The organism is Epilithonimonas hungarica, assembly GCF_900102265.1.
GTDB lineage: Bacteria > Bacteroidota > Bacteroidia > Flavobacteriales > Weeksellaceae > Epilithonimonas > Epilithonimonas hungarica.
This window is the reverse complement of sequence record NZ_FNBH01000001.1, coordinates 979955-1037625: the sequence shown is the minus strand read 5'-3', so window position 1 is coordinate 1037625 and position 57671 is coordinate 979955. Positions and strand designations below refer to the sequence as shown.

Genomic DNA, 57671 nt, shown 5'->3' with positions numbered 1-57671 from the left:
ACAGTTGAACATGACCGGGAAGTTTTGATTTTATTTTGGAAGCCATATCGTAAAGCATATTTTCACAGGTCGGCTGATAATCGCAGAAAATAACCTTGTGTCCTTGATTTTGAAGACTCTCCCCAAGCAACCTGTGAGGAGAAGCACCGTTGACCAAAACCGCGTGATCCCAGACATCCACTATTTCTTCTTTCACGATTTTTTTGATATCTCCAAAGTCTACAACCATACCATTTTTATGGTCGTCCAGATCATTGATAGGAATACCTTTTACAGTTACGAATAGTTTATATGAATGACCGTGCATATTTTTGCATTTGCCATCATAATTATAAAGCACGTGCGCAGTTTCAAAAGTGAAGATCTTGGTAATTCTTATCATAATGCAAAGATAATTAAAAATCTGTTTTTATAATTTTAGTTAAAGATTTGCTCACTAGTTCTACAAAAGCTTATTTTTGCACCAAACACACTATAAAATGAAAAAAACAATTCTTGTATTCAGTCTGATATCTTCAGTTTTCTTCTATTCTCAAAATTATTCTTCGCTGGATAAGATCTTGGAAAAATTGGAAACACGAAGCAAAAAGATGAAAGATGCTTCTGGTTTTGACATCAAGGACAAAAAATTTGTATTGATAGAAGATTTCGAGGATCATGCCGAGCGTCACATTTTAGAATTCAGGAATGATAACAGCCTCACTTTGATTGAGGTCATCGATGATAAATCTACCGATAAAACCTATTCCAATATTTTCACCGGCGATTATATCCGTAAGAAAAATGCGATCTCTGTAAGAGCTGACCATCTGGAAGGTAAAAAGATATCGATACCGATCACTCATAATCTGTATCTGATGAATGCCAATAATATCTGGTATCTAAAAGACATCAATACCAATAAAAGATGGATAGAGAATTCTAATCTTCTGAAAAAGAAAAATTAGATATATCGATCATATTTTAAGAAATCGATAGAAGCTTCAACCGCTTTGCTTAATTCTTTTGGCAAAATATCATTACCCCAAGGCTCTTTTGCTCCAAACGTATGGTCAGCATTTTCTATGATCTCTAATTTTGAATCTTTTATCCAGCTGCGAAGGTTTCCAGAATGGTCAATCGTTACAGATTCGTCATTTGTTCCGTGGATCAATAATGTTGGAATTGTCAGCTTTTTACAAGCTTTCTCTATATCATATCTTTCCTTATCAATTTCAAAATCTTTATAAAACTGAAAATAATGAGGCATTTTTTGTTTCGTTCTCGCATTTTCCACAAAATAGACGCCTTCTTTTCTCCAATTCTCAAAAGCTTCATTCTTTGGAAATCTGTCAAGCGTGGAAACACTTGCTAATGTGATCAATTTAGAAATCGATCTATTTTCAGAAGCCTTGATAATAGAAATTCCACCACCTCTGCTGTGTCCTAATAAAATGATATTTTGAGAATCAACTTCGTTTTGACTTTTGAAATGATTAATAACTATTTCCAGATCATCTAATTCTTTAGAATAATTATTTTGTCCGAATGCTTCTAGATCTGCAAAATTATTGGGATCTTCAATTGTAGTTCCGTTATGTGAAAAATTAAACTTAACAAAATAAAATCCTGCTTCTGCAACTTTCTCTCCCATAAGCTCCCAAGCACCCCAATCTTTGTAACCTTTGTAACCGTGAACAAAAATGATCAAAGGAAACTTCTTATCTGAAGCTGGAAAAATTGCATCAGCTAAAAATTCTCCTGAGCTTTTCAGAATGATATTTTTTTGTTTAATCAATTTCATAATTGAAGAATTGCTAAAACTTAAAGGTGTCATTCCGAAGGAATCCAAATGTTGAGATTCTTTCAGAATGACAAATATTCGATATTAAAATACAAGTTAAGCAAAGAATCATCTTTTCTCTATTAAAGGTCTAAAAAACTATATCGTCATCGAGAAAATGCGGGTTTCCGGTTTGTTCCTCATCATTCTGAGGTCGAAAACCATCGCAACATTTCGTGTAAAAGCTCTTCCTTTTTCAGTAATTTTAATTTGTTTGTCAGAAATTTCTACCAAACCGTCGGATTCCATTTCTTTTAATTTTTCTAAAGCATTTTCGATTTCAGGGAAAGACGTTTGCAAGTCCCAGCTCGTTTCCAATTGGCACATCAGATTCAGAATATGTTTTCTGATGATCAAGTCTTCTTCATCTAAAATATGCCCTCGGAAAACAGGAATTTCTCCTTCTTCCACAATCTTCTGATATTCTTCCACAGTTTTCACATTCTGGGCAAAAGCATACCAGGAATCTGAGATTGCAGACATTCCCAAACCTACCATCAACTGGGTTTTGCTGGATGTGTAACCCATAAAATTACGGTGTAATCTTTTTTGAGTCAACGATTGATAAAGATCATCGTGCTCCAAAGAAAAATGGTCCATTCCAATCTCTATGTAGCCAAGTTCTTCCAACAGTTTTTTACCATCTTCATAAAGCCTTCTTTTCTCATCGCCGCTTGGCAGATCATTTTCATCAAAACCTCTTTGTCCAACGCCTTTCACCCAAGGAACGTGCGCATAAGAATAGAAAGCCAATCGGTCTGGTTTCAGTTCCAAAGTCTTTCTGATGGTATATTCGGTTGCTTCCCAAGTTTGGTGAGGTAATCCGAAAACCAGATCGTGGCTGATTCCTTTGTAACCAATCTCCCTAGCCCATTCTGTCACGTTTTTCACATTCTCAAATGGCTGTATCCTGTTGATTGCTTTCTGAACTTTCGGGTCATAATCCTGAACGCCAAAACTCACTCTGTTAAAGCCTAGATCAAACAAAGTCTGAAGATGTTCTTTTGTCGTATTATTTGGATGGCCTTCGAAACTGAATTCTTGATTTTCGGCAATTTCAACCGTATCAAAAATCCCAGTCAACATTGTTTTCAAATTTTCAGGAGAAAAAAATGTTGGCGTTCCGCCACCTAAATGAAGTTCCTTTAATTTTGGTTTTTCATTGAACAATTCCAAATACAATTTCCATTCTTTCAATACGCTTTCCAGATAGGGAACTTCTACAGAATGTTGCTTCGTAATCCTTTTGTGACAGGCACAAAAAGTACAAAGTGCCTCACAAAAAGGCAAATGAATATATATGGAAATCCCTTCTTCGGCATTGCTTTCTGAAAAAGATCTTATAACGGATGTTTTCCAAAGGTCTGCGGTAAAATCAGCTTCGTTCCAATAAGGAACAGTTGGGTAAGACGTGTAACGCGGACCTGGAATATTGTATTTATCAACTAACGAGTTCATCGGTGCAAAGTTACAAAAATTGAGTTTGGAATGATTTTGAATTAGGATGACTTTTGATTGGTGGTTTCTATAATTAATATCAAAATCTCTGAAAAGGACAAACTCCATAGCCCCGATAGCAGCGACATCCTTTTCCTTTTTCTTAAAAAGAAAAAAATATAATCCTTTGACAAGCTCAGGATAAACTACTAGCGGGATAAGCTCCTATAAAAATTATTTCTTGATGATCTTTATAGATTGTCGTCCTAGATTGGAATGAACTCCCAAAAGATATTCTCCAGCAGGATATTTGAAATCCAACGAATATTTTTTTAATCCTTTTTGATTGATATCATCTTTTAAAACATTTCCTAAAAACTTCCCTGTCAAATCATACAATCCAATAATGATATGGTCGGAATGGATGTAATGAATATTCAAATTCAGTTGGTCTTTTATTGGATTTGGAGCAACCTCAATTTTGAGATTTTGAACTTTTCCATTTTCTGCTTCATTGCTTGCCAATCCTGTTGTCGTCATCTTATAAATCTGATTTCCCGAAGCAAATGTTGTAGTCCCATTAACGAAAAAAATACGGTTAAGCGAACCTCCAAGATTATTATTGACCCAAGTATTTCCACCATCAAAAGTTTCCATAAAGCCTGAATTATGACCGCCCATCCAACCGTGCGTCTCGGAAACAAAACCAACGGCCTGCACATAAGGATCAGGAAAATCCTTGGTCTGCCAAGTTGATCCGCCATCAAAAGTTTTCAGCAATTTTCCTTGAGTTTCAGATTCGATTGAGCCGAAAATTGTTTTATTATCCGGAAAAATCTGCATTTTCCATACATAGTCACCATAATCTCCCGCACTATATATTTTGGTCCAGGAATCGCCCCCATTTGTCGTTTTTAAAATCACTGCGCCTTGTTCGTCACTTCCTGAAACAAAACCGACATTTTCATCAATGAACAAAATCTCGACAAGTGCCGTAGCATAAGCTGACATATTGATATACTTCCAAGTGTTTCCAGAATCGGTTGATTTGATAACATAAGCTGGTGAAAACCAAGCGCCACAGCCATAAACAGTGGAGGTTCCGACAGTATCTAATCCACAAATAGCCAAGGGATAAGGTGATATATTATTGACTCTGGTCCAAGTTGTTCCGCTATTTGTGGTTTTATAAAAATTATTATTGAGTGTTCCCAAGAAACCGATATTCTCATTCAGAAATTCTATATTTCTAAAGTATTGCCCAGCCTGTGAACTTACAATCTGCTCTGTCCAATTAGCACCGCCATCGGTTGTTTTGAACACTGTCCCGTTTCCTCCCCTTGCAGCCCAGCCAAGATTTTCGTTAAGGAAAAAAACATCATCGTATCGTCCTGTCGTAGATGGCGGAGAGCTTAAAGCTTCCCAATTATACGTTTGCGCAGAAGTTAAATTCGCTATTAGCAAAAAAGAGGTCAATAGTTTTTTCATGGTTTTAATTTTCCATAAAAATAAAAAAATCGGGAGAAATTTCCCGATTTTGATTTATATAATTTCAAATTAATTATCTTAACTCAGCTTTGAATTCTTTTTCAAAAGATCTGATAAGAGAATTCATTACTTCAGTAATATCTTTGTCCTCAAGAGTTTTTTCTTCGTTCAGAAGTTCAAAACTTAATGCATAAGATTTTTTGCCTTCCGGAAGGTTTTTACCTTCATAAACATCGAACAAATTAATATTCTTCAAGAAAGGTGATTTGTTGGATTTTGCCAACTCGTACAATTCTGCATAAGTAATCGTCTTGTCAACCAACAACGCCAAATCTCTTCTGATTTTGTTGAACTTAGGAATATCTATGAATTTCAAATTTTCTTTTGTCCTTAAAGCCTGACAAGTTTCCAATTCGATTTCTGCATAGAAAACTTCTTGACTGATATCGAAATCTTTCAACATTTGAGGACTAACCTTTCCTATTCTTGCTATAGTTTTTCCGTCAGATTTGATTTCCAAAGCATCTGAAAAACGTTCGTCAGTCAATGCAGACTCTTGTAAATCTAGATTCAGTTTTTCTAGAAGAACTTTGATATAAGCTTTCAGATAATAGAAATCCGTTGCGCTTTTTGGCTGAAGCCAGTTTTCTGCAACTTCTCTTCCCGAAGTCAAAATCGCTAGCTGCTTCCTTTCTTCGTATTTCTCTTTCTTATGATAAATTTTCCCTAATTCAAAAAACTTGATATCGGAAGATTTTCTGTTGATATTATAAATTGCATTTTCCAAAAGTCCTTCTAACAGAGATTTTCTCATGAATGCCAAATCATTACTTAAAGGATTAAGCAATTTCACAGCATTGGTTTCATCTTTTACAGAAGTCAGTGAGTTGTTCATCACTTCGTGAAAACCGTTGGATTGCAATGTTCTTGCCCAAGAATTTTCCAGAGCATCCTGATCATCAAAACTCAGTTTAACAGGCGTGAAAGAGATTTTCTTAGGTGCATCGATCTTGTTGTAACCGTAGATTCTCAAAACTTCTTCGATGACATCAATTTCCCTGGTCACATCTGCTCTGTAAACAGGAACAGATAGTTCAAGACCGTTTTGAATTTCATTAAGGATCTGAATATCAAGAGATTTTAAAATTTCTTTGATTTTTTCTCTATGGATTTTAGTCCCCAAGATCTGGTCTAATTTCGAGTATCTGAAAACCACATAATGGTCTTTGATTTTCTCCGGATAATACTCCAAAATCTCTCCAACTAACTTTCCGCCAGCCAGTTCCTGAATCAGATTGATAGCGTGAGTCAAAGCTGTTCTTGCATTATTTGGATCTACGCCTCTTTCGAAACGGAAAGATGCATCCGTATTTAATCCATGAGATTTGGAAGCTTTTCTAATCGCAACCGGATTGAAATAAGCACTTTCCAGGAAAATAGTTTTCGTCTCAGAAGAAACACCACTTTCGCTGCCACCGAAAACGCCAGCAATACACATTGGCTTGTCCTTTCCGTCTTTGATAATGATTTCTGAACCGTTCAAAGTTCTTTCAACCCCATCAAGTGTTTTGAATTTCGTCCCTGCTTTTACAGTTCCAACTTTCACAGTTTTTCCTGTGATCTTATCAGCATCAAAAGCGTGAAGCGGCTGTCCAAGTCCGTGGAGAATATAATTGGTAATATCTACAACATTATTAATTGGTGTAAGTCCGATGGCTTTCAGCCTATCTTTCAACCAATCCGGAGAAGTTTTGATTTCTACATTTTCAATGACAGCGCCCAAATATCTTGGCGTGAGTTCAGAATCTTCAACTTCTAATTTGAAATCGTGAGCGCCTTCGATGTTTAGAGCTTGGGATTCTAGTTTCGTGAATTCTGACTTCAAATTATTAGAAGACACAAAAGCCTGTAAATCTCTTGCAACACCATAATGTGACATGGCGTCGGTCCTGTTTGGCGTCAATCCAATCTCATAAACCTCATCGTTTGTCAATTCAAAATAACCGGCGAATGGTGTTCCAACTTCATATTTTGTTTCGTCCAAAACCATAATTCCGGCGTGGTCATCGCTCAAACTCAATTCATCTTCGGCACAGATCATCCCTTCAGAGACTTCGCCACGGATTTTAGCCTTTTTGATTTCGAAATAACTTCCGTCTTTTGCATAGATCTTTGTTCCAACCACAGCAACCGGAACTGTCTGTCCAGCGGCAACATTAGGCGCACCACAAACGATTTCCAGAACTTTTCCGTTTCCAACATCAACAGTTGTTTTGCTCAATTTATCGGCATTCGGATGTTTTTCGCAAGTTAAAACTTTACCTACAACAATTCCTTCCAGACTCCCTTTTACGCTTTCGAATTTATCAACACCTTCCACTTCCAGACCGATATCGGTAAGATATGCACTGATTTTTTCTGAGTTAAGGTCTGTTTTGATATAATCTTTAAGCCAATTATTAGAAATTTTCATTCTTTTTTATATTTGAATTTTTTGGACACAAAGTGCACAAAGATTTTTTTTATTTTAAAAACTTATTAAGTTCACAAAGGCGTAAAACTTGACAAAGTTTAAGTTAGCAAATATCGTGATTTTTTGAGAGACTGGAAAGTGATAGTCCGGAGAATTAATTTAAAAAAAAATTAAAAACCATTAAATATTACGGTTTTGCATAAAAAACTTTAAAAACATAATTATAATTTTGACATTAGCAAAACTATAATCTAATGAAATATTTCAAACAACACGAAACAGCAATTGTTATCATTATTGCGAGTCTAGTTATATTTTTGAGCATCTTTTGGCTATCAATCAAACAAAATAATGATTTAGAAAACAATAAAAATTTATACGGCAAAAACATTTCGAACGATTCTAATATAGATTTGACAAATAAGGTCTTTTCTTATATTAGTTTTGAAAATGATAAAGAAGTTGATGGAGTTATTATTCAAACAAATAAAGAAGTGACACGTCATATCTTTGATTTCAAAAATAAAATCGTCACTTTTAAAACAAAATTAAATGGGAAAACAATAAAAATTAATTATCCAATTAATGGATTTTATAAACAAGAAGGATTAGTTGCGACTACTTATGTGATTGAAGTTAATACATTAGGTGTTAAGGAAATTTGGTTTAGTCCAGGTGTTCCTAATCTTGGATATGATTATGATGACGGAAGCAGAATTGCTTGCTATAATCTTGAATTACTGAATGAAGAATAACTTTATTTATCATCATAATGTCCCCAAGCTGAAAGCATAAGAACATTATCAGATTCTATTTCGTAAACCAAACGGTGTTGTTTGTTGATTTCTCTAGACCAAGTTTCAATTTTTCGATGTTTGAGCTGTTCTGGTTTTCCAATTCCAATTCTCGGATTTTCTAAGCATTCCGTAATGAAACGTTCTACTTTTGACAGCAATTGTTTTTGTCCGGATTTTTTATGTTTTCTCAAATCATCCAGAAATTTATCCGTATAACTTACAGAAAAATTCATAAAGAATCAAAAAGATTTTTGACATCATCTTTTGAATTCAGCAATTTATCACTTTTGCTTTTCTTTGATTCATCAAGCATCTCGCCAAATTCTTTGCGAGAATATTTTATTTTTTCAGCTGATTCAGAAACATCTTCTTTTACCTTGAGCTTTTTGACACCAAGTGCTTTTAAAATTGTGCGGATTTTCTCAACTTCGGATTTATCCGCTTCAAATGTGAACGTTGTCATATTCCGTTGTTTTTATGTTAAAAAATAGTTATTAATTTAAACTAAAATTTGAGACCTGAATTTCAAATCTCAAATTTTAAATATGATCAATTTTAAAATTATAAACCTATCACAGGCATTGACAGCATCAGGATACTTTCATTCTCCTCCAGCCCATCAACTGGCTCTACAATTCCCGGTCTGTTTGGCTGAGACATTTTCATCGTGATATCATCAGAACCTAAAACTGATAACATCTCTGTCAGGAATTTTGAACTGAAACCGATGTTGATATCATCACCGTTATAGTCGCAAGGAATCTGCATATCCGCTTTGTTTGCGTATTCTGTATCTTCTGCGTGAAGGTGAAGAACGTTGCCGGACAATTTGAATCTTACCTGATTGGTCGATTTGTTTGACATAATAGATGCTCTTCTGATAGAACCTAAAAGCAAGCTTCTGTTGATCGTCAAAACGTTTGGATTTTCTTTTGGAATTACCGCATTGTAGTTTGGATATTTTCCGTCAATCAAACGACAGATCCAAATATTATTTCCGAATGTGAATTTCGCCATATTATCACTGAATTCAATCACAACATCTTCGTTGGAATTGTTCAGGATATTTTTGAAAATTGACAAAGGTTTCTTTGGCATAATGAACTCCAAAGTCTCCGGATGCACAATATCTGTTCTCTTGTAAACCACCAATCTGTGAGAATCTGTGGAAACAAAATTGGTCTCATCTTCTTTGAACTGAAACAAAACACCAGTCATCACAGGACGAAGAGAATCATTACTTGTAGCAAACAAAGTGTTAGCCAAAGCTTCTGCTAAAATTCCTCCTCCAATTGTTACTTTCTGAGATGCATCAAATTCCGGCAATTCAGGATAATCGTCCGCATTATCCAAAGCCACTGCGAAATTGTCTTTTTCATCCAAAATTTCCAAAACGCTTCCGTTTCCGTCTTCAGAATCTTTAACCGCCAAAGTCAAAGGCTGTTCACCGTAAGTTTTCAGGAAATCCTGAAAAATCTTCCCTGGAACTGCTAATTTTCCTTTATCATCCGACTTCACTTCAAGAGAAGTGATCAACGTCGTTTCACCATCAGAAGCCGTAACTGTCAACAAGTTCTGGTCTAACTCGAAAAGAAAATTCTCCAAAATTGGTCTGGATTGTGAACCGGAAATCACGCCACTCACCGTCTGTAAAGCTTTTTGCAAATCGCCACTGGCAACAATAAATCTCATAAACTGTATTTATTTCAATTCCACAAATATAATGATTTCGGTTCGATTTTAAAACTTGATTTTATTTAGTTATTAACAATTTTTGAATTGGAGTAAAATAAGTTTGGATAACTTTGTGAAAATTTGATTATTGCTGAATTTTTAAACGCAAAGTCCGCAAAGATTTTTTTTAAAATTATTGAAAATATTTTAAGGCTCGCAAAGATGTAAAATTCAGCAAAGATTTTAAAAAAAAGAATCAGAAATTTAATTTTAGTAAATCAAGAATGAAAAAACCTCCATTTTATAAAAGTGTTCAATTTACAATCAAAGGATTACTGTGGATTTTGCGAAATGAACGCAATTTTCAGATTGAAATTTTCGGGTTGATCATTAATCTTTTTCTGATTGTTTTTTTTGGACTTGACCCTTTTGAGACTTGCCTGATCCTTATCACAAGCTTCATCGTTTTAATTACAGAAACCGTCAATACTTGCATCGAAAAAATCTGTGATTACATCCAACCGGAATTTGACCAAAGAATCGGAATCATCAAGGATTTGGCTGGTGGCGCAGTTCTACTTTCTGTTATTGTTTCCATTTGTGTTGGCACTTTGGTTTACTGGCCTTATTTGAAATTATTTCTTTATTAAAATAATTGAAAGATTTAATCTGTATTTTTTCATAAAATCTCTACATTTGTTTTCAAGAAAATTTTAGAATGAGTAAAAAAAACGTGGCCGTTGTAATGGGCGGTTATTCTGATGAATACAAAGTTTCCCTTAAAAGCGGACAACTGATTTTCGATTCGCTTGACCGTGAACTTTATGATGTTTATAAAGTAGTAATTCTAAAAGATGAATGGTATTTTCTAGATGAAAACAACAAGAAAAGATTCATCAACAAGGCAGATTTCTCTGTCAACATCGGTGATGGAGACATCCTCAACTTTGATGTTTGTTTCAATATCATCCACGGAACACCAGGCGAAAACGGGATCTTACAAGCTTACTGGGATGCCATCGGACAAAAATATACAGGATGCGATTTCTATCAAAGTGCATTGACATTCAACAAAAAAGATACTTTAGCTGTTTTATCAAAATACGGAATTCCTTCTGCAAAAAGTATTTATCTGAGAAATGGTGAGGAAGTTTCTGACGACGAGATTGTAGAAAAACTTGGGCTTCCGCTTTTCGTAAAGCCCAATCAAAGCGGTTCTTCTCTTGGAATTTCTAAAGTGAAAGAAAAAAGCGAGCTTAAAAGCGCGCTTGAAATAGCATATAAAGAAGATGACGAAATCCTTATTGAAAGTGCTCTTAATGGAATGGAGGTTTCCGTTGGTGTTCTGGATTACAAAGGCGAAGTAATTGTTTTAGGAATTACGGAAATTGTTCCGGATAAAGAATTCTTCGATTACGAAGCCAAGTATGAAGGTGCTTCTCAAGAGATTACTCCTGCAAGAATTGATGAAGAAACCAGAAAAAAGGTTGAAGAAATTTCCATAAAAGCTTACAAATCGCTTGGAATGAGTGGATTTTCCCGTTCAGAATTCATCATCGTTGACGGAATCCCACATCTTTTGGAAATGAATACAAATCCCGGGTTTTCCCCGGCAAGCATCCTTCCGCAACAGGCAAAAATCTATGGAATCTCCATCAAAGACCTTTGTGGAAACGAAGTAGAAAAAGCACTTAACAAATAATTATAAATGATAAATTTTAGATTTTAAATTATTTGAGAAATCTAAAATTCATAATCTAAAATTTAAAATTTCTATGAAAATTGCTGTTTTTCCAGGGTCGTTTGACCCAATCACTCTGGGTCATTATGATATTGTGGAGCGCGCTGTCCCGTTGTTCGACAAAATCATTATTGCCATCGGAAAGAATTCTCAGAAAAAATATATGTTCTCGCTTGAACAACGTAAAGAGTTCATCAGAAAAACATTCGAAAAATTTCCAAATGTGGAAGTTGATGATTTTGAAGGCTTGACAATCGATTATTGTAAAAGTAAAAACGTGAATTTCATTTTGAGAGGACTCAGAAATCCTGCAGATTTTGAATTTGAAAAGTCAATTGCGCAAACCAACAGAGCTTTGACCCGAGAAAACACGGTTGAAACTATCTTCCTTCTGACATCATCCGGAAAATCCTATATCAGCAGTAGCATTGTGAGAGAAATCATTTCTTATGGCGGTAACTACGAGATCATGGTTCCGGATGCAGTGAGAGTTGAAAATTTGAATAAATAAAACAAAAAACTATCGTATTAATTACGATAGTTTTTTTAGAAGATTTTAACTTAATTCAAAAACTGTAATCTCCGGCAGCACTCCTACTCTACCAGGATAACCGATGACACCAAATCCACGATTGACATAAAGATATTTATCTCCACTTTGATATAAGTCTGCCCATTTGGGATATTTGTATTTTACCGGCGACCATTTGAAGTTTTTCAGGTCGATCCCGAATTGCATCCCGTGCGTGTGTCCAGAAAGTGTTAATTGGATGTTTTTCGGATGATTTTTCACCACAGCATCAAAATGCGACGGGTCGTGCGACATTAGAATTTTACAAGCTTCTACAGGTACATTTTCGGAAGCTTTATCCAAATCTCCAAATTGCGGAAACGGTGGGATCCCCCAGTTTTCTACACCAAGAATGTATAATTTTTCGCCATCTCTTTCAATGATCCTATGTTCATTTCTCAACATTTCAAAACCAGCTCTTCGCTCGTTTTCTATCAGCTTCGGAATATTATTTTTTTGTTCATCAATGTTTTTCCACACTCCATATTCACCATAATCATGATTTCCTAAAACTGCAAATTTCCCATCCTTCCCTTTGATTTGAGAAAACAAATCGATGAATGGGATAAACTCATCCGCATAATTGTTCACCATATCTCCAGTAAACAAAATAAGATCTGCATTTTGCTCATTGATCAAATCAATAGCATGTTGCAAATGTTTAGGATTTTGGAAGCTCCCGCTATGAACATCAGAGATCTGAACGATCTTATAACCTTTGAAACTCTCTGGCAGGTTTTTCAGTTTTAGCCTTACAACCCTAGCTCTATGACGGTATTTCCCGAAGATAATTCCATCCAAAACAATTCCAGCTAAAATAGCTCCTGAACCAAGTCCAACCAAGCTTATAAACTTCCTTCTCGAAGGATAGTTATGATTTTCTGTCGCTATATAATTGTAACCGAAATTCAAAAGTCTGACAATATCTTCAATCAAAAGGAAGATAGCGACTAGAATCTTCGGCAAAACAAAAATTAGAATTACAGAAAAAACAATCTGGAAATTCAAGTATTTATGAGAAGCTCTGTTAAAGGTAACCACTGAATAAATCAGAAAAGTATAAATCAGAATCGTTGGAATCCAATAGACAAATCTAGCATTTTGATTGGTATAAACCGTTTTAAAAGCTTGGTAAACATAGGTCTCCAGAACTAAAAAGATCCCAAGGAGAAATAAAATATTCTTTTGCATACAATGATATAAAAAAACAAAAGGAATAAAAAACTCATTCCTTTTGTATTATAAACGTTTAAAATCGAATTTTACTTTAATTCAATTTGATCTATTTTAAATTTTCCCTTCCGGAAACCTGTAAACTACACAATTGATGTTCATCCCTGCTCCCACAGACGTAAATATGATATGAGAACCAGCAATAAATTCCTGACCTTCCATTTTACCTTTTCTAATCAAATCGAATAAAGTCGGAACCGTTGCCACAGAAGAATTACCCAATTCCTGAATCGTCATCGGGGAGATGGCATGGTCATAATCTTTTTGCCCGTATAATTTGAAAAGTCTGCCGATCATCGCATAATCCATCTTTGCATTAGCCTGATGAATCAATATTTTTTTGATATCAGAAATATCAAGACCCGCTTTATCAATTGTTGATTTTATTGCATCAGGGACATTTTTCAGAGCATATTCGTAGATTTTACGACCTCTCATTCTGATGTAAAGTTTGCTTTGGTCATGGTCCAAATTCAATGATGGTGCGTTTTCCAGATAACAAAGTTCTTCGCCGTTATCACAAAGTGTGTTGTCTGCAATTATTCCAACCGTAGTATCATCGGTTGCAGTTACCACAACCGCTCCCGCTCCATCTGCAAAAATCATTTTATTTCGGTCATAAGGGTCGGTCACTCTACTCAAAGTCTCCCCACCAACAACCAAAACAGTTTTAGCTTTTCCGGCTTTTATCATCGTATCGGCAAGAATCAAAGACTCTACCCAGCCCGGACATCCGAAAATCATATCATAATTGACACAATCTCTTCTTTTGATTCCCAATTTTCCTTTCAATCTTGCAGAAAGAGACGGCATAAAATTAGGGACACCTTCCGCATCTACTTCTCCAAAATTGGTTGCGTAGATGATGTAATCAATCTCTTCTTTATCAATTCCTGCATCTTCAATAGCCTCGACAGAAGCTCTGTAACCCAAATCCGAGTTGAAATCTTCCAGATCGATATATCTCCTTCTTTCGATTTCTGTAATATCTACAAACTTCTCGATGATCTCCCCTGTAGGTTTCTCAATCAATTGATTATTATCATCATAGAAAACCGAGTCCTTGAAATGAGAACCTTCTATTACGTTATCCGGGATATAACTTCCGGAGCCAATGATTATTATATTAGGCATTGATTTAAAAAAAATTTGAATGCAAAATTACGCAAAAATTAATTCACTGAATTTTATTTCCTTAAGATTTCTTTAAGAATTTTCTATTCAACGTTTGATAATTCCAATACTATACCAATAAACACCAATACATTCTTACATTTTGAGATAATAATTGAATTCAAATAAATTTAAATTCTCTCAGGAATTTATATTTTTGATGAATGTTTGAATTCCAAACCATAGAAAAACCGATTGAAGATATCCTGCTCAAAGAGAAAGGAAGCAAATTCATTGGTTTTGCATATCCAGTCAATTCTGAATCTGATATTAAGGAATCATTAAATCAATTAAAATCAATTCATCCAAAAGCTACACACCACTGCTATGCCTTCAGACTTGGGATCAATGGAGAAAATTATCGGGCGAATGACGACGGAGAACCATCTGGAAGTGCGGGTTTACCAATTTACAATCAGCTTCTTGCTCATCAGATCACGAATATTTTAGTTGTCGTGATAAGATATTACGGCGGGACCAAATTAGGCGTCGGCGGATTGGTAAAAGCTTACAAAGAATCTGCAAAATATACCTTGGAGCAGGCCAACATCGTCACGAAAGAATTAGAATCGAAAATCGAACTAAAGTTCAAATTCTCCCAGCAGAATCTCATTTTCACTTTATTGAATAAATATGATGCAAAAATTATTTCCTTCGAAGCTGAGGACATCTGCACCATCAAAGCCAGCTTCAAAACCTCTAAAAAAGAAAACATCTCAGACGAGTTGTCCGAGATGCTGCTGGAATTTAATTTTTCATAACTTTTAATTCCTTCTATTTCCTAATAACATAGATGCAAAATAAAGTAGCTGCGCCAATGAACCCAATGCTGCAACAACGTAAGTTCTGGCCGCCCATTTTAAAGAATCTTCCGCACCTGCATATTCTTCTCTTGAAACTGTTCCGCTAGATTCCAGCCACTTCAAAGCACGGTTGCTGGCATCATATTCCACAGGTAAAGTGATAAATGCAAATAAAGTTGTCACTGCAAAAAGAACGACCCCAATCGCTAAAACAGTGGTGTTTCCATTGGGATTATCGATACTTCTTGTCGCGGCCATAATTGCAATGCCTGCAAACAAAACAAATTGTAATAAGTTTGAACTGATATTGACAATGGGAACCATTTTCGACCTCAATTGCAACATAGAATAACCGACAGCATGTTGAACAGCGTGCCCGCATTCGTGCGCAGCAACTGCAGCTGCAGCCGCATTTCTCTGCATATAAACAGCTTCTGAGAGGTTTACAGTTTTAGTTTCTGGGTTATAATGGTCTGTCAGCTGTCCCGGAACTGAAACGACCTGAACATCATTGATCCCATTATCTCTCAACATTTTTTCAGCAACTTCTTTTCCGGAAAGTCCATTTCTGAGGTGGACCTTGGAGTAGTATTCGAATTTCGATTTCAGCCTAGAGGAAACAATCCAGCTAAACAACATAGAAATCCCAATAATTAAATAATAACCAGTCATTTTTAATAAAATTTACATTAAAATAAATCTATGATTTTTGAGTAAAAATTATGCCAAAGCATTGCACATTTTACCTTAAAAACTATCTTTGTCTTATTGATAAGCAAGAATATGGAAAACATCATTATAAAGCAAGTGGTTACGGAAAGTGATTTGATAAAATTCATAAAATTCCCGATGGAATTGTACAAGAACAACCCGAATTTTGTTCCACCTTTAATCAACGATGAAAAAGACATTTGGAATAAGGATGAAAATCCTGCGTTGCAATATTCCCAGGCGAAACAATTTTTAGCTTATAAAAATGATAAAATCGTTGGTAGAATTGCGGTGATGATTAATAATAAGGAAGCTCAGGAATTAGGAATCAAAAAAGTGAGATTCGGGTGGATTGACTTTATTGATGACGAGGAAGTTTCCAAAGCTTTGATTGACGAAGCTATCAAATTCGCCAAAGAAAATCAAATCGATAAAATCGAAGGTCCAATGGGATTTACGAATCTTGACAAAGCCGGAATGTTGATTTTCGGGTTTGATAAATTGGCAACAATGATTGGAATCTACAACTTCGAATATTATCCGAAACATCTGGAGAAATTAGGCTTGGTTAAGGAAAAAGAGTGGGTAGAATTTGAATTGCAATTCCCTGACGTTTTACCAGAAAAAATAGAGAAATTCAGTGCTTTGATTGCTCAGAAATACAAATTGAGAACTTTAAAGTTTAATAACAAAAAAGAGATTCTTCCTTATGTAGAACCGATGTTTAAGCTTTTGGATGAAACTTACAAATCGCTTTCAACTTACACACCAATTTCGGACGAGCAAATCAAATCTTACAAAGAGAAATACTTCAGTTTTATTGATAAAGATTATATCACTTGTGTTGCGGACGAGAATGATAATTTGGTGGCTTTTGCGATTACAATGCCTTCTTATTCCAAAGCTTTGCAGAAAGCCAACGGAAAGCTTTTCCCTTTTGCTTGGTGGCATTTTTTACAAGCCGGAAAGAAAAATGACAGAGCTAATTTCTATCTGATAGGAATCCATCCGGAATACCAAAGACGTGGTGTTACTTCTATGATTTTCAAATCTATACAAATGAATCTAAAAAGCAAAGGAATCAAATTCTTGGAAACCAATCCCGAATTAGAAGAAAACAAGAATGTACAAGTTCTTTGGCAGGATTATCATCCGGTTCATCATAAAAGCAGAAGAACTTACTCGCTGAACATTGCAGATTGATTTGGTTAAACAGTTGTTTAACTAAATCATAATTCAACCCAAAATCTTGACCTCTAAAAATCTATCCAATTGAAAAAGCAACTCTACATCTACGCTGGTCTGATTATTCTGTTCGTAGCTTATAATTTTTACAAACCCGTAAAAGATGAAAGGTCAGATACTGTCATCAACATCTTGTTTGCCAGCGTATTATTTCTATACATCGCATACATTGCTTATCTTGTTCTTAAGAAGATAGGCAAGAAAGACCAATAAATCCTTATTTATAACAATTCTAAATTTTCAAAAAGAGACTTTTGTCTGCTCTACATAAGGCCGATAATTTAATATATTAAATCTTTATTTAGTATTTTTGCATAGTTAAATTTAGACTTTATGAATTTACCCGAAAATTATATTCCTATACTGATTCAAGCAGGGGTTGGTCTTGGTTTCGTCATCATTTCTTTGCTGGGCGCTCATTTCTTGGGACCGCAACAGAAGAAAGGAAATTCTGTAAAAAATCAGAGCTGGGAATGTGGAGTTGCTGTAGAAGGTAATGCCAGAACACCTTTTTCTATCAAGTATTTCCTAACTGCCGTATTGTTTGTACTCTTCGATATAGAAATCGTATTTTTTTATCCTTACGCTGTCAACTTCAGAGAATTTGGAATGGAGGGCTTTTTAGCGGTTCTTACATTCGTAGCCATTTTCTTTGTGGCGTTTTTCTATGTATGGAAACGAGGCGCATTGGATTGGGATAAATAATTAAAATAATTAGAAATTTTAAATGTCAAAATTCTAAATTAAAGTTAACATTAACAATAATTTACAATCTAACATTTATAATCTAAAATCACTAAAAATGTCAGATAAAAAACCAGTAATAAGAACAGATGCGCCAGCTCCGGAAGGATATGAAGGAGAAGGATTTTTCGCAACGAAACTAAGCAGTGTGATCGGGATGGCAAGAAAGTTCTCACTTTGGCCTTTGCCGTTTGCAACTTCTTGTTGTGGAATCGAATTTATGGCGACATTGAATCCAACATACGATGCATCAAGATTTGGGATGGAAAGAAACTCTTTCTCTCCAAGACAGGCAGATATGTTGATGGTTTGCGGAACTATTTCTAAGAAATTAGGACCAGTTCTGAAAGAAGTTTACACCCAGATGGCTGAGCCAAAATGGGTTGTTGCTGTTGGGGCTTGCGCTTCCAGTGGTGGTATTTTTGATACTTACTCAGTTCTTCAGGGAATTGATAAAATCATCCCTGTTGACGTTTATGTTCCAGGATGTCCGCCAAGACCGGAGCAGATTATCGAAGGTGTAATGCAGGTTCAGGCTTTGGCAGAAAGCGAAAGCATAAGAAGAAGAGATACACCTGAATATCAGCATTTATTGGATTCTTATAACATAAGTAACTAAGGGAAGAATGACGAACGAATTTGTATTAGAAGCTATCACAAGAGAATTTCCTGAATCTGTAATTTCAAGTTCAGAACCTTATGGAATGCTGACAATTGAAATCAAAAAAGATGATATCAAGAAGGTGATTCACTATCTTAAAGATTCAACTTTGGAATTTAATTTCCTAACTGATATCTGTGGCATTCATTACCCTGAAACTCCTGAGAAAGAAATAGGCGTTGTTTATCATTTGCATAATTTGATGGCGAATTTCAGATTGCGTCTGAAAATCTTTATGTCCAGAGAAAACATCGAGGTTGATTCTCTTGTAGAGTTATACGCCGGAGCGAACTGGATGGAAAGAGAAACTTATGATTTCTACGGAATAAAATTCAAAGGACATCCGGATCTGAGACCTATCCTTAATATGGAAGACCTAGGATATCATCCAATGCTGAAGGAATATCGTTTGGAAGACGGAACAAGAACTGACAAGAACGATGCAATGTTTGGAAGATAAGATAAATATAAATGATAAATGATGAGAGATAAATGATTATCGATTATCAAATATCAATTATCAATTATAATGAATATGAAAGACAACTCATTATCTAATATACTTAACCAATACGACAGCAAGGAACAGATCGACGGACAGTTGTACACGCTGAACCTTGGACCTACTCACCCTGCGACTCACGGGATTTTTCAGAACGTTCTTACAATGGATGGGGAAAGAATCCTTCACGCAGAGCAGACTGTTGGTTATATCCATAGAGCATTTGAAAAAATTTCTGAAAGAAGAAACTTTGCTCAAATCACTACACTTACAGACCGTATGAACTATTGTTCTGCTCCGATCAATAACCTTGGTTGGCATATGACAATAGAAAAACTGATCGGTGTCAAAGTTCCAAAACGTGTAGATTATATGCGTGTTATCTTAATGGAATTGGCAAGAATCGGTGACCATTTGATTTGTAATGGCGTAACAGGCATGGACTCTGGAGCAATTACTGGTCTTACCTATATGTTCATCGAAAGAGAACGTATCTACGATATGTATGAGCAGATCTGTGGGGCGAGAATGACAACCAATATGGGAAGAATCGGGGGATTCGAAAGAGATTTCACACCCAAGTTCCACGAGTTATTAAAAGATTTCTTAAAAACTTTCCCACCTAGATTTCAAGAATTTTGTAATCTTTTGGAAAGAAACAGGATCTTTATGGACAGAACGATTGGTGCAGGAGCGATCTCTGCAGAAAGAGCTTTGAGCTATGGTTTTACTGGTCCAAATCTACGTGCTGCAGGTGTTGATTATGATGTAAGAGTAGCACAGCCTTATTCTTCCTATGAAGATTTCGATTTCATCATTCCAGTTGGAACTGCGGGAGATACTTACGACCGTTTTATGGTTCGTCAGCAGGAGATTTGGGAATCATTGAAAATCATCAATCAAGCTTACGACAATTTGCCGGAAGGACCATTCCATGCGGATGTTCCGGAATTTTATCTTCCTGAGAAAGCAGATGTATATCAGAAAATGGAAGCGTTGATTTACCATTTCAAAATCGTAATGGGAGAAACCGATGTTCCTAAAGGCGAAGTTTACCACGCTGTAGAAGGTGGAAATGGAGAATTAGGATTTTATCTTGTGAGCGATGGCGGAAGAACGCCTTACAGACTACACTTCAGAAGACCTTGTTTTATCTATTATCAAGCGTATCCGGAAATGATTCAGGGTTCTGTAATCTCTGATGCGATTGTAACGATGTGTAGTATGAATATTATTGCGGGGGAATTAGACGCATAATTGAAATTATAAATTTTAGATTATGAATTATAAATTAATCTGAAATTGTTAATAATAAAAAATTATAAAATTGATAAGATTTTTAGACATTGATTTTCATCTAAAATCTAAGATCTAAAATCTAAAATCTTTAAATATGAGCGAAACAATTGCTTTTAAACCTGAAAGCTTAGCACAGGTTCATAAAATTATCGCAAGATATCCGGAAGGAAGACAAAAGTCTGCCCTTATTCCTGTTTTGCATTTGGCACAAAAAGAATTTGATGGTTGGCTGGCTGTTCCAGTAATGGATTATGTTGCAGAATTATTGAGTATCACTCCTATTGAGGTGTATGAAGTTGCAACCTTCTATACGATGTTCAATATGAAGCCGGTCGGGAAATATGTTCTGGAAGTTTGTAGAACCGGTCCTTGTATGTTGAACGGAAGTGATAATATCCTAGACCATATTCGTAAAAAACTGAATATCAAAGATGGAGAAACTTCTGAAGATGGGTTATTCACTTTGAAACCAGCTGAATGCCTTGGAGCTTGTGGATATGCACCAATGATGCAATTGGGAAAATTCTTTCATGAAAATTTAACAATAGAAAAAGTTGACGAGATTCTTGACCTTTGCAGACAAGGAGCCATCGCTTTAGATTAATAGTAAAGAAATGGGTAAAAAACTTTTACTTAAAAATGCACATATAGAGGGAATCCGTTACTTTGAAACGTATCGTAAACACGGTGGTTACGAAGCTGCGGAAAAAGCTCTTAAAATGAAGCCTGAAGAAATCCTGGAAGAAGTTAAAACTTCAGGACTTCGTGGTCGTGGTGGCGCAGGTTTCCCAACGGGAATGAAGTGGAGTTTCCTTGCAAAGCCGGAAGGTGTTCCAAGACATTTGGTCGTGAATGCTGATGAATCCGAACCGGGAACTTTCAAGGACAGATATCTGATGGAGTTTCTTCCTCATCTTTTGATTGAAGGAATGTTGATTTCGTCCTACACTTTAGGTTCCAATACGTCCTATATATATATCAGAGGAGAATATTCCTGGATCCCGGATATTTTGGAAGAAGCAATCGATGAAGCAAAAGCGGCGGGTTTTCTTGGAAAAAACATCTTAGGAACTGGTTTCGATCTGGAAATCTATGTTCAAAGAGGTGGCGGAGCTTACATTTGTGGTGAAGAAACTGCACTTCTTGAATCTCTTGAAGGAAGAAGAGGAAATCCAAGACTTAAACCACCTTTCCCTGCTGTAAAAGGTCTTTGGGAAAGACCAACAGTTGTGAACAATGTTGAATCTATTGCAGCAGTTGTACCAATCATCGAAATTGGTGGCGCTGAGTATGCTAAAATAGGCGTTGGAAGGTCAACAGGAACTAAATTGATTTCTGCCTGCGGTAACATCAACAAACCAGGCGTTTATGAAATCGATATGACCATTACGGTTGAAGAATTCATTTATTCCGATGAATATTGTGGTGGAATCCCGAATGGTAAAAAGCTGAAAGCCTGTATTCCTGGAGGAAGTTCTGTTCCAATCGTTCCTGCAAACTTATTACTGAAAACCATCAACGGAGAACCAAGATATATGAATTATGAATCCCTTGCTGACGGTGGTTTCGCTACTGGAACAATGATGGGTTCAGGTGGATTTATTGTTTTGGATGAAGACCAGTGTGTAGTCAATCATACAATGACTTTAGCAAGATTCTACAATCACGAGAGCTGTGGGCAGTGTACACCTTGCCGTGAAGGAACGGGATGGATGTACAAGATCTTGAAAAAAATAGAAAAAGGAGAAGGTAAAATGGAAGACATCGATCTGCTTTGGGACATCCAGAGAAAAATCGAAGGGAACACCATTTGTCCTTTGGGAGATGCTGCTGCATGGCCAGTTGCTGCTGCTATCAGACACTTCAGAGATGAGTTTGAATGGCACGTTAACAATCCTGAGTTGAGCCAAACTCAAAATTACGGAATAGCAAACTATGCAGACCCTATTCCAGCTGTGAGTAACAGTTAAATAAAGATTTAATAGAATTTGTATTTTCAAATTCACTAGAAATAATGAAGAAGTTCTTTGAATTAGTTTTTGTATTTTTTGTAGGAACAACAATGTTGTTTGGACAAAATCAAGACACAGTTGATAATTCCGGATATACCCAATCTAAGTTTTCCAAGGGAACAATGTTCGTTTTTTGGGGTTGGAATAGAGCAGGATTTAGTAAATCTGACATCAGATTTAAAGGAAATGGTTACGACTTTACCTTGCAGAATGTAACAGCAAAAGACAGACCTTCTGAATTAAGTATGGCTTACATCGATCCGACCAGGCTTTCGATTCCGCAATTTAATTTTAGACTGGCTTATTTTATTAAGGATAATCTAGCTGTTGTAATTGCTCAGGATCATATGAAATATGTGATGGATCAGAACCAGACTGTAGATATTAACGGACACTTTTCGGATCCAACTTATGCCAATATGGTTCAGAATGGTCAAATCAATTTATTAGATGAGCAATTTTTGACATTTGAACATACCGATGGACTTAATTATATCAATCTGGGTCTGGAAAAATACAAGAACATTTTATCCAAAAAAGATTTTAACATCTTTTGGGCTTATGGAGGCGGTATTGGTGCACTGATGCCGAAAAGTAATGTTAAGCTTTTTGGAAATGAGAGAAGTGATAGATATCATTTAGCAGGATTCGGGTTGGATGCGAGAACGAACATCGACCTGGTATTTTGGAATCATTGGATGGCAAGAGTAGAAGGAAAATTCGGTTATATCAATATGCCGGATATCAAAACTACTCTTAATAATAAGCCGGATAAAGCGAGTCAGGACTTCGTATTCTACCAGATCAATTTTGGGATCGGATACGTATTTAATAGAAAAATAAAGAATTAAAAATAGACTATTGCTGCACGCATATAGCCAAAAGCATAAGATATGAGCGAAGAAGTCAAAAAATTTAAAGTGACCATAGACGGACAAACTACCGAAGTTTTGCCTGGTACTTCTATCCTAGAAGCTGCAAGACAAATTGGTGGGAAATCTGTTCCGCCAGCAATGTGCTATTACAGCAAATTGGAGACCAGCGGTGGTAGATGTAGAACTTGTCTGGTAGAGGTTTCTAAAGGTTCTGAAGCAGACCCTAGACCAATGCCTAAATTGGTTGCCAGCTGTAGAACAGGTGTTATGGACGGAATGGAAGTAAAAAATCTGACTTCTGAAAAAGCACAGGAAGGTAGAAAAGCGGTTACCGAATTTCTTTTGGTAAATCACCCTTTGGATTGCCCAATTTGTGATCAGGCTGGAGAATGTCACCTTCAGGATCTGGGTTACGAACACGGTGTTGCCAATACCAGAACAGAATTTGAGAGAAATACTTATGATGCAGACGACATCGGTCCAAACATCAAACTGAATATGAACCGTTGTATCCTTTGCGCAAGATGTGTATTGGCTGCGAATCAGTTAACTGAAAAAAGAGAGCATGGAATCCTTTACAGAGGTGACCACGCAGAGATTTCAACAATGTTGAATAAAGCGTTGGACAATGATTTCATCGGAAATGTGATCGACGTTTGTCCAGTCGGGGCCTTAACAGATAGAACGGCAAGATTCGAAAGCAGAGTTTGGTTCACAAAACCTTACAACGCAACTTGTTCTTGTACAAAATGCAGCGGAAAAGCTGTACTTTGGATGAAGGGTGATACAGTTGTAAGAGTAACTGCAAGAAAAGACCAATACGGTGAAGTTGAGGATTGGATCTGTGATGAGTGTCGTTTCCATAAAAAAGACACAGCACTTTGGAATATCGAAGGTCCAAGACATATCGATAGACATTCTGTGATCTCTCTTAATCATTATGAGAAAAAAACAGACAGCTACAATATTTTGGATAATCCGGAAGCCAAGGAGATCGGTGTAGCAGACGAAAAAGAAATTGAAAAATTAGATAGTTAATTAAAAATTTAAATTCAACTTTTTTAAACTTTGAACTTTAAATTTTGAACTTTTAAAATATGGAATTACTGACTTTTAAAATCATATTAGTATTGGCGCTGTTCCTTTTGGCACTTACTATTGCCGCCTACTCTACTTGGGCAGAAAGAAAAGTGGCGTCTATTATGCAGGACAGAATCGGACCAAACAGGGCCGGACCGTTTGGACTATTACAGCCTTTGGCAGACGGTGGAAAATTTTTCTTTAAGGAGGATTTCACACCCGCTAACGCTGAAAAATTCCTTTTCATTCTGGGACCATCATTGGTGATGTTTATTTCATTGATCACGGGAGCTGTAATTCCTTGGGGTAAAACATTGAATTTCGGAGGAATTTCTTACGACCTTCAGGTTGCCAATATCGATGTTGGGGTTCTTTTCATCATCGGGATGGCCTCTATTGGAGTTTACGGAATCATGATCGGAGGCTGGGCCTCTAACAACAAATATTCATTATTAGGTGCGATCAGAGCTTCCTCTCAAATGATTTCTTATGAGTTGGCAATGGGATTAGCATTACTTTCTATCATTATGATGACAGGAAGTCTTGATCTAAAAGCAATTTCTGAAGCTCAATCTGCTGGAAAAATTTGGGGATTCATTCCTGCGATTTCTGGGATAAACTGGAATATTCTTTATCAACCACTAGCTTTCTTAATATTTTTTGTTGCTGCTTTGGCAGAGACCAACCGTCACCCTTTCGATCTGCCTGAATGTGAATCTGAATTGGTAACTGGTTATTCTACCGAATATTCATCAATGAAATTAGGATTATATATGTTCGGGGAATACGTGAATATGTTTATTTCTAATGCATTTATGGTTGTTCTATTCTTCGGAGGTTATAATTATCCTGGAATCGATTGGGTAACCCATAACTGGGGAGAAAATGTTGCGGGAGTATTAAGTATTGTTGCATTTTTAACAAAAACGATCATCGGGATTTTGATCTTCATGTGGATCAGATGGACACTTCCGAGATTCAGATATGATCAATTAATGCACCTTGGATGGAAAACTTTGATTCCATTGGCATTGGTAAATCTAATTGCAACAGGTGCTGTGATTTTAGCATTTGGAAATTAATTGAAATTGAAAATTTGATAATGAGGTGATGTGATTATTTGATTGAAAATCTAGTATCTAACATCTGGCTTCTAACATCTAACTTATATTAAATGAAACTTACTAACAGATCAAAAGTTGTTTCGAATAAAGAAATGACCATTGCGGAAAAGATCTACCTGCCGGCGATCTTCAAAGGAATGGGAATCACTTTTAAGCACGCCGTAAGAACCGTGATGAAAGGAGCACCTGCAGTTTATTCTTATCCGGAGGTTCAGAAACCAAGAGCCGAAATCTGGAGAGGCCAGCACGTTTTGAAAAGAGACGAGGAAGGTAGAGAAAGATGTACGGCTTGTGGACTTTGTGCCGTAGCTTGTCCTGCAGAGGCAATAACAATGACGGCTGCTGAAAGAACCAAAGACGAGAAGCATCTTTACAGAGAAGAGAAATATGCTGAGATCTATGAGATCAATATGCTAAGATGTATCTTCTGCGGAATGTGTGAGGAAGCTTGCCCTAAATCCGCTATCTATCTCACAGACAGATTGGTAGATGTAGAACAAAATAGAAATTCTTTTATCTATGGTAAAGAAAAGCTGGTTGAAAAAATCAATGCAAGGATTGACATCACAGAAAGACAATCTGAGAAACAAAAAAAGGCAGTAAAATAATGGATCAAGTTTTATTTTTCTTAGTCGCATTTTTAGCAATTTCAAGTGCTGTTTACTTTGTATTTGCAAGGAATCCTTTATATGCCATCCTTTCACTTATTGTGACGATGTTCTCTATCGCAGGAATGTATATTCTTCTCAATGCCCAATTTTTAGGAATCGTTCAGATCATTGTCTATACAGGTGCCATTATGGTATTGTTCCTTTATATTCTGATGATGCTGAACCTTAATAAAGAAGATGAAAGTAAGAAGGCGAACCTTCCGAAATTCATTGGTATTATTTCGGTTTGCATCTTGTTCGTAGGAATGTTAGGAGCTTATAGGGGTCTTTCCGGAAAAACAACTGTGGTGGATAATATCGACCATTCGGTTGGTTTGACCAAAAATCTGGGAAGGTTATTGTTTAACGAATATGTATTGCCATTTGAATTGGCCTCTATCCTGATTTTAGCAGGAATTGTAGGTGCTGTTCTTATCGGTAAAAAAGATTTATAAGATTATGGGAGGAGATGTAAATACATTTATACAGCAGATACCTTTGGAATATTTTATTATTCTGAGTACAGTTTTGTTCTGCCTTGGTGTTTTAGGCGTTTTGATCCGCAAAAATGCCATCGTAATATTAGGATGTGTAGAATTGATGCTTAATTCTGTGAATCTTTTATTGGCAGCTTTTTCTGCATACAAAGGAGATGGCAACGGTCAGCTTTTGGTTTTCTTCATAATGGTGGTTGCGGCGGCAGAAGTAGCTGTAGGATTGGCAATCATCGCAATGATGTACAGAAATACCAGATCTGTGGACGTAAGTATTTTTAATAAATTAAGAGGATAATAAAAGGAATGGAAAATTTAGTTTATGCGATCGTACTTTTACCTTTAGTTGGATTTCTTATCAACAGTCTTTTTGGAAAAAACCTTCCTAAAATATTGGTTGGAGGATTAGCAACATTGGTAGTTTTCGCTTCGTTTGTTATCAGTGCAAGTATATTTTTAGGCTTTGACAAAGAAAGTGCTCCTGTTATTGTAAAAGCTTTCGAATGGTTTAGAGTGAATGGGATCCAGGTTAATTTTGGTTTCCAAATTGACCAGTTATCATTGATGATGGTAATGATCATTACCGGGATCGGGTCATTGATACACCTCTACTCTATCGGTTATATGAGCCACGATAAAGGTTTCTATAAGTTTTTCGCTTATCTGAATCTTTTCATCTTCTCAATGTTGCTTTTGGTTTTAGGAAGCAATTATCTGATCCTATTCATCGGTTGGGAAGGTGTAGGACTTTGTTCCTATCTATTGATTGGATTCTGGTACACCAATGAAGATTATGGAAAAGCGGCAAGAAAGGCTTTCATCATGAACCGTATTGGTGACCTTGGTCTATTGATCGGGATTTTCGCGATCGCAGCCAATGTTAACGCTATCGATTATCTTTCTGTCGCTCAAAATGCTTCAAGTTTTGAATTAGATGGCACAACGATTATATTCATCACAGCAAGTTTGTTCATCGGAGCAACTGGTAAATCTGCCCAGGTTCCTTTATACACATGGTTACCGGATGCGATGGCCGGACCAACCCCGGTTTCTGCATTGATTCACGCTGCAACGATGGTTACAGCTGGGGTTTATTTGGTTGTAAGGTCAAACTTCTTATTCACATTAGCGCCAACAGTACAGGACGGAATTTTACTGATCGGATTCTTGACTGCGGCTTTAGCAGGCTTTTATGCACTTCGTCAAAACGACATCAAAAAGGTCTTGGCATATTCTACAGTTTCTCAACTTGGATTCATGTTCATTGCTTTAGGATTGGGGGCTTATACAACAGCAATGTTCCACGTAATGACACACGCTTTCTTCAAAGCTTTGTTATTCTTAGGAGCAGGTTCTGTGATCCACGCAATGAGTAACGAGCAGGATATGCGTTTTATGGGTGGACTGAAAAAGTACATTCCTATCACACACGCTACTTTTCTTATCGGAACATTGGCAATATCTGGTTTCCCGTTACTATCTGGTATGATTTCCAAAGACGAAATTTTGGTTGCAGCTTATGCTAAAAACCCGATCTATTGGGTAATGTTATTCATTTTAGCTGCTATTACCGCAACTTATATGTTCAGATTGTACTATTTGACTTTCCACGGACAGTTCAGAGGTACAGAAGAACAAAAACATCACTTGCACGAAAGTCCGGTGAATATGACCTTGCCATTGATCGTTTTGGCCGTACTTTCAGTTGTTGGAGGTTTAATTAATCTTCCTCACTTCATAGGACATGGTCATTATGCAAAACTATTGGAATGGTTGAAACCAGTATTGACAGAGCAGAGCTTCAGTGAAATGGAAGCAACTCTTTCCGGAGTTAATTTCAACACAGAAATGATTCTTCTAGGTGCTACGATATTAATGTTCTTCACAGTTTGGTTTTTTGTTAAGAATACTTACGTTAAGAAACAGAAAAAAGCACTTCCGGAAGAACAATATTCTGGATGGGAAAAATTATCCGCTAAGAAGCTGTTCGTGGATGAGATTTATAATGCCTGCATTGTAAGACCAATTGAAGAAGCTGGAAAAGCGGCGGCTATGTTTGATAAAGCAGTTCTTGACCCGATTGTGAATTTTATTGGTTTAGGGGCGCAGGATTCTGGAAGAGCGGCGAAACGTCTCCAAAACGGGAACGTGGAAAACTATGTGCTGATTATGTCATTGGCGATAGGAATTGTATTGATTGTTAACTTTATATTGAAATAATAATGTCCTGTTTACTATTAACATTATTACTTTTACCTCTCGTAGGTTCGGGTTTACTATTTTTCTGGAAGAATCCTTCCAGTAAATATATCGCATTGGCTTTTGCTCTTGCAGAGATGTTCATCGCATTTTATATGTTGGGAAATTTCGATTTCAATCCAACAGTAGATGCGCCATTGCAATATGAGATCACCTATCCTTGGTCGAGCTATATAAAAAGTAGTCTTAATTTTGGGATCGATGGAATGAGTATGCTGATGGTTCTATTGACGAACATTTTGGTTCCGTTGATCATTCTTTCTTCTTACAATGAGAGCAAAGGTTATCCTAATTCTTTCTATGCACTTATTTTATTGATGCAATTCGGATTGTTAGGTGTTTTCACATCTTTGGACGGATTGCTATTCTATATTTTCTGGGAAGTAACATTGATTCCAATCTGGTTGATTGCCGGAATCTGGGGACAAGAAGATAAAAGAATCAAATTCACAACCAAGTTCTTCGTTTACACATTCGTAGGGTCTTTGTTTATGTTGATTGGATTGATTTACGTTTACAATCACGCCGCATCATTTGCTTTGACAGATCTTTACAATGCTACACTTAATACAAACGAGCAAACGGTAATATTCTGGTTTATTTTCTTTGCATTCGCAGTGAAATTACCAGTATTTCCTTTCCACACTTGGCAACCAGACACTTATACATATTCTCCAACACAAGGTTCGATGTTATTATCGGGAATTATGTTGAAGATGGCCGTTTACGGTGTTATGAGATATCTGTTACCAATTACACCTTTAGCAATTGGCGGAATTTCAGGAGAAATCGTTATCATTCTTTCTGTAATCGGAATCATTTATGGAGCATTGATTGCTTTGATTTCCAATGACAGCAAACGATTGATCGCCTATTCTTCTCTTTCTCACGTTGGGCTAATAGTTGCTGGAATATTTGCATCGGCTGTTGTAACAATGCGTGTTGGACTTGACTTCGAAGGTGCTCAAGGTGCAATGATCCAAAGTTTTGCACACGGTATTAACGTTGTAGGATTGTTCTACTGCGCAGATATTCTTTATAAAAGATTCAAGACTAGGGATATCCGTCAGATGGGAGGTTTGGCAAAAGTCGCTCCCAAATTCGCCATCTTGTTTATGATCATCTTGCTTGGAGCAACAGGAGTTCCTTTGACCAATGGATTCATCGGAGAATTTATCTTATTGAAATCTATTTTCTCATACAATCTAATCATGACAGTTTTAGCAGGTTTGACATTGATCCTTGCTGCAGCTTATATGTTGAGATTCTACGGAAAAACAATGTTTGGGAAAGGAGACGACGCTGTTTTGGCGACAACCAAAGATATCAGTTCTGTGGAGTTCACAGTATTGGCAAGCTTAGCAGTTTTTGTAATTGTTTTAGGTGTGTATCCACAACCCGTTATAGAAATGGTAACAAGTTCTGTACGATTCATCTATGCTTCTATGCTGAATTAGAATCAAATTTGAAATCAGTTTTCAGATAAAAAGAAATATTAAATAAAATTCAAAACGGACATCGGCTTCCGGTTTCCGACGAAATAAATAAAGAAATGAGTGTTTTAATAGTTTTATTCCTTACGGCAATTCTGGTATTATTTTCCGGTGTTTTCGAGAAAGGCAAATATGCAAGATACATCGGAATCTTAGGATTGATTGTTGGTCTGGGAATTAGTTTTCTTCCGGAATGTGAGTTTTTTGCTCAGTACAAATCGATGTATGACTACAGTTACAATGCGGCTCTGTTCACAAAAGTATCAATCGTTGTCACTACTCTTCTATTCTTTTTGGGAGGATTTGCATTCAGTAATCACAGAAGTCATCAGTCAGAATTATATGCATTGATGTTGTTTGCACTTTGTGGAGGAATCGTATTATTTGGATTCCAAAACTTGGTAACATTATTCATCGGGATAGAAATTTTGTCAATTCCTTTATATGTAATGGCTGGAGCTAATAAAACTGACCTTCGTTCTACAGAAGCTTCTATGAAGTATTTCTTGATGGGAGCATTCGCAACCGGATTTCTTTTGTTTGGAGTCGCTTTGGTTTATGGAAGTGCTGGAAGTTTTGACCTTTATGCAATTCATGATTTTGCTTACAACAATCCTAAGAACTTAATGCTGATAATGGGAGCTATCCTGATGTTGTCCGCATTGGCATTCAAAGTATCGTTGGCACCATTCCATATGTGGAGTCCTGATGTTTATCAAGGTTCTCCTTCATTGATCACTGCTTTTATGGCATCTGTCGTAAAGATCTCCGGATTCTTCGCCTTGTTCAAATTAATGACGATTGCTTTCGGAGGAATTGCAGGAGACTGGATCAATATATTAGGTGTTTTCATCATCCTGACTTTGCTTTTGGCAAACGTAATGGGATTGGTTCAGACCAATGCGAAAAGAATGCTCGCCTACTCTTCTGTTTCACACGCAGGATATATTTCATTGATATTCTTTGGAATCAATAACTTCTCGACCTATATCTTAGGATACTATTTATTTGCATATTCTTTGGCAACAGTTGGAGTTTTCATCAGCTTGATCTGGGTGGAGAAAATCAAAAAAGAAACATCGTTTGCAGCGTTTAACGGTCTTGGAAAAAGAGAACCTTTATTAGCGGTGGTTTCTACGGTCTCTATGCTATCAATGGCTGGAATTCCTTTGACAGCCGGTTTCATCGGGAAATTAGGAATCTTCAATCAGGCAGTTGCTGGACATTATGAATTCCTGGTTCTGATTGCCGTTCTTGGTTCAGCCTTGAGTATCGCTTATTATCTAAGGCTGATTATCGCAATGTTCTTCTACAAAGAAGACAACTTTCACAATACGGAAAGAGCTAGTATCACTTACAATATCGTTTCTGTGGTCATCATTTTAGCTTTGGTCTCTATGGGAATTGTTCCTGATATTTTTGCTAAAATTTTCGGATTATAGAAATTTAACACAACAAAATATAAACCTGATTCGGCCTGAGTCAGGTTTTTTTTATGAATGATTTGGGCGCCTTTATCCGCCCTCCGTTCCCGCTTTTTTCTTTTTGCTCAAAAAAGAAAAAGAGCTCCACTCAGGTCGGGGCGCACATTTCAGTACAAAACAAACCTTCACTTTAATAATAAACTTTTGTTTAATTTTCACTGCCAATTCCTTCAAAAAACTTAATTTTATTCAAAATATATTATCAATGAAGAGATTATTAATGTTTTTCTGTTTTGTGACAGTTAGTTTTAGTTTTGCCCAGATCAATCCAGTCGAAGAAAATTTCACAAAAAAAGAAGTTTATATCCCAATGCGAGACGGAACAAAATTGTTCACTATCATCTACATTCCTAAAGATATTTCAAAAAGCAACAAGTATCCGGTCATTATGAACAGAACTTGTTACAGTATTGCACCTTATGGAGAAACTAATTTCAGAAAAAAATTAAGCCCCAATCCTTTTATCGAAAAAGAAAAATATATTTTCGTATTTCAGGACGTTCGCGGAAGATATATGAGCGAAGGCACTTTCACGAATATGACACCACAAGTTGACCATAAAACAAAGAAAGATGTTGACGAAAGCACCGATACTTATGATACTGTTGACTGGTTGGTGAAAAATGTACAATACAACAACGGAAAAGTTGGGCAATACGGAACTTCTTATCCCGGATTTTATACAGCTGTTGGGACTTTGGCTAATCATCCGGCTTTGGTTGCATCTTCACCTCAGGCACCAATCTCAGATTTCTGGTATGACGATTTTCATCATAATGGTGCTTTTCTGATGAGCTATTTTAAGACCTTCCCAGTATTTGGCGTTAATAAAACTAAGCCTGAAAAAGAATCTTGGTTCGCAGATAAAATGATAAAGCCAACTTCTGATGATGGTTATCTTTTTTATAAAAATATGGGAACACTGAAAGATGGTGTTGACAAGTATTACAAAGACAACTTCTTTATGCAGGAAGTTGTTGAACATCCAAACTATGATGAATTCTGGCAAAAAAGAGATCTTTTACCTCATCTTAAAAATATCAATCATGCGGTGATGACCGTCGGTGGCTGGTATGACGCAGAAGATCTGCGAGGCCCTCTGGAAATCTACAAAACCATAGAAAAGTCTAACCCGAAAGCTAAGAATACCATCGTAATGGGACCTTTTTCCCATGGTGGTTGGAATGTAGAATATGGGAAACACTTTCATAATGATATCTATTTCGGAGACAGCATTGCTACATTTTACCAGAAAAATATTGAGCAACCTTTCTTCCATCATTATCTGAAAGAAGACTCCAAAACTGCAGCAAAACTTCCTGAAGCTTATATGTTCGACACAGGCAAAAAACAATGGGAACAATTCGAAAATTGGCCTCCGAAACAGACTCAGAAAGTATCATTTTATCTTGATAACTCGGGAGCTTTAGCCAAAAACATCTTAAATCAGGTTGCTTTTTCAGAATATACTTCCGACCCAAACAAACCGGTTTTAAGTAGTGAGAATTACAAAGACATGAATGGTTTCACCCCAAGAAATTATATGAGTGAAGACCAGCGATTCGCAAGCTACAGACCAGACGTATTGGCTTTTACAACTGATGTTCTGGATAATGATGTTACTTTCGCTGGAGAAATTTTAACCAAATTAAAAATAGCTTCTACTTCTACCGACGTCGATTTTGTTGTGAAATTGATTGATGTCTATCCTGCAGATGAAAAAGCAGATCCAAACAAACCAAATGTAGTTTATGGAAACTACCATCAAATGGTAAGGAGCGAAATAATGCCTGCCAGGTTCCGTAATAGTTTTGAAAAACCAGAAGCTTTGTCCCCTAACAAAGAAGAAATCGTGAATGTGAAATTACAAGATGTTTTACATACATTCAAAAAAGGACATAAGATCCAGATCCAGCTTCAAAGCACATGGTTTCCATTGATGGCAATCAACCCTCAGAAATTCCTTGAAAATCCTTATAAAGCAACAAAGGAAGATTATACAAAAGCCCATATAAAAGTATTCAATAGCAGCTCAATTGAAATTGATGTTTTGAAATAAAAGCAAAAGCACAAACTTAGGTTTGTGCTTTTTAATTATAGTGATTTGATAACTTCCGAAGCAATCTCGTAGGATTTCGATTTCTTATCAAAGTCATAAATATTACCGGAAACTATGATCTCATCTGGTCTGTGATCTTTTACAAATTTGCTTAATTTCTCTCTCAAAGTTTCCTTATTTCCTACAAAAGTTTTGGCGGCCATTCTATTGAGATGAAGTGCAACCTCATCAGAAATATCAGCCAGTTCTGTTTCTTCCGGTGGTAAGAGTGGTTGTCTTTGGTCTGTCAAAATATTAACAAAGGCCTGAAAATGCGATGTTGATAAATAATGAGCTTCATCCACAGAATCCGCACCGATAATATTGATGCAAACCATCACATAAGGCTTGTCCAAAAATTCTGAAGGTTGAAAATGTTCTCTGTAAATTTCCAAAGCAACCTCTAATTGTGACGGTGCAAAATGTGCTGCAAACGCATAAGGCAATCCTAATTTAGCTGCCAAAAAAGCAGAATCAGTGGAACTTCCCAAGATATAAAATGGAACATCGGCCCCTTCTCCTGGAATCGCTCTTACTTTGGATCCAGAATTTTCTTTGGACATGTATTTTTGAAGTTCCTTGATATGAAATTCAAAATTGTAATTGGGATTGAAGTTATTTCCCCGCAAAGCCGTAGCCGTCAACATGTCAGTTCCTGGCGCTCTTCCCAATCCAAGATCTATTCTTCCGGGGAATAATCCATCCAATGTCCCAAACTGTTCTGCAACTGATAAAGTTGAATGGTTCGGAAGCATTATTCCACCCGATCCGACTCTCAGAGTTTTCGTTTGTGATGCAATGTGCCCAATTAAGATCGAAGTTGAAGCACTTGCGACATTCGGAAAGTTGTGATGTTCGGAGAACCAATATCTTGTAAACCCAAGTTTTTCAGCCAATTGTGCAGACTGAACGGATTTTTGAAACGTTTTATTTATATCATCTCCTTTAACAATAGTTGCCAGATCCAGAATTGAATATTTTAAAGCCATATATTTTTACTTTATTAAGTCATACAAAGTTAAACCAAAACATATTTTATTAAAAAAATCATTACAATAGAATTAAAATATTATATTTGATATAACAATTAAAAAAAACATTATGATTAAAAAACTATTTGCTGAATTTTTCGGCACATTTTGGTTGGTTTTCGGAGGTTGCGGAAGTGCGATCTTTGCTTCACAGATTGCTCCAGCGTCCAATGGACAATTGGGAATCCTTTTGTTAGGTGTCGCTTTGGCATTCGGACTTACGGTTCTTACCATGGCATATGCTGTAGGACATATTTCGGGTGGGCATTTTAATCCGGCTGTATCTTTTGGTCTTTTGGCCGGTGGCAGATTTCCAGGAAAAGATCTACTTCCTTATATTGTGGCACAATGTGTTGGCGCTATTGCAGCAGCAGCAGCTTTAAGTTTTATCAACGGAGGTTCTGGTGACGGAAGTGCAGGTGCTTTTGCCTCTAATTTTTATGGAGAAGCAGTATATTTTGGAAAAAGTTATTCTTTGGGAGCTGCGTTTTTGACAGAATTCCTTTTGACCACTTTCTTTTTGATAATCATATTAGGAGCAACAGATAAATTTGCCAATGGAAAATTTGCAGGAATTGCCATTGGTCTGGGTTTAACTTTGATCCACTTGATCTCTATTCCAATCACTAATACCTCTGTAAATCCAGCGAGATCTCTTTCTCAGGCTATTTTTGCAGGAAGTTTTGCTTTGTCACAAGTTTGGCTATTTTGGGTAGCTCCAATTTTAGGTGGAATCACCGGTGGTTTGATCTACAAATTCTTATTACAAAAAAATGATGTTGAAGTAGCATAAAAACAAATTAAATCTATAATATAAAACCTCGAAAATAAATTTCGGGGTTTTCATTTTTTAGGACTGAAATTATTTTTGAATATTAATTCCTCTTGTTTTCCTTTCAATTCAAATTTTTTGATCAAGAGATTACGAGCGAGATTCCGTATAAAAAGTTCTTTATCACATAACGTCCAATAAGAATCTTCATGAATGGTTTTAGGTTCTCTGATCTTGTAAAAAGTTGTTTCCCAATTATCTTCATTATGATAAAATTCTATGATTCCGCAATGTTCAGGAATATCATTATAACTAATCATTCCCATCGGTAAAAGAAAGCTGAACGAATTACAGATATAATCTCCACAACCGATCTTATCATGCTTTAGAAACTTCTCTCCAGTTGTTTGGTTGGTATAGAATTTCTTAAAATCATTTTTGAAATCGGACTTGGATAATTTGATCTCGATCTCATGACTAAAACCTAGATCATTAATTAAAAGAATATCAGCTTCCCAATCGGAATGGAAAAAATTGGTCAAAACGATCTCCTTATCGAAATCACAATTGGCATTAACAAAATTGTGAACAAGCTCTTCTATTTTCAACATCCCTGATATGTTCTAATATTTCCGAACTGTGACGTGGTAACAGCTTTGCTGCTTTTCTTTGACGTAAAATATGCGTCCAAGATTTTTGTAATATTCAAGAATTTTCTCCAGCTCTTTTTCAAGTTTTGTATTGACCTTCAGTTTATGATCAAATCTAACATATGAGATGTCAAAAGCAGCTCCATAATTATGAGAACTTATCCCTAATGATGCATTGGAATTGACTTTTCTTAATCGGCATTGGTCTTCCAAAGTTCTTGTGACAGATGACACCACAAAGAAACTCTTGGTCTCGGTTGCAAATTTATTTCCCATATTTTCCAGTGTCGTTCTTGCTTTTTTCACCAAATAAGGCCGACTGTATTCCAAAGTCTGTAAACGATAACCACGTGACTTCTTTTTTACTTTAACGAATTTTCCTTTAGCTATGTATTTGTCAACTGCTTTGGTGCTTTCCAAGATATTGACCCCGAAATTTTGCGCAGCTAGTAAATGAGGTTTGTATAGTTCGGTTGGCTCCACTTTCAGAACCGTCTTCAGATCATAACATTTTTGTGATTTGAAAACAGAAAAAAACAACAGAAAAACCAAAAATAACAATCTCATTTAATAGAATACTTAGATAATTAAATTTGTGTTTTTTCAAATATAATTAATTATAAATAAAATACAAATTTAAGATACCAAAAGACTACAACCACGGATATCGGAATGATCAATTCTTCCTAAAACTTGGAATGTATCATTTTCAATTCTTCCCAAATCCTGAGTCGCAATAAAAGAGCAGGAATGCCTGTTTGCCAGATCGATGATATTAATGGCACCTGTTCTCCCATCTTCAACATAAGAAAATGGGTCTTCGGTATTTCTGATTAGGATTCTCATCCAATTTGGACTTTTATAGGTATTTTCTCCTAAAGAATATGCCTGGGAAAGTAGCTCCGTCATCGAATATTCTGAGTAGATCTTTTCCGTTTTGAATCCGTTTTGAAAAATTTTCAGCAACTCATCTTTTGTCATTTCTTCTTTTCTTCCTTTCATTCCACCTGTTTCAATTACAGTAAGAGTGTTGGAGAATTGGAGCGTTTGGGAATTTGGATCACAGAAATCCAGAAAATCCAACAATGCGAATGAAACTCCGAAAAGAATTACTTTTTTATCAATTAAAGTTTGAAGCAGATCAAACAATTCCTGATGATTATAAAGAAAGTATCCATTTTCTGGTTTATCAGATCTCTTTATCAGATAATCAATCATATAAATCAGAGACGAATGTGGATTTTCAGAATAATTGGGCAATAATCCCAGAAAAATATAGTCTTCCGGTTTACCAATAAATTGCTCAAAACTTTTGTAAATACTCTCCTCATAAAGCGAAAAATCGGCAATATAATGCTTGGAACGATTCGTTTGTGTGGTTCCGGAACTTTGGAAATATTGTTCTGAAGAAAAATTACTGTCCAAAACCAAATGATTTTTGAAAATCTCAATCGGTAAAAACGGCACTTCAGATACCTGTTTTATGCTTGATGGATCGATATTTAAATAATCAACAAACTTTCTGTAAACTTCTACATTTTCATATTGATAACGAAAAGTTTCCAAACAAGCTGTTTCGAAATCAGATTCGGTTTGTATGTCGAAAATATTCTGCTTCATTGCTTTCAAATCAGATTTTGAAATTTAATCTTCAAATTTTTTCACATCAAACGATTGTCCATCATAAACACCATAAGTAAAATAGACAATCCAATCGCCAAGGTTGATATATTTTGCATCCTTTCCCAGATCAAAAACCAAAGGAAGATGACGATGTCCAAAAACAAAATAATCGATATTTTCGGTTTTAAGCTTTTCCTTGGAATATTGTATTAGAAATTCTTTGTCTTCTCCCAGAAACTCTTTGTCCTCTTCACCGGATATCAATTTATTTTTCTGAGACATGTAATTGGCAATTCTCATTGCAATATCAGGATGTAACCAACGGAAAGCCCACTGGGCCAAAGGATTGGTAAAGACCTTCTTCATTCTCTTGTAGCCTTTATCACCTGGGCCAAGGCCATCGCCGTGTGCCAGAAGAAAGTTTTTATCAGAGATCTCGTAATATCTTTTTTCAAAGAAAACCGGGATTCCCAATTCCTCCTCGAAGTAATTTTTCATCCAAAGATCATGATTCCCAACAAAGAAATAGATATCAATTCCAGAATCTTTCAGTTCCGCAATTTTTCCCAAAACTCTGATGTAACCTTTCGGAACCACATATTTCCACTCATGCCAAAAATCAAAGAGATCACCCATTAAAAAAAGAACTTGTGCATCTTTTTTTATAGAATCTAACCAACGGATAAACCTCTCTTCCCTAATTCGGCTTTGTTGCAAATCAGGAACTCCGAAATGTTGGTCGGAAGCGAAATATATTTTTTTACCAGATTGTAGATCGATCTGCATAAAAATCAATTTAGTTAATCAAAGTTGTTACGTTCGTCGTTTTGGTCTCTTTTGCTGTAGATCCACATTCCAATTCCCAGACCTATTACTGCTGCAAAAGCGGTCATCAAAGCTCTGGATAATTTATCTGGTGCATCATTTCCAATATAGTTCATTAGGAAAACGATCAAAAATGTGACGACAGCAATTAAAATATACTTTGGATTTTTCAAATTCATTGTTCTAAAGTTTATAAGAAATCATTAGCCCACCTTTATAAGGAAGCAACTCCCCACTCCTATTTGTCTCTCTACCCATAGAATCTCCTTCTGTATCATAGCGGTCGCCGCTCAACTTGTCATATCCTTTGTAAAAACTTTGCATCGTCCCAAGACCAAGATACAAGTCCAGATTCCAACGCTCGCCCAAAGTAAATTGGTAACCAGCTAATCCGCCTAACATAAATGAATATCCTCTTTGATATAAATTAGAATTAATATAAGGCGTCACCACTCCATTTTTATGAACATAAAAGTTATCATTCCAATATCCCCACTTTTGGATATTAAATCGTGCTAATGAAAAATCAACGCCAACATAGAATTTCTTAAAAGCCTCATTGAAATAATACCTTCCATTGAAACCCAAAATATAAACTTGTGCGTGTTTTCCTGCGAATGATTTCCATGGAGAAACAAATAAATCTGCCTGTCCTGTGATATGATCTGAGAAGCCGTGTTCTACGCCCACATTCAGCATTCCTACTGGAAGGAATAAAGCATTGGCTTTGATATAAGTTTCATTTTTTTGCGAAAAGCCGTAAGTGATAATGCCAATAAAACTCAGCAACAAAAGTTTTTTCATCATTATTTTTTGTTCAGTATTTCGTTCATTTTTGTGGCATCTCTGTTTTCTTCTTTTGCGAAATTGGCTGCCATTCCTGCAAACATTTTAGCTTCTTCTTTTTTTCCTAATTTCTCATATAATGTTGCCAAAATGCTTGTAGAATCAAAGTTTTCTGAAGACATTACCACTTTCTCTGTCCAACGCGCCGCGGCTTGAAGAGATTTGATATCTTTTGATTGTTCACTGATTGTACTTGCAGCTGCCAACAACTCATTATTATTGAACTCATCCGGATTCTTGTAATATTCTAAGGCTGTCTTTTCGTAAGCTGGAAAGTTATCGTGAGCAGAATAATAATTCAACTTGTAAAGATTCAAACTTTTTGTCAGTTCTTCTTTTGGGAACAAACCTTCTCCTTCTTTAAGGATCTTTGCATCATCGATTGTTTTTGTTTTTTCGTCTGTTGCTGATGTCACCAATTTCATCAATTTAAGATAATTGTCAAACTGCTTATAATTATTCTCTGGAAGAAGCTTTGTAATTTCTGTTTTATTCGCTATAAAAACTTTATAGTTCTTATCATCCACAGATTGAGTAAAATTCAGAAGTGCGTTGACTTCTTCGCCAGAAAACTCTTTGTCTTTTTTATTGACAAAATATTTTTCGGAGGCCTGCTTTGCTAAAACGGGGTCTTTGCTTGCGTAAAGATTAATAAAGTTCAATAAACCTGCTTGGTCTAATTTTCCTTTCAGAAATTCATCTTTTAGATTTGTATTGACCAGACTTGGATTGTTATTCTTTTTTCCTAATGCCAGGAATTCTTCTGTTTTGATATAACCCAATTCTTTGCCTACAATTTCGCCTTCTCCATTTAAAAATAACAAAGTTGGATAACTTCTGATTCCGTATTTTGAAGCCAGACTTGGACCTTCGCCTTTTTCCATGTCGAAATGGGCATTGATGAAGTTTTTGTTATAATAGTCTGCAACGTTCTTGTCTGTAAAAACGTTTTTCTCCATTAACTTACACGGTCCGCACCAAGCTGCATAAGCATCCAGAAAAACCAATTTCTTTTCAGCCTTAGCCTTAGCTAGAATAGTTGCAAAATCAGAATCTTCAAATTTGATGGTCTGTTGAGAAAAACTCAATTGAGAAACTAGTAATATTAAGAAAAATGATATCTTGTTCATCCTTAGAATAAATCGAATTAACTGCGAAGATAACCATAATATAAGAATTGACCGAGAGTGAAATAGTAAAGTTTTAATTTTTTAACTTTGCAAATCTCAGTTTTTCAGATTTTACTGAAAACTATTAAATATCAGAACAAGAAATATGAGGAAATTATCCTTGCTTTTTACGAAAGATGGTTTGCAGTGGCAGATTTCTAGATCCAAAAAGGTCTTGGAAGAAAAGATCTGGCTGAAAGATGAAGAAACGCCAAAAAATCTGGTGGAAGAGAAACTGGATGAGATCTTGGCTTCTGAGAAGTTTTCTGAAATCTCTGTGATTTCTTCAATCAATCATTTTTCGATTGTGAAAGAAGGTTTTGACCAGCACGATTTGGGCTATGATCTGATCTCCTACAACGCCGATGTCAGAAAAGATGCGGAAGAGCTGATGCTTTCTGTGAATAAGAAATTTGGGATTCAGTTTTATTATAGCTTTCCTAAAGAATTTTACACAAAAATAAAACAGTTGGAAGTTCCGGTTCATTTCAATTTTTCAGGTGAAAAGTTTCTGAATTCCCTGAATGTGAAAAACCGAAAAGAAATCCACGTGAACCTTTACCATCAGCAAGCAGAATTTTTCGCTATTGAAAACAAAAAAGTTATTCTTTACAATAACCTTGACGCAGCTTCGGAAGTGGATTTTCTATACTTCATAATGTTTACATTGAGTAAAATTGATTTCGGGATTTCTGAAACTTACTTTTATATTTATGGAGAAACAACTGAAAACGAAACCTTCATCTCGGAAATGCAGAAATTCGTCCCGAATCTGAAAATCGTTTTCGACAATTTGCATAAGAAGAATTTCGTTTTGAGTTAAGGCGAGAAAAAATTTAAACTCTAAGAAATTAGAGAATTATCATTTATCAACTATCAATTATGTACCGAATCATATCCGGAAAATGGAAAGCCAAGAAAATCGCGGCGCCAAAAAATTTCGATGTAAGACCAACAACTGACTTCGCAAAAGAAGCGCTTTTCAGTATGATTGAAAACCGATTTGATCTGGAATTTTGTTCCGTTTTGGATTTGTTTGCCGGAATTGGTTCCATTACTTTGGAATTTGCTTCACGCGATTGTCAGGACATCACATCGATCGAACTAAATCCAAAACACGCCGGATTCATCAATTCCACAGCCAATGATTTGGATATGGGATTACAGGTGAATGTTCAACGGGCAGATGTCTTCGATTGGCTAAAAAGGAAAAGAAATCACGAGAAAAAATATGATATTATTTTCGCAGATGCGCCTTTTGAAACAGACGAAAGTAAATATAAGGAACTGATTGATTTAGTTTTAAACAACGGATTACTGAAACCGAACGGCGTTTTCATTTTGGAACACCAGAGTAGACTAAAGTTTTCTCATCCGAACTTGAAAGACACCAGAAAATACGGAAACGTAAGTTTTTCTTTCTTCGAAGCTGAAGCTGTTTCTGAATAAAATCAATTGTAATATGAAGAATTTCAACATCAGATCATTAATGATTTTCATTCTGTTTTTCAGCTTGAAAATCTCTGCTCAGAATTCTTACATCAATCAATACAAAACAATTGCAACAGAACTTTCTCAGGAATTTGGGATTCCAACAGTTGTGATTCTCTCGATTGCTTATATGGAAACCGGCGGCGGGACAAGTTCGGCTTGCAAAGTCCTGAACAATCATTTTGGAATGACAGGAAGAAATAATGTCAATAGTTCCAGATTCAAAAATTTTACGGATTCCAAAGCTTCCTATCGCGCTTTTTGCGAATGGGTTTCGAAAAGAAAATTCTATGAAAAGCTAAAAGGTTCGCAAGACCATAACGATTGGTTTGTAGCCATCGCATCTTCCGGTTATTCCACAAAACCCGTAGAATGGAAGCAAAAGCTGAATCTTGTTATGAAGAAAATCGGATTATAAATTTGTAAATCTCTACTTCAAAAAATAATTTCTAACTTTGCAGGGATAAACTTCTAAAGATTATAATGTAAAATTCAATTTCTTTTCAGACAATCTTCTGTAGACAATCTCGTCTGCTATTGTTCCATCTTAAAAAAGAAATTATGTTAATTTTACAAGATATATCTTATCAACATCCCAATAAAGATGTTCTTTTTTCGGACATCAACTTTACATTTAATTCTCAGGAAAAAATAGCTTTAATCGGAAATAATGGTTCCGGAAAATCGACTTTGCTCAAAATAATCGCCGGCGAATTACAACCAAAATCAGGCACGATTAAATTTGATTCTAATATCTATTATATTCCACAGATTTTCGGTCAGTATAATCATTTGAGTATTGCTGAAGTTTTAAATATTGACAAAAAACTGAATGCTTTAAAGGAAATTCTAAACGGTTCTGTCACCGAAGATAATATGGAAATCTTAAACGACGATTGGACGATCGAAGACAGAATCAAAGAATCTTTCACATATTGGAATCTATCTGATTTTGATTCGAATCTGAAAATAGAAAATCTAAGTGGTGGACAAAAAACCAAAATATTTCTTGCTGGAATGATGATTCATCAGCCGGATTTCATTTTGATGGATGAACCTACGAATCATTTGGATTTAGCAAGTAGAAATTTGCTTTATGAGTTTATCAAATCAACTTCAAAAAGTCTTTTGATTGTGAGCCACGACAGAGTTTTGCTCAATCTTTTGGATAAAACTTGCGAACTCAATAAAAATGGAATTTCGGTTTATGGAGGAAATTATGATTTCTATTCTGAACAGAAAAAAATTGAGCAAAATTCACTTGAACAGAATATTCAAAACCGAGAAAAGGAACTAAAAAAAGCCAAAGAAAAAGAGCGCGAAACGATTGAAAGACAAAACAAACTAGATTCCCGAGGAAAAGGAAAGCAGGAAAAATCGGGTGTTTCCAGAATTATGATGAACACACTTCGCAACAAAGCGGAAAACAGCACCTCAAAACTGAAATCCGTTCATTCTGAAAAAATCGATAACATCAGAGAAAATCTTCACAACCTGAAAGACAATCTTTCCGGAATCGATAAAATGAAAATCAATTTTGATAATTCTCAGCTTCATAAAGGGAAAATCTTGGTCAAAGCCGAACAAATCAATTTCAGTTATTATCAAGGAAATCTTTGGAAAAACAATCTAGATTTTCAAATTGTGAGTGGAGAAAGAATTGTGATAAAAGGCGATAACGGTTCTGGGAAAACAACTTTGATTAAAATGATTTTAGGAGAATTTGAACCGACTTTTGGCGAAATCTATTTAGCGGAAAAGAAAACGATTTACATCGACCAAGAATATTCTTTGGTTGATAATAAACTTTCGGTTTATGAACAAACTCAGCAATTCAATTTAAAAAACCTTGAAGAACACGAGATTAAAACCATTTTAGCACGTTTTCTTTTCTGGAAAAATGATTGGGACAAAAAATGTGAATTCTTAAGCGGAGGCGAAAAACTAAAGCTTCTACTCTGCTGTCTTTCCATTCAGAATATTTCGCCTGATATGATAATTCTGGATGAGCCAACGAATAATCTCGATATCCAAAATATTGAGATTTTGACATCCGCAATCAACGATTACGAAGGAACTTTGATTGTGGTTTCTCACGATAATCGATTTTTAGAAGATATCAATATCAATAAAACTATTTTGTTATAAAAAAACGCCTCGATTAATCGGGGCGTTTTTATTTTAAACTAATTTCGCAAGATAAATCTCAGCTGGATTTTCTAATAAATCTGGCGCTTCTTCTACAAACTCTTTGATATAAGATTGCTGATTGTGAGCATCCAAACCATCTTTGCTTTTCCAGATCTCGTGAAATATGAAAACTGTTTCGTCATCCAGACTTTGTTGTAGTTCATACTTTTCGCAAGCCTCTTCCTTTCTTGTATTCAGGACCATATTATCAAGAATTGATTTCAAATCCTGAATTTTATCTTTTTTCGATTTCAAAATCGCTGTTAAATAGATTGACATTTTGATTTTATTTAATTAATTCAACACTTTCAATTCTTCAGTTTCCAAGGCATTTTTCAGATAATTTTTATACTCAATTTCATAATTATCAATTCTTTCTTTAGTAGCTGCCTTCTCCATATCGTGGAAATGGAAGCTTCCTAAAAGTGTCATTCCTGTGAAGGCGTTCATCCTGTGAAAACCGAACAAAACCCCTTCATCTACAGAATGCTGGTTGAAAAATTCACCTTCCAGAGTAAAAGCAGTTTCCGGCGCATTCCAACTTGTGGTTACAAAATATTTTTTACCGTGCATCAAACCGCCTGTTCCGTAATTAATCGCCGGATTCACTCGGGAACGTCCGTCACTTTTATAGATTCCATTATTGTGACCAGCCGTGAAAACTTCATCGATGTAAAATTTCAAACGATTCGGAACCTGAAACCACCAGACTGGAAAATGGTAAACCACAATATCTGCCCATTTGAAATTCTCGGCTTCCTGAACTGCATCAAATTCCTCATTCACATTACTTACTCTAATTTCGAAATTAATGCTTTCCAAAACATCTTTTGTCCAATTGGTAATCGTTTTGTTAAAAGCTCCACCGGAATGTGCGAACGTTTGTCCACCGTTGATTACAAATATTTTTTTCATTGAATTTTCTATTTAATAATTTAATGATGCAAAGTTCCGACAGAAAAATCAATTATAAAAATAATATAAATTATATATTTGCATCATAATTATAATACAAAATGATAAATCTGGAATGGCTGAGAACTTTTAAAAGCGTCTATGAAACTCAATCTTATACCAAGGCGGCGAAGGAATTGTATATTTCTCAGCCTGGCGTGAGCCTTCATATCGGCTCGTTGGAAGCCTATGTTGGTTATTCTTTGTTCGAAAGGATTTCTAAGAAATTAATTCCGACGGAAAAAGCAAAGATTCTTTACAATTTCACGCTGGAACCACTTTTAAAGCTAGAAACTGCCGAACAAACGTTTCATAAAACCACGAAAACCGAACGTGCAACTGTAAGTGTAGGGATGTGTTTTGAAACCTTTCAATTCACTTTGGAAAAGCATATTCCGACATTTGATTTCAATGTGATCATCCGTTTTGGAATGTATGAACAGATGTTTTCGGATTTGGATAGTGGTTTGTTAGATCTGATCATTACACCAAGAAAAACTAATCTCAAAAACCTGAGCTTTGAAGCTTTTTCCAAGGAAAAAATTGTTTTGATCAATGGAACGGGAACTGATACTTCGGAATTCAAAAAATTAATTAAAACCAATAAGATCGAAGAGGCCGAAAATTGGTTGAAACAGCAAATCTGGTACAGCACAGCAGCGGATATGGAACATCTGAATAACTTCTGGAAAGCCAATTTTAACCGACATCCGGACTTCAAACCGAATTATATCGTCCCGAATATTTGCTCGATCGTGCGTTGTTTAAGTGGAAATTCGGGATTCTCAATTGTTCCTGATTTTCTTTGTAAAAAAGAAATTGCAAATGGCGGAATCGAGATAACCTGGGAAGGCAACAACAAAATCGAAAATACGCTACATTTTGGTGAACGAACAAAAAATATGGTTCAAAATGAGATTGATGAAATTAAAAGTATTTTCAGAAATGAGAATTTCTAGTTGTTTAACCACATAGGCACATAGAAAATTAAGCTGAAAATTTAAATAATAAAGAGCAAATAGCAAATTACCATTTGTCCCTCAAAATTTTATTAAGTAAAAACTATTTGCCTATGTGGTTTAAATCTTAAAGAACTTTCAATTCCAGATCTATCGATTTTCCAAAGAATTTTTTTGATATTTTTTCGAAATTCTTAGTAATATCCGACAAGAAAAATTGATATGTGGATTGATGATTCTCTTCATTCAAAAGATGATGTTTGTCTAAAATCATTTTCAACTGATTAGCAACAATATTCGGAGAATCTATGACGCGGACACGGTTTCCATAATACTGCTTGATTTCGTCAATCAAAAGCGGATAATGTGTACAGCCAAGAATCAAAGTTTCGATATTTTTTAATTTACTATTACTCAAATAATTATAAATAATCGAATGGGTGATCGGATGATTTTTAAAACCTTCTTCGATTGCCGGGACCAAAAGCGGCGTTGCCAATTCGTCAACCTTGATGAACTTGTTATGTTTTCGGATTGATTTTTTATAAAGTCCGGAATTCACGGTTGCTTTAGTGGCAATTACACCAACGTTGTTATGAATTTCGTAAGATACTTTTTCAGCCACAGGATTGATCACATCAATCACTGGAACTCTGTCCGCAACTAATTCCTGAACTTCCTGCAAAGCATTGGCTGTAGCGGTATTACAAGCAATTACAATCGCTTTACAATTTTGCTCAATCAGAAAATTGGTAATTTTTGTTGAATAACCGACGATGGCCTCACGGGATTTTTCACCATAAGGAAGATGTTTTGTATCACCAAAATAAATCAAATCTTCGTTCGGCAACAATCTTTTGATTTCTTTCGCAACTGTTAATCCACCAACGCCGGAATCAAAAATCCCGATTGGTTGATTAGCTGATAGATGTGTGTAATCGGCTTTTTTCTTTTTCAAGAGATAATCTTTATCTGTTATTTTGACCGCAAAGTTCGCAAAGTTTTTTTGACAATTGCAATGTTTTTATGCTCGCAAAAGCGTAAAACTCAGCAAATATTTAGCTTTACAAAAGTAGTGAAATTTTTATTCCAAAAAACATTTCGACAGGCCCAATGTGACAACTCTAATACTAATTCTTAGTATTGTCAGCCTGAGTTTGTCGATGTGTTTAAATGATAAATAAATCACTCGCAATGCCGTCTGCTAAAAACCAATGTGTTTCAGGAATTTTGAGGTAATTATCTTCGATTATTAAAATTCCGGATTCCAATTTAGGTTTAATTTCTTTATTAAGATAATCGATTATTTCTGAAGAGAAGTTTTGATAGATTTTTCCCAGATCAACGCCCCAAATTGTCCTGAGTCCGATCATCATCATTTCGTTGAATCGGTCTTTTTCAGAGAGGATTTCGGTTTCCTTTGGAAGAAGATCCTGGTTGATATTTTTGATATAAAGCGAATTATTGGCAACATTCCAGCTTCTTTCGAGATTGCCATTGTAAGAATGCGCAGACGGGCCAATCCCCAGATAAGCCTCGGATTTCCAATAAGCAGAATTGTGTCTGGAATGAAATCCAGGCTTTCCAAAGTTTGAAATCTCATAATGGTCGAATCCATTATCTTTTAAGAAATCTTTCATATAATAGAATTCCTGATTCTGTTCTGCTTCTTCAGGAGAACTCACTTTCCCATTCTCAATCCATTTTTCCAAAGCAGTTTTTGGTTCAACCGTTAAAGCATAAGACGAAACGTGCGGAACTTGCAGTTCAATCGTTTTACTGAGATTTTCTTTCCATATCTCAAAGTTGGAAGTGGGCGAACCGTAAATCAAATCGATGCTGATATTTTCCAAACCGAAATCCTGAGCTCTTTTAATCGAACTTTCAGCTTCGGAAGCATTATGAGCACGATTCATGAATTTCAGATCTTGATCAAAAAAACTCTGCGTTCCAATGGACAATCGATTAATTTCTGTCTGAGATAATTCTTTGAGAAAGTTTTTATTAAGGTCGTCTGGGTTGGATTCTAAAGTAATTTCAATATTCTCATCAAAACTGAAATATTTTTGAATTTCATCAATTAAAGATTTGATTTCATCAACACTTAAAACAGAAGGCGTCCCTCCTCCAAAATAAAGGGATTTTAAGGATCTATTTTCAAGTTCGTTATGTCTTAGCCTGATTTCTTTTTTAATAGCTGACAACATCTCATCCTTCAAACTAAAAGAAGTTGAAAAATGAAAGTTACAATAGCTGCATTTTTGTTTGCAGAAAGGAATGTGAAGGTAAATCATTAAAAAAGCCCTGAAAAATCAGAGCTCAAATTTATTCAAATTATATTATTTATCTGTATCGGAAACCTCTTGCGTTGATAAAGTTTTCGATATTAAATCCAATGGATAGCATAAAACTATTCCCAAAATTCTCAGTCAGTTCCGAAACACCAAAATTATAAACACCACCAAATGTGAAATTACCTACTCGACCTTTGATGATAGGTGACATTCCTAAATTTTGGCTTCCAACAGCACTTTTTGCACTTCGGAAACTGATTCCGGCAGAGATATTATTTTTCTCACCGAAAGCTGTTGCCATCAAATTATAATCAAATATTCTTGCGGAATTGGTATTAAGGTTCATCATCAAAGAAGGTGTTAAAAATATACCATCTGTAAAATGCCAATCGTAACCTGCGTTAAGATAAAATTTGGTGGGCGAAGGTTCTATCCCATTCACAATAGGGATATCATTACTGATCGGAATATCAATAACCGAAACTCCTCCAAAAAAGCCTCTATATTTTACTGCTGCTCCTAGATTGGCGTAAGCAATAAAAATATCGTTTGTGTTCTCTCCCAAAACAGGATCGCCGGGTTGTTCGGGATTAAGTTGGGTATAATCGATATTCATATTATAAAGATTTGTACCTATACCAAACGAAAACTGGTCCTGGCGGTCTTCCTCATCTGAAATAGGAATAAAATATGAAGCACCCAACATCAAACCATTGGAAGATATCGGGCCATTCTGATCTCTGAAAAATGAGATACCTGCTCCTACCCTATCAAAAACGTTTGCATGCAAACCTATAGTTTGCACATTAGGAGATTCATCGAGTTGTGAAAATTGCTTCTGATAATTCAGATTCAGAACCACATCATCTGTTTTGCCCAATAAAGCCGGATTGAATAAGAAATCTCCGTCAACAAGATATTGCTGATAGAAAGGCAAAGTTTCCTGTGCTTTGGCATCTATAAAAAGACCCGTGGCAAGCAATAAAAATACTTTATAAAATATATAGTTCTTCTTCACATTACAAATATATAAAACTCTAATTATTATCTAAATATTTTCTCCAACGTTCTGCAGCATCCAGCATATCTTTCGGCATCGGGCTTTCAAAGTACATTTCCTTTTTTGTAGTAGGATGAATGAATCCCAGAGTATGCGCATGCAAGGCATGTCTTGGTAAAACCTCAAAAACATTCTGTACAAATTGTTTATACTTTGGAAGATTGACACCTCGCATTATGATGTTCCCTTCATACCTCTCATCATTAAACAAGGTATGGCCAATATGTTTCATATGGGCACGGATCTGATGCGTTCTCCCTGTTTCCAACTTACATTCTATCCAAGTCATATACCGAAATCGTTCCAAAACCTTGTAATGTGTCACAGCATGCTTACCATGGCTACCATCTTCATAAGTGTACATCTGCATCCTGTTTTTTGGATGTCTCCCAATGTGTCCAGTTATTGTTCCTTCATCATCTTGAACATTTCCCCAGACAAAAGCCCAATAAAGACGTCTGGTTTTTCTGTCAAAGAATTGTTTGGCCAAATAACTTAATGCATATTCAGTTTTCGCAATGACCAGTAATCCGGAAGTATCTTTATCAATTCTATGGACCAATCCTACTCTATCCAGATCGGAATTATAATTCGGGTCTTTAGCAAAATGAAATGCCAACGCATTGACCAATGTGCCATCCCAATTCCCAAACCCTGGATGAACTACCATTCCTGCATGTTTGTCTACAACGATCAAGTCCGCATCTTCATAAACAATATTGATGGGGATATCTTGTGGAATGATAACATTTTCCCTTGGTGGATGTGCTAGAAGAACGCTGATCTCGTCTCCAGGCTTTACCCTGTAATTTTGCTTTACAACAGTTCCGTTTACAACAACATTACCTGCCCTACAAGTTTGGGAGATCTTGTTTCGGGAAGAATTTTGGCGAAAAATAGATAAATATTTATCCACCCGAAGTGGTTCTTGGTTTTTATCTACTTTAATATTCACATGTTCATACAATCCACTGTTTTCATCTTCATTGGAATTATCATCATTTAATATTTCGTCTTCTAAGAAATCTTCGTTCTCGTCAAGCATACCCTTATTTTAAAAAGGCTTCAACTATTAGTCGAAGCCCTTTTTTATTTAAATTTTATTTCTTTACTCAATGACTACCTTTTTTGGCTTTGGTTTTTCTACAGGTTTTGTCGTTTGTGGAGATGTTCCATTCTGTTTTGGAACTGAACTGGGACTTGTCACTGGCTGTGTAGTTACCGTCTTTGGTTTCGTAACAGTCGTTGCAGCTCCTGATGCAGGTTGATCTGTAGTTGTAGCCGTCTTTTGAGCCTGAGGTTTTTGTTCAATTGGTGAAACCTCATTGTATTGTATTGGTGCTAATGTCGTATCTATTTTTGGACGATACATTTCATCCAGCTGCTTGATCTTGTTCTGCAACTCTGCTGGTGTCTTCTTACTTGCCCAAAGATCGATCTGCATACCCTGATCTCTTTGAGCCCCAAATTCCGGATCTTGGTAATAAACAATATCGGATTCATCTTTTCCGCCATCTTCATGTTCTACAATCCCAACTTCAAACAATGCTTGTGCGATAATCTTTTTGGCCTCCTGAACGGTTCTTCCCACAACATTCGGAATTGTAACATTCCTAAGTGGCCCCGATCCGATGACCAATCCAACTACGGAAAATTTGGGAAGTAAAGTTCCCGGCTTTATGCTAGTTCCATTGTACATAATTCTTAGCACAGCGTCTCTTTGGATACTTGGCTCATAAAGCGTGTCCCCGACTTTCAACCCAACAAGATTCAGCTGATTGAACGCCAAACCTTTATATCTATCAATAATATCAGGAACCGCTACTTTTGCCCAAGTCTTAGGATTAACCTTCAACACAATAGCTCTGCCGTTTTTTACATTAGAACCTGGCGAAGGGAAAACAGCTAAAACCTGAAGGGGGCGAAATTTCGGGTCATATTTGAAACTATCGACCTCATACTCCAGACCAGAATCATCTAATACTTTTATAGCATCATGAACGGTCATGTTCATCACATTAGGAACAGGGGCTTCTTCCCCATGATTGGTATGAAACTCCAGCCAACGGAACGTGAGCCAGACCAGACCGGCAAAAAATGCCATTGCCAAAACTATATTAAGTAATACTTTCCAATGGAAAAGCGATTTGAACATAATTATCCTTTTTCAGAAACGTAACGCAAATATAGATAATTAAATTGTATTAGTCCTCGATGAAAAAGCTTCAAAAAAGAAAATCGGTCATTTGGCATAAAAATCTTATTTTTGTGCTTTGAAATACATATGGAGTCTATACAAGTTCACGACAAAAGTTTCGTTCCCTACCTGAAACATGATGAAATTCAGGAAATTATAAAAACCCTAGCCGAAAGAGTTTACGAAGATTACAAGGATGAAACTCCGATTTTCATTGGAGTTCTGAATGGCGTGATCATGTTTTTCTCAGATTTTTTAAAATATTATCCCGGTAAATGTGAAATCGCATTTTTACAGGTAAGTTCTTACTCCGGAACTCAATCCACAGGTATTGTTTATAAAAAAATGGAACTTACAAAAGATGTTGTCGATCGTCACATCATCCTTATGGAGGACATCGTCGACACAGGAAATACTTTAGAAAACCTTTTTGAATATTTCAAGAACACCCAACGTCCAAAATCCCTAAAAGTAGCTACTTTACTTTTGAAACCTGATGTTTTCAAGAAAGATTTCAAAGTAGATTATGTCGCAAAAGAGATCCCAAACAAGTTTGTATTAGGATACGGATTGGACTATGATGAATTGGGAAGAAACTTGCCTGACCTATATCAATTGGAAGAAGGCAGGATCAATCATTAAACTTTCTGCTCAAGAAAAAAGAAATAAATCTATAAATTAAAGAAAATATGATCAATATTGTTCTCTTTGGCCCTCCGGGAAGTGGAAAAGGAACCCAAGCTCAGCATCTTATCGAGAAATTCAATTTGAAACAAATTTCTACGGGAGATCTTTTTCGTTACAATATGAAAAATGATACAGACCTTGGGAAATTAGCAAAATCTTACATCGACAAAGGAGAATTGGTTCCTGACCAGGTAACTATTGATATGTTGATCGATGAATTGAGAAAGCCAACAGAAACCAATGGATTCATTTTTGACGGATTTCCAAGAACCGCTACTCAAACAGAAGCTTTGGAGACTATTGTAAAAGAACAATTGGATTCTGAGATCAGTATTTGTCTTTCATTAATTGTTGATGATGAAGTTCTTGTGGAAAGACTTCTGAAAAGAGGAGAAACCAGTGGCAGAACTGATGATTCTAATGAAGATATCATCCGCAACAGGATCACAGAATATTATACAAAAACTGCAGAAGTTGCAGAATTATATAAAAAACAAGGCAAATATGTAGAGGTTAACGGAATCGGAGACATTTCCGAGATCTCTGAAAAACTATTTGCAGAAGTAGAAAAAATTAAATAAAAGAAACTTTCATTTTTAGAGAGTAGATCATAGACCATCTTGAAAAAGTCTATCATCTATTCTCTATTTGTCTATAATACCAAGTAATATGTCAAATTTCGTAGATTACGTCAAAATCCATTGCACAAGTGGTCACGGCGGTGCTGGATCAGCCCACCTTCGTAGAGAAAAATACATCCCGAAAGGAGGTCCGGATGGCGGTGATGGCGGACGCGGTGGTCACGTAATAATGAAAGGAAATGCACATGAATGGACTCTTTTGCCTTTAAGATACACCCGACATGTAAAAGCGGAACGTGGACAAAATGGTCAAAAAAATCAATTGACCGGTGCTTATGGCGCAGATGTTTACATCAATGTTCCTTTGGGCACCATTGCCAGAAATGAAGAAGGCGAGATCATAGCAGAGATCCTGGAAGATGGGCAAGAGATCATCTTGATGGAAGGTGGAAAAGGCGGAAAAGGAAATGAGCATTTCAAGTCCTCTACCAATCAAACACCCAGATATGCGCAGCCTGGAATGGAAGGACAGGAAGGCTATATTACCTTTGAACTAAAACTCCTTGCCGATGTTGGATTAGTAGGTTTTCCTAATGCTGGTAAATCAACTCTTCTCTCGTCTGTTTCTGCTGCGAGACCTAAAATTGCAGATTATGCCTTTACAACTTTGACACCCAATCTTGGAATCGTGGAATGGAGAAATTACAAATCTTTTGTAATGGCAGACATTCCTGGAATCATCGAAGGTGCTGCAGAAGGAAAAGGTCTTGGGCATAGATTCTTAAGACATATTGAGAGAAATTCAATTTTGCTATTTTTGATCCCTGCAGATTCTGAAGACCATTTCCATGAGTTCAAAATTTTGGAAAATGAGCTGAAAGAATATAATCCAGAACTAGTGGATAAAGATTTCATCCTGTCAGTTTCCAAAGCCGATCTTTTGGATGATGAACTGAAGAAGGAGATCTCTGCAGAATTTCCGGAAAACAGACAGCCTTTATTTTTTTCAGGCGTGACTGGCGAAGGCCTGCAGGAACTGAAAGACGCTATCTGGAAAAAATTGCACGGATAAAAATCAAAACTAATAACTATGAAAAAAATTCATTTGCTATTATTAATGGCTACATCGTCTTTTTTGTTTGCTCAAACACATTTTGGTGTAAAAGCTGGTTATAATTTATCTGGCTATAAGGCCGGGAACTACCAACTAGACAATAAATCTTTCTTTTATTTCGGAGGGGTTGCAGAACATCAATTGTCAGAAAAATTTTCTTTACAAATAGAATTATTATTCACAGAATTAGGAGGAGATGACACCCAAGACTTATATGATATAGTTGGAGGGCAAGTAGTATACTTAGGCACTCAAAAAGTCATACTGAAATTTCCTCAAATTCAGATTCCTGTATCTGCAAAATATTATATTTCAAAACCTTTTTCTTTATCAGCGGGGTTTAATTTTGGTATTAATATAGACCCGAATGTAGAGTATAATCCAGAAAATTTTTATAATAAATCAGGAAAGATCGGCAATATAAAAACTGTCAATATATTTCCTTTTGTGGGAACTGAATATAGACTTACAGAAAACATCTTTATTGATGCCCGATATCATTTTAATTTTATCAAAATTAACAAAGAAGGAAACATAGACAATAAGGTATCTATTTTCCAGATCGGATTAGGTTATCGATTCAAGTAATTTTCGGAACAATTATTGAAACAGATTGAACAAAAAATTACAATGAAATATATATTAAGTCTTTTAATTTTAATTGGATTAATTTCCTGTACTTCTCCCAAAGCTTCAAAATATTCTAAAATCGAATATGAAGTTGGCCCCTGCTTCGGATTTTGCCCTATTTATAAAATTATCATTAACCCAGATAGAACTGCAATTCTGGAAGCTGAACATTATAATTTTTCAGAAGGTGAGCGCGGGCAACTTGACACACCGAGAGAAGGAACTTTCAAATCGATAATCGGTAAAGAAGATTTTGAAAAATTGATTGCCTTGACAGATGCTGCCAATGTAAAAACCCTGAATGACAACTACGAAGACAAAAGGATAATGGATGCTTCAAAAAGCTATCTAAGAGTCTATTTTTCAGATGGAAGCAAAAAAGAGATCAAATTATCAGCTGGTGAAAAACCCGAAAAATTAACAGCTCTTTACAAATACATCTCTGAACTGAAGCAAAATCAAAAATGGGAAAAAGTTAACTAAAAACTTTATTTTAAATAAATTACCTTTGCAAAATACAAATTCCTTCTGAACGGAAGGGATTTTTTATTTACATTAAAAACATTTCATTTGAACTTCGAACAATTAGGTTTAATAAAACCAATACTAGACGCGCTAAAAGTACAAGGTTACGAACAACCTACACCAATACAGGAAAAAGCAATCCCATCCATTCTTCAGAAAAAAGACTTGTTGGGTAGCGCACAGACAGGAACGGGAAAAACGGCTGCTTTTGCCATTCCGATCCTACAAAATCTCTCTGAAAAAGAACAGCACAGGAATCAGATCAAAGCCTTGATCTTGACACCAACAAGAGAATTAGCAATCCAAATAGAAGAAAACTTCCAAGCTTACAGCAAAAATCTTAAACTAAGATCTCTGGTGATCTTCGGTGGTGTAAAACAACATCAGCAAGAACAACAAGTAAAAAAAGGAGTTGACATTCTGATTGCAACGCCGGGAAGATTATTGGATTTCATTTCACAAGGTATCATCAAACTTCATCATTTGGAGATCTTTGTTCTAGACGAGGCCGACCGAATGCTGGATATGGGATTTGTACATGACGTTAAAAGAATTCTAAAATTAATTCCCGCAAAAAGGCAAAATCTATTCTTCTCTGCAACAATGCCTAAAGAAATAGCAAATTTGGCTTCCGAGATCCTGGTGAATCCTGTGAAAGTAGAAGTTGCTCCGGTTTCTTCTACTGCAGATACAATTCAGCAAAGTATCTATTTTGTGGAAAAGGATAACAAACCAGATCTTTTGATCCATCTTTTGCAAGATCAGAAATTGGACCAGGTCTTGGTATTTTCAAGAACCAAACACGGCGCCGATAAAATAGCAAGAAAATTGCACCAATCCAAGATCTCCGCAGAAGCTATCCACGGAAACAAATCTCAGAATGCAAGACAAAATGCACTTAATAATTTCAAATCGAAAAAAACAAGAGTTCTGGTTGCTACAGATATCGCAGCAAGAGGGATTGATATTGATGAATTGAAATATGTTGTAAATTATGAACTGTCCGATGTTTCCGAAACTTATGTCCACAGAATTGGTAGAACCGGGAGAGCAGGCTCAGAAGGAACTTCTTTTTCGTTTGTTGATGGTTTGGATCTGGCAAATCTTAGAAATACGGAAAAACTGATAGGAAAGAAAATTCCTGTTATAAAGGATCATCCTTATCATACTGATGATTTGGTAGAACAAAAAAGGGACAGCAATAACAAACCTTTCGCTCCGAGGCCAAAACCACAACAAAAAGCAGACATTGGATTTAAAAAGCCTAAAAATAAAGGATTTTTTAGAAAAAAATAAAACAGAAACCGGAAGTTATTTCCGGTTTTTATATTTTGAAAGCTTAATTCAATTATTGTTTTAATCCAAATAATTCCAAAGCATTCTCCGTTGTGATTCTATCGATCTCAGCAAAATCAATTTTATAAATATCCACTAACTTTCCGGCAATCAATTCTACATAAGCACTTTCATTTCGTTTTCCTCGGAAAGGAACTGGCGCAAGATAAGGAGAATCTGTTTCCAAAACGATTTTACCTAAAGGTATATCATTCAGAAATTGGTCTATTTTCCCATTTTTGAAAGTCACTACTCCACCAATTCCCAAAACGAAATTAAGGTCAATAGCATGATTCGCTTGTTCTAGATTCCCCGAAAAACAATGAAAAATTCCACGAAGTTTTGGATGTTTTTTTCTTTCCAGAACCTCAAAGGTCTCTTCAAAGCTTTCTCTTGTATGGATCACAATCGGAAGGTCTTTTTCTATTGCCCAATCGATCTGCTGTTCAAAAGCTTTTACTTGAATGTCCAAAGTTGATTTGTCCCAATACAAGTCGATTCCGATTTCTCCAATCGCTACAAAATCTCTTTGATCAAGATAGTTTCTGACCAACTGCAATTCTTTTTCCCAAGATTCTGACTGAACAGAACAAGGATGTAACCCCATCATGGAGAATATTTTGTCGGGATATTCCGACTCCAAAAGAAGCATTTTCTCGTGTGTTTCAGAATCGATTGCCGGAAGAAAGAATTTTTCCACGCCTTTATCCAAAGCACGTTGGATCATTTCGTGACGATCTTCATCAAACTGGTCGGAATATAAGTGGGTATGGGTGTCTATCATATGAGTTGATA

General features: G+C 35.9%; 63 protein-coding genes (1 of these 63 cut by a window edge). 36 read left to right on the top strand and 27 right to left on the bottom strand.

The window, feature by feature from the left end; translation table 11 throughout:
• A protein-coding gene (locus tag BLT30_RS04775) for a 6-pyruvoyl trahydropterin synthase family protein (protein WP_089871893.1) crosses the window boundary here: on the bottom strand, positions 1 to 382 show its 5' portion. 65 nt of this gene lie to the left of the window's left edge; 382 of the gene's 447 nt are visible here — the first part of the coding sequence; its start codon is at positions 380 to 382; the stop codon falls past the left edge of the window.
• Positions 383 to 479: 97 nt separating this feature from the next.
• Between BLT30_RS04775 and BLT30_RS04770 the strand changes: the two genes are divergently transcribed.
• Positions 480 to 947, top strand: coding sequence for a hypothetical protein (locus BLT30_RS04770; protein ID WP_089871891.1), 468 nt, complete (start codon positions 480 to 482; stop codon positions 945 to 947).
• Here the strand turns inward: BLT30_RS04770 and BLT30_RS04765 are convergent.
• The 4 genes from BLT30_RS04765 to pheT form a co-directional block, all read right to left on the bottom strand.
• Entirely contained in the window at positions 944 to 1783 is an 840-nt protein-coding gene (locus BLT30_RS04765; RefSeq protein ID WP_089872909.1) for an alpha/beta hydrolase family protein, read from the bottom strand. The two genes, BLT30_RS04770 and BLT30_RS04765, sit on opposite strands and share 4 nt — an antisense overlap.
• A gap of 138 nt (positions 1784 to 1921) precedes the next feature.
• The gene (gene hemN / locus BLT30_RS04760) at positions 1922 to 3280 is read right to left on the bottom strand and encodes an oxygen-independent coproporphyrinogen III oxidase (RefSeq protein ID WP_089871887.1); all 1359 of its coding nucleotides are present in this window, start codon (positions 3278 to 3280) and stop codon (positions 1922 to 1924) included.
• A gap of 213 nt (positions 3281 to 3493) precedes the next feature.
• Positions 3494 to 4747, bottom strand: coding sequence for a YCF48-related protein (locus BLT30_RS04755; RefSeq protein WP_089871885.1), 1254 nt, complete (start codon positions 4745 to 4747; stop codon positions 3494 to 3496).
• A gap of 73 nt (positions 4748 to 4820) precedes the next feature.
• On the bottom strand, positions 4821 to 7220 hold the full coding sequence (pheT, locus tag BLT30_RS04750; RefSeq protein ID WP_089871883.1) for a phenylalanine--tRNA ligase subunit beta: 2400 nt from the start codon (positions 7218 to 7220) through the stop codon (positions 4821 to 4823).
• A gap of 254 nt (positions 7221 to 7474) precedes the next feature.
• Between pheT and BLT30_RS04745 the strand changes: the two genes are divergently transcribed.
• Positions 7475 to 7975 carry a hypothetical protein gene (locus tag BLT30_RS04745; protein ID WP_089871881.1) on the top strand — a complete coding sequence of 167 codons (501 nt, stop codon included), beginning with the start codon at positions 7475 to 7477 and terminating at the stop codon, positions 7973 to 7975.
• A 2-nt stretch (positions 7976 to 7977) separates the two neighbouring features.
• Here the strand turns inward: BLT30_RS04745 and BLT30_RS04740 are convergent, their stop codons facing one another.
• The 3 genes from BLT30_RS04740 to dnaN form a co-directional block, all read right to left on the bottom strand.
• The gene (locus BLT30_RS04740) at positions 7978 to 8250 is read right to left on the bottom strand and encodes a Txe/YoeB family addiction module toxin (RefSeq protein ID WP_089871879.1); all 273 of its coding nucleotides are present in this window, start codon (positions 8248 to 8250) and stop codon (positions 7978 to 7980) included.
• Positions 8247 to 8480 carry a hypothetical protein gene (locus tag BLT30_RS04735; RefSeq protein WP_089871877.1) on the bottom strand — a complete coding sequence of 78 codons (234 nt, stop codon included), beginning with the start codon at positions 8478 to 8480 and terminating at the stop codon, positions 8247 to 8249. Before BLT30_RS04735 ends, BLT30_RS04740 begins: the two co-directional genes overlap by 4 nt.
• Before the next feature lie 98 nt (positions 8481 to 8578).
• Complete coding sequence (gene dnaN, locus BLT30_RS04730; RefSeq protein WP_089871875.1) at positions 8579 to 9709, bottom strand: DNA polymerase III subunit beta; 1131 nt, start codon at positions 9707 to 9709, stop codon at positions 8579 to 8581.
• Positions 9710 to 9975: 266 nt separating this feature from the next.
• On the opposite strand from dnaN, the gene BLT30_RS04725 reads away from it, so the two are divergent.
• From BLT30_RS04725 to coaD, 3 genes are all read left to right on the top strand, one after another.
• Complete coding sequence (locus BLT30_RS04725) at positions 9976 to 10341, top strand: diacylglycerol kinase (protein WP_089871873.1); 366 nt, start codon at positions 9976 to 9978, stop codon at positions 10339 to 10341.
• Positions 10342 to 10409: 68 nt separating this feature from the next.
• Positions 10410 to 11393, top strand: coding sequence for a D-alanine--D-alanine ligase (locus BLT30_RS04720; protein WP_089871871.1), 984 nt, complete (start codon positions 10410 to 10412; stop codon positions 11391 to 11393).
• A gap of 73 nt (positions 11394 to 11466) precedes the next feature.
• Positions 11467 to 11943, top strand: a complete 477-nt coding sequence (coaD, locus tag BLT30_RS04715; protein ID WP_089871869.1) for a pantetheine-phosphate adenylyltransferase — start codon at positions 11467 to 11469, stop codon at positions 11941 to 11943.
• Positions 11944 to 11988: 45 nt separating this feature from the next.
• On the opposite strand, the gene BLT30_RS04710 is transcribed toward coaD, so the two are convergent.
• Together BLT30_RS04710 and BLT30_RS04705 are read right to left on the bottom strand one after the other, a co-directional pair.
• Entirely contained in the window at positions 11989 to 13194 is a 1206-nt protein-coding gene (locus BLT30_RS04710) for a metallophosphoesterase (protein WP_089871867.1), read from the bottom strand.
• 96 nt (positions 13195 to 13290) lie between these two features.
• The gene (locus tag BLT30_RS04705) at positions 13291 to 14370 is read right to left on the bottom strand and encodes a 3-oxoacyl-ACP synthase III family protein (RefSeq protein ID WP_089871865.1); all 1080 of its coding nucleotides are present in this window, start codon (positions 14368 to 14370) and stop codon (positions 13291 to 13293) included.
• A 203-nt stretch (positions 14371 to 14573) separates the two neighbouring features.
• Between BLT30_RS04705 and BLT30_RS04700 the strand changes: the two genes are divergently transcribed.
• A complete protein-coding gene (locus tag BLT30_RS04700) occupies positions 14574 to 15170 on the top strand; it encodes an IMPACT family protein (RefSeq protein WP_089871863.1) in 597 nt (198 codons plus the stop codon).
• Positions 15171 to 15173: 3 nt separating this feature from the next.
• Here the strand turns inward: BLT30_RS04700 and BLT30_RS04695 are convergent, their stop codons facing one another.
• On the bottom strand, positions 15174 to 15884 hold the full coding sequence (locus BLT30_RS04695; protein ID WP_089871861.1) for a zinc metallopeptidase: 711 nt from the start codon (positions 15882 to 15884) through the stop codon (positions 15174 to 15176).
• Positions 15885 to 15995: 111 nt separating this feature from the next.
• On the opposite strand from BLT30_RS04695, the gene BLT30_RS04690 reads away from it, so the two are divergent.
• The 18 genes from BLT30_RS04690 (at position 15996) to BLT30_RS04605 (ending at position 33904) form a co-directional block, all read left to right on the top strand.
• Positions 15996 to 17126 carry a GNAT family N-acetyltransferase gene (locus BLT30_RS04690; RefSeq protein WP_089871859.1) on the top strand — a complete coding sequence of 377 codons (1131 nt, stop codon included), beginning with the start codon at positions 15996 to 15998 and terminating at the stop codon, positions 17124 to 17126.
• Positions 17127 to 17195: 69 nt separating this feature from the next.
• The gene (locus BLT30_RS04685; RefSeq protein ID WP_089871857.1) at positions 17196 to 17381 is read left to right on the top strand and encodes a hypothetical protein; all 186 of its coding nucleotides are present in this window, start codon (positions 17196 to 17198) and stop codon (positions 17379 to 17381) included.
• Positions 17382 to 17501: 120 nt separating this feature from the next.
• Complete coding sequence (locus BLT30_RS04680; RefSeq protein ID WP_089871855.1) at positions 17502 to 17873, top strand: NADH-quinone oxidoreductase subunit A; 372 nt, start codon at positions 17502 to 17504, stop codon at positions 17871 to 17873.
• 97 nt (positions 17874 to 17970) lie between these two features.
• Positions 17971 to 18531: an NADH-quinone oxidoreductase subunit B gene (locus BLT30_RS04675; protein WP_089871853.1), complete on the top strand. Its 561-nt coding sequence runs from the start codon at positions 17971 to 17973 to the stop codon at positions 18529 to 18531.
• Positions 18532 to 18538: 7 nt separating this feature from the next.
• Positions 18539 to 19033, top strand: a complete 495-nt coding sequence (locus tag BLT30_RS04670; RefSeq protein WP_089871851.1) for an NADH-quinone oxidoreductase subunit C — start codon at positions 18539 to 18541, stop codon at positions 19031 to 19033.
• Positions 19034 to 19108: 75 nt separating this feature from the next.
• Positions 19109 to 20332, top strand: a complete 1224-nt coding sequence (locus tag BLT30_RS04665) for an NADH-quinone oxidoreductase subunit D (RefSeq protein WP_089872907.1) — start codon at positions 19109 to 19111, stop codon at positions 20330 to 20332.
• Between the two features lie 136 nt (positions 20333 to 20468).
• Complete coding sequence (locus BLT30_RS04660; protein ID WP_089871849.1) at positions 20469 to 20978, top strand: NADH-quinone oxidoreductase subunit NuoE family protein; 510 nt, start codon at positions 20469 to 20471, stop codon at positions 20976 to 20978.
• Positions 20979 to 20988: 10 nt separating this feature from the next.
• Positions 20989 to 22344, top strand: a complete 1356-nt coding sequence (nuoF, locus tag BLT30_RS04655) for an NADH-quinone oxidoreductase subunit NuoF (protein ID WP_089871847.1) — start codon at positions 20989 to 20991, stop codon at positions 22342 to 22344.
• Between the two features lie 44 nt (positions 22345 to 22388).
• Entirely contained in the window at positions 22389 to 23237 is an 849-nt protein-coding gene (locus tag BLT30_RS04650) for a hypothetical protein (protein ID WP_089871845.1), read from the top strand.
• Between the two features lie 42 nt (positions 23238 to 23279).
• Positions 23280 to 24299: an NADH-quinone oxidoreductase subunit G gene (locus BLT30_RS04645; protein ID WP_089871843.1), complete on the top strand. Its 1020-nt coding sequence runs from the start codon at positions 23280 to 23282 to the stop codon at positions 24297 to 24299.
• A 59-nt stretch (positions 24300 to 24358) separates the two neighbouring features.
• On the top strand, positions 24359 to 25423 hold the full coding sequence (gene nuoH, locus BLT30_RS04640; RefSeq protein WP_089871841.1) for an NADH-quinone oxidoreductase subunit NuoH: 1065 nt from the start codon (positions 24359 to 24361) through the stop codon (positions 25421 to 25423).
• Between the two features lie 92 nt (positions 25424 to 25515).
• Entirely contained in the window at positions 25516 to 26073 is a 558-nt protein-coding gene (locus tag BLT30_RS04635) for a NuoI/complex I 23 kDa subunit family protein (RefSeq protein WP_089871839.1), read from the top strand.
• On the top strand, positions 26073 to 26570 hold the full coding sequence (locus BLT30_RS04630; RefSeq protein ID WP_089871838.1) for an NADH-quinone oxidoreductase subunit J family protein: 498 nt from the start codon (positions 26073 to 26075) through the stop codon (positions 26568 to 26570). The genes BLT30_RS04635 and BLT30_RS04630 overlap by 1 nt, the downstream gene beginning before the upstream one ends.
• A 4-nt stretch (positions 26571 to 26574) precedes the next feature.
• Positions 26575 to 26907 (top strand): NADH-quinone oxidoreductase subunit NuoK, encoded by a 333-nt coding sequence (gene nuoK, locus BLT30_RS04625; protein ID WP_027384481.1) that lies wholly within the window; start codon positions 26575 to 26577, stop codon positions 26905 to 26907.
• Positions 26908 to 26915: 8 nt separating this feature from the next.
• Entirely contained in the window at positions 26916 to 28829 is a 1914-nt protein-coding gene (nuoL, locus tag BLT30_RS04620; protein ID WP_089871836.1) for an NADH-quinone oxidoreductase subunit L, read from the top strand.
• A gap of 2 nt (positions 28830 to 28831) precedes the next feature.
• Positions 28832 to 30325 carry a complex I subunit 4 family protein gene (locus BLT30_RS04615; RefSeq protein ID WP_089871834.1) on the top strand — a complete coding sequence of 498 codons (1494 nt, stop codon included), beginning with the start codon at positions 28832 to 28834 and terminating at the stop codon, positions 30323 to 30325.
• Positions 30326 to 30420: 95 nt separating this feature from the next.
• On the top strand, positions 30421 to 31803 hold the full coding sequence (locus tag BLT30_RS04610) for an NADH-quinone oxidoreductase subunit N (RefSeq protein WP_089871832.1): 1383 nt from the start codon (positions 30421 to 30423) through the stop codon (positions 31801 to 31803).
• A 247-nt stretch (positions 31804 to 32050) separates the two neighbouring features.
• The gene (locus tag BLT30_RS04605) at positions 32051 to 33904 is read left to right on the top strand and encodes a CocE/NonD family hydrolase (protein WP_089871830.1); all 1854 of its coding nucleotides are present in this window, start codon (positions 32051 to 32053) and stop codon (positions 33902 to 33904) included.
• A gap of 35 nt (positions 33905 to 33939) precedes the next feature.
• On the opposite strand, the gene BLT30_RS04600 is transcribed toward BLT30_RS04605, so the two are convergent.
• Positions 33940 to 34932, bottom strand: coding sequence for an LLM class flavin-dependent oxidoreductase (locus BLT30_RS04600; protein ID WP_089871827.1), 993 nt, complete (start codon positions 34930 to 34932; stop codon positions 33940 to 33942).
• 115 nt (positions 34933 to 35047) lie between these two features.
• Here BLT30_RS04600 and aqpZ point away from each other — a divergent pair, with 115 nt between their 5' ends.
• Positions 35048 to 35767 carry an aquaporin Z gene (aqpZ, locus tag BLT30_RS04595; RefSeq protein WP_089872905.1) on the top strand — a complete coding sequence of 240 codons (720 nt, stop codon included), beginning with the start codon at positions 35048 to 35050 and terminating at the stop codon, positions 35765 to 35767.
• Between the two features lie 50 nt (positions 35768 to 35817).
• On the opposite strand, the gene BLT30_RS04590 is transcribed toward aqpZ, so the two are convergent.
• The 7 genes from BLT30_RS04590 to BLT30_RS04560 all read right to left on the bottom strand — a co-directional run bounded on the left by BLT30_RS04590 (position 35818) and on the right by BLT30_RS04560 (position 40820).
• Positions 35818 to 36357 (bottom strand): hypothetical protein, encoded by a 540-nt coding sequence (locus BLT30_RS04590; RefSeq protein WP_089871825.1) that lies wholly within the window; start codon positions 36355 to 36357, stop codon positions 35818 to 35820.
• A gap of 12 nt (positions 36358 to 36369) precedes the next feature.
• Entirely contained in the window at positions 36370 to 36963 is a 594-nt protein-coding gene (locus tag BLT30_RS04585) for a DUF5715 family protein (protein ID WP_089871823.1), read from the bottom strand.
• A gap of 69 nt (positions 36964 to 37032) precedes the next feature.
• The gene (locus BLT30_RS04580; protein WP_089871821.1) at positions 37033 to 38016 is read right to left on the bottom strand and encodes a LuxE/PaaK family acyltransferase; all 984 of its coding nucleotides are present in this window, start codon (positions 38014 to 38016) and stop codon (positions 37033 to 37035) included.
• 24 nt (positions 38017 to 38040) lie between these two features.
• Complete coding sequence (locus tag BLT30_RS04575) at positions 38041 to 38805, bottom strand: UDP-2,3-diacylglucosamine diphosphatase (RefSeq protein WP_089871820.1); 765 nt, start codon at positions 38803 to 38805, stop codon at positions 38041 to 38043.
• A 14-nt stretch (positions 38806 to 38819) separates the two neighbouring features.
• The gene (locus tag BLT30_RS04570; protein WP_089871818.1) at positions 38820 to 39023 is read right to left on the bottom strand and encodes a hypothetical protein; all 204 of its coding nucleotides are present in this window, start codon (positions 39021 to 39023) and stop codon (positions 38820 to 38822) included.
• Positions 39024 to 39027: 4 nt separating this feature from the next.
• Positions 39028 to 39651, bottom strand: a complete 624-nt coding sequence (locus BLT30_RS04565; protein WP_245707111.1) for a DUF3575 domain-containing protein — start codon at positions 39649 to 39651, stop codon at positions 39028 to 39030.
• On the bottom strand, positions 39651 to 40820 hold the full coding sequence (locus BLT30_RS04560; RefSeq protein ID WP_089871816.1) for a thioredoxin family protein: 1170 nt from the start codon (positions 40818 to 40820) through the stop codon (positions 39651 to 39653). Before BLT30_RS04560 ends, BLT30_RS04565 begins: the two co-directional genes overlap by 1 nt.
• A 130-nt stretch (positions 40821 to 40950) precedes the next feature.
• On the opposite strand from BLT30_RS04560, the gene BLT30_RS04555 reads away from it, so the two are divergent.
• The 4 genes from BLT30_RS04555 to abc-f all read left to right on the top strand — a co-directional run bounded on the left by BLT30_RS04555 (position 40951) and on the right by abc-f (position 44498).
• Positions 40951 to 41682, top strand: a complete 732-nt coding sequence (locus tag BLT30_RS04555) for a DUF3822 family protein (protein ID WP_262488083.1) — start codon at positions 40951 to 40953, stop codon at positions 41680 to 41682.
• Positions 41683 to 41741: 59 nt separating this feature from the next.
• The gene (locus BLT30_RS04550; RefSeq protein WP_089871812.1) at positions 41742 to 42308 is read left to right on the top strand and encodes an RsmD family RNA methyltransferase; all 567 of its coding nucleotides are present in this window, start codon (positions 41742 to 41744) and stop codon (positions 42306 to 42308) included.
• A gap of 13 nt (positions 42309 to 42321) precedes the next feature.
• Positions 42322 to 42768: a glucosaminidase domain-containing protein gene (locus BLT30_RS04545; protein ID WP_089871810.1), complete on the top strand. Its 447-nt coding sequence runs from the start codon at positions 42322 to 42324 to the stop codon at positions 42766 to 42768.
• Positions 42769 to 42911: 143 nt separating this feature from the next.
• Positions 42912 to 44498 (top strand): ribosomal protection-like ABC-F family protein, encoded by a 1587-nt coding sequence (abc-f, locus tag BLT30_RS04540; protein WP_089871808.1) that lies wholly within the window; start codon positions 42912 to 42914, stop codon positions 44496 to 44498.
• A gap of 33 nt (positions 44499 to 44531) precedes the next feature.
• Here abc-f and BLT30_RS04535 read toward each other — a convergent pair whose 3' ends face one another.
• Positions 44532 to 44819 carry a putative quinol monooxygenase gene (locus tag BLT30_RS04535; RefSeq protein ID WP_089871806.1) on the bottom strand — a complete coding sequence of 96 codons (288 nt, stop codon included), beginning with the start codon at positions 44817 to 44819 and terminating at the stop codon, positions 44532 to 44534.
• A gap of 15 nt (positions 44820 to 44834) precedes the next feature.
• Entirely contained in the window at positions 44835 to 45455 is a 621-nt protein-coding gene (locus BLT30_RS04530) for an NAD(P)H-dependent oxidoreductase (protein WP_089871804.1), read from the bottom strand.
• 101 nt (positions 45456 to 45556) lie between these two features.
• Between BLT30_RS04530 and BLT30_RS04525 the strand changes: the two genes are divergently transcribed.
• Positions 45557 to 46453, top strand: coding sequence for a LysR family transcriptional regulator (locus BLT30_RS04525; RefSeq protein ID WP_089871802.1), 897 nt, complete (start codon positions 45557 to 45559; stop codon positions 46451 to 46453).
• Between the two features lie 127 nt (positions 46454 to 46580).
• Here BLT30_RS04525 and murI read toward each other — a convergent pair whose 3' ends face one another.
• The 5 genes from murI to BLT30_RS04500 form a co-directional block, all read right to left on the bottom strand.
• Positions 46581 to 47411 (bottom strand): glutamate racemase, encoded by an 831-nt coding sequence (murI, locus tag BLT30_RS04520; protein ID WP_089871800.1) that lies wholly within the window; start codon positions 47409 to 47411, stop codon positions 46581 to 46583.
• A gap of 211 nt (positions 47412 to 47622) precedes the next feature.
• Positions 47623 to 48747, bottom strand: coding sequence for a radical SAM family heme chaperone HemW (gene hemW, locus BLT30_RS04515; RefSeq protein ID WP_089871798.1), 1125 nt, complete (start codon positions 48745 to 48747; stop codon positions 47623 to 47625).
• A 49-nt stretch (positions 48748 to 48796) separates the two neighbouring features.
• Positions 48797 to 49765, bottom strand: a complete 969-nt coding sequence (locus tag BLT30_RS04510; protein ID WP_317040511.1) for a PorP/SprF family type IX secretion system membrane protein — start codon at positions 49763 to 49765, stop codon at positions 48797 to 48799.
• Positions 49766 to 49784: 19 nt separating this feature from the next.
• Positions 49785 to 50852, bottom strand: a complete 1068-nt coding sequence (locus BLT30_RS04505) for an RluA family pseudouridine synthase (RefSeq protein ID WP_089871796.1) — start codon at positions 50850 to 50852, stop codon at positions 49785 to 49787.
• A gap of 63 nt (positions 50853 to 50915) precedes the next feature.
• A complete protein-coding gene (locus tag BLT30_RS04500) occupies positions 50916 to 51962 on the bottom strand; it encodes a PASTA domain-containing protein (protein ID WP_089871794.1) in 1047 nt (348 codons plus the stop codon).
• 129 nt (positions 51963 to 52091) lie between these two features.
• On the opposite strand from BLT30_RS04500, the gene hpt reads away from it, so the two are divergent.
• The 6 genes from hpt to BLT30_RS04470 all read left to right on the top strand — a co-directional run bounded on the left by hpt (position 52092) and on the right by BLT30_RS04470 (position 56837).
• Entirely contained in the window at positions 52092 to 52646 is a 555-nt protein-coding gene (hpt, locus tag BLT30_RS04495; RefSeq protein ID WP_089871793.1) for a hypoxanthine phosphoribosyltransferase, read from the top strand.
• Positions 52647 to 52693: 47 nt separating this feature from the next.
• Positions 52694 to 53272, top strand: coding sequence for an adenylate kinase (locus BLT30_RS04490; protein WP_089871790.1), 579 nt, complete (start codon positions 52694 to 52696; stop codon positions 53270 to 53272).
• An 88-nt stretch (positions 53273 to 53360) separates the two neighbouring features.
• Positions 53361 to 54344 (top strand): GTPase ObgE, encoded by a 984-nt coding sequence (gene obgE, locus BLT30_RS04485; RefSeq protein ID WP_089871788.1) that lies wholly within the window; start codon positions 53361 to 53363, stop codon positions 54342 to 54344.
• A gap of 18 nt (positions 54345 to 54362) precedes the next feature.
• A complete protein-coding gene (locus tag BLT30_RS04480; RefSeq protein WP_089871785.1) occupies positions 54363 to 54974 on the top strand; it encodes a porin family protein in 612 nt (203 codons plus the stop codon).
• Between the two features lie 42 nt (positions 54975 to 55016).
• Positions 55017 to 55499, top strand: a complete 483-nt coding sequence (locus tag BLT30_RS04475; protein ID WP_089872898.1) for a DUF6438 domain-containing protein — start codon at positions 55017 to 55019, stop codon at positions 55497 to 55499.
• Between the two features lie 87 nt (positions 55500 to 55586).
• Positions 55587 to 56837: a DEAD/DEAH box helicase gene (locus tag BLT30_RS04470; protein WP_089871783.1), complete on the top strand. Its 1251-nt coding sequence runs from the start codon at positions 55587 to 55589 to the stop codon at positions 56835 to 56837.
• Between the two features lie 52 nt (positions 56838 to 56889).
• Here BLT30_RS04470 and BLT30_RS04465 read toward each other — a convergent pair whose 3' ends face one another.
• On the bottom strand, positions 56890 to 57660 hold the full coding sequence (locus BLT30_RS04465) for a TatD family hydrolase (protein ID WP_089871781.1): 771 nt from the start codon (positions 57658 to 57660) through the stop codon (positions 56890 to 56892).
• Positions 57661 to 57671: the final 11 nt, after the last annotated feature.

Coding starts and splice junctions, on each gene's coding strand:
- BLT30_RS04565 (WP_245707111.1), bottom strand. CDS start 39,651: ATGATGAAAAAACTTTTGTTGCTGAGTTTTATTGGCATTATCACTTAC.
- BLT30_RS04490 (WP_089871790.1), top strand. CDS start 52,694: ATGATCAATATTGTTCTCTTTGGCCCTCCGGGAAGTGGAAAAGGAACC.
- BLT30_RS04680 (WP_089871855.1), top strand. CDS start 17,502: ATGAATTTACCCGAAAATTATATTCCTATACTGATTCAAGCAGGGGTT.
- abc-f (WP_089871808.1), top strand. CDS start 42,912: ATGTTAATTTTACAAGATATATCTTATCAACATCCCAATAAAGATGTT.
- BLT30_RS04675 (WP_089871853.1), top strand. CDS start 17,971: ATGTCAGATAAAAAACCAGTAATAAGAACAGATGCGCCAGCTCCGGAA.
- BLT30_RS04605 (WP_089871830.1), top strand. CDS start 32,051: ATGAAGAGATTATTAATGTTTTTCTGTTTTGTGACAGTTAGTTTTAGT.
- BLT30_RS04615 (WP_089871834.1), top strand. CDS start 28,832: ATGTCCTGTTTACTATTAACATTATTACTTTTACCTCTCGTAGGTTCG.
- BLT30_RS04580 (WP_089871821.1), bottom strand. CDS start 38,016: ATGAAGCAGAATATTTTCGACATACAAACCGAATCTGATTTCGAAACA.
- coaD (WP_089871869.1), top strand. CDS start 11,467: ATGAAAATTGCTGTTTTTCCAGGGTCGTTTGACCCAATCACTCTGGGT.
- BLT30_RS04645 (WP_089871843.1), top strand. CDS start 23,280: ATGAGCGAAGAAGTCAAAAAATTTAAAGTGACCATAGACGGACAAACT.
- BLT30_RS04705 (WP_089871865.1), bottom strand. CDS start 14,370: ATGCCTAATATAATAATCATTGGCTCCGGAAGTTATATCCCGGATAAC.
- BLT30_RS04475 (WP_089872898.1), top strand. CDS start 55,017: ATGAAATATATATTAAGTCTTTTAATTTTAATTGGATTAATTTCCTGT.
- BLT30_RS04755 (WP_089871885.1), bottom strand. CDS start 4,747: ATGAAAAAACTATTGACCTCTTTTTTGCTAATAGCGAATTTAACTTCT.
- BLT30_RS04700 (WP_089871863.1), top strand. CDS start 14,574: ATGTTTGAATTCCAAACCATAGAAAAACCGATTGAAGATATCCTGCTC.
- BLT30_RS04550 (WP_089871812.1), top strand. CDS start 41,742: ATGTACCGAATCATATCCGGAAAATGGAAAGCCAAGAAAATCGCGGCG.
- BLT30_RS04695 (WP_089871861.1), bottom strand. CDS start 15,884: ATGACTGGTTATTATTTAATTATTGGGATTTCTATGTTGTTTAGCTGG.
- BLT30_RS04690 (WP_089871859.1), top strand. CDS start 15,996: ATGGAAAACATCATTATAAAGCAAGTGGTTACGGAAAGTGATTTGATA.
- hemW (WP_089871798.1), bottom strand. CDS start 48,747: ATGATTTACCTTCACATTCCTTTCTGCAAACAAAAATGCAGCTATTGT.
- BLT30_RS04560 (WP_089871816.1), bottom strand. CDS start 40,820: ATGAACAAGATATCATTTTTCTTAATATTACTAGTTTCTCAATTGAGT.
- BLT30_RS04765 (WP_089872909.1), bottom strand. CDS start 1,783: ATGAAATTGATTAAACAAAAAAATATCATTCTGAAAAGCTCAGGAGAA.
- BLT30_RS04610 (WP_089871832.1), top strand. CDS start 30,421: ATGAGTGTTTTAATAGTTTTATTCCTTACGGCAATTCTGGTATTATTT.
- BLT30_RS04740 (WP_089871879.1), bottom strand. CDS start 8,250: ATGAATTTTTCTGTAAGTTATACGGATAAATTTCTGGATGATTTGAGA.
- BLT30_RS04530 (WP_089871804.1), bottom strand. CDS start 45,455: ATGAAAAAAATATTTGTAATCAACGGTGGACAAACGTTCGCACATTCC.
- hpt (WP_089871793.1), top strand. CDS start 52,092: ATGGAGTCTATACAAGTTCACGACAAAAGTTTCGTTCCCTACCTGAAA.
- BLT30_RS04575 (WP_089871820.1), bottom strand. CDS start 38,805: ATGCAGATCGATCTACAATCTGGTAAAAAAATATATTTCGCTTCCGAC.
- BLT30_RS04670 (WP_089871851.1), top strand. CDS start 18,539: ATGACGAACGAATTTGTATTAGAAGCTATCACAAGAGAATTTCCTGAA.
- BLT30_RS04500 (WP_089871794.1), bottom strand. CDS start 51,962: ATGTTCAAATCGCTTTTCCATTGGAAAGTATTACTTAATATAGTTTTG.
- BLT30_RS04570 (WP_089871818.1), bottom strand. CDS start 39,023: ATGAATTTGAAAAATCCAAAGTATATTTTAATTGCTGTCGTCACATTT.
- BLT30_RS04535 (WP_089871806.1), bottom strand. CDS start 44,819: ATGTCAATCTATTTAACAGCGATTTTGAAATCGAAAAAAGATAAAATT.
- BLT30_RS04745 (WP_089871881.1), top strand. CDS start 7,475: ATGAAATATTTCAAACAACACGAAACAGCAATTGTTATCATTATTGCG.
- BLT30_RS04635 (WP_089871839.1), top strand. CDS start 25,516: ATGAAACTTACTAACAGATCAAAAGTTGTTTCGAATAAAGAAATGACC.
- BLT30_RS04770 (WP_089871891.1), top strand. CDS start 480: ATGAAAAAAACAATTCTTGTATTCAGTCTGATATCTTCAGTTTTCTTC.
- nuoL (WP_089871836.1), top strand. CDS start 26,916: ATGGAAAATTTAGTTTATGCGATCGTACTTTTACCTTTAGTTGGATTT.
- BLT30_RS04725 (WP_089871873.1), top strand. CDS start 9,976: ATGAAAAAACCTCCATTTTATAAAAGTGTTCAATTTACAATCAAAGGA.
- BLT30_RS04480 (WP_089871785.1), top strand. CDS start 54,363: ATGAAAAAAATTCATTTGCTATTATTAATGGCTACATCGTCTTTTTTG.
- BLT30_RS04650 (WP_089871845.1), top strand. CDS start 22,389: ATGAAGAAGTTCTTTGAATTAGTTTTTGTATTTTTTGTAGGAACAACA.
- dnaN (WP_089871875.1), bottom strand. CDS start 9,709: ATGAGATTTATTGTTGCCAGTGGCGATTTGCAAAAAGCTTTACAGACG.
- BLT30_RS04505 (WP_089871796.1), bottom strand. CDS start 50,852: ATGCTTGACGAGAACGAAGATTTCTTAGAAGACGAAATATTAAATGAT.
- BLT30_RS04665 (WP_089872907.1), top strand. CDS start 19,109: ATGAAAGACAACTCATTATCTAATATACTTAACCAATACGACAGCAAG.
- hemN (WP_089871887.1), bottom strand. CDS start 3,280: ATGAACTCGTTAGTTGATAAATACAATATTCCAGGTCCGCGTTACACG.
- nuoF (WP_089871847.1), top strand. CDS start 20,989: ATGGGTAAAAAACTTTTACTTAAAAATGCACATATAGAGGGAATCCGT.
- BLT30_RS04590 (WP_089871825.1), bottom strand. CDS start 36,357: ATGTTGAAAATAGAAGAGCTTGTTCACAATTTTGTTAATGCCAATTGT.
- BLT30_RS04465 (WP_089871781.1), bottom strand. CDS start 57,660: ATGATAGACACCCATACCCACTTATATTCCGACCAGTTTGATGAAGAT.
- BLT30_RS04600 (WP_089871827.1), bottom strand. CDS start 34,932: ATGGCTTTAAAATATTCAATTCTGGATCTGGCAACTATTGTTAAAGGA.
- BLT30_RS04710 (WP_089871867.1), bottom strand. CDS start 13,194: ATGCAAAAGAATATTTTATTTCTCCTTGGGATCTTTTTAGTTCTGGAG.
- BLT30_RS04660 (WP_089871849.1), top strand. CDS start 20,469: ATGAGCGAAACAATTGCTTTTAAACCTGAAAGCTTAGCACAGGTTCAT.
- nuoH (WP_089871841.1), top strand. CDS start 24,359: ATGGAATTACTGACTTTTAAAATCATATTAGTATTGGCGCTGTTCCTT.
- BLT30_RS04545 (WP_089871810.1), top strand. CDS start 42,322: ATGAAGAATTTCAACATCAGATCATTAATGATTTTCATTCTGTTTTTC.
- BLT30_RS04525 (WP_089871802.1), top strand. CDS start 45,557: ATGATAAATCTGGAATGGCTGAGAACTTTTAAAAGCGTCTATGAAACT.
- nuoK (WP_027384481.1), top strand. CDS start 26,575: ATGGGAGGAGATGTAAATACATTTATACAGCAGATACCTTTGGAATAT.
- BLT30_RS04735 (WP_089871877.1), bottom strand. CDS start 8,480: ATGACAACGTTCACATTTGAAGCGGATAAATCCGAAGTTGAGAAAATC.
- BLT30_RS04585 (WP_089871823.1), bottom strand. CDS start 36,963: ATGAGATTGTTATTTTTGGTTTTTCTGTTGTTTTTTTCTGTTTTCAAA.
- BLT30_RS04630 (WP_089871838.1), top strand. CDS start 26,073: ATGGATCAAGTTTTATTTTTCTTAGTCGCATTTTTAGCAATTTCAAGT.
- pheT (WP_089871883.1), bottom strand. CDS start 7,220: ATGAAAATTTCTAATAATTGGCTTAAAGATTATATCAAAACAGACCTT.
- obgE (WP_089871788.1), top strand. CDS start 53,361: ATGTCAAATTTCGTAGATTACGTCAAAATCCATTGCACAAGTGGTCAC.
- BLT30_RS04720 (WP_089871871.1), top strand. CDS start 10,410: ATGAGTAAAAAAAACGTGGCCGTTGTAATGGGCGGTTATTCTGATGAA.